This is a genomic window from Thiobaca trueperi (assembly GCF_004342175.1).
GTDB classification, from domain to species: Bacteria; Pseudomonadota; Gammaproteobacteria; order Chromatiales; family Chromatiaceae; genus Thiobaca; species Thiobaca trueperi.
Map to the genome: position 1 here is coordinate 279,107 of NZ_SMAO01000005.1, position 44,706 is coordinate 323,812.

36 protein-coding genes (1 of these 36 running past the window's edge) are annotated in these 44,706 nt (G+C 60.5%); 18 read left to right on the forward strand and 18 right to left on the reverse strand.

The features are described from left to right. From EDC35_RS11760 to EDC35_RS11800, 9 genes are all read left to right on the forward strand, one after another. Positions 1-85: the final stretch of a DUF2065 family protein gene (locus EDC35_RS11760; protein WP_132977440.1), read on the forward strand. The gene continues 98 nt to the left of window position 1, outside the view; 85 of the gene's 183 nt are visible here — the last part of the coding sequence; its start codon lies off the left edge, out of view; it ends in the stop codon at positions 83-85. A 24-nt stretch (positions 86-109) separates the two neighbouring features. Beyond that, positions 110-1,321, forward strand: coding sequence for an ATP phosphoribosyltransferase regulatory subunit (locus tag EDC35_RS11765; protein ID WP_132977441.1), 1,212 nt, complete (start codon positions 110-112; stop codon positions 1,319-1,321). 3 nt (positions 1,322-1,324) lie between these two features. Continuing rightward, on the forward strand, positions 1,325-2,620 hold the full coding sequence (locus tag EDC35_RS11770) for an adenylosuccinate synthase (protein WP_132977442.1): 1,296 nt from the start codon (positions 1,325-1,327) through the stop codon (positions 2,618-2,620). Positions 2,621-2,708: 88 nt separating this feature from the next. Continuing rightward, positions 2,709-3,281 (forward strand): cache domain-containing protein, encoded by a 573-nt coding sequence (locus EDC35_RS11775; RefSeq protein ID WP_132977443.1) that lies wholly within the window; start codon positions 2,709-2,711, stop codon positions 3,279-3,281. Between the two features lie 64 nt (positions 3,282-3,345). Then, on the forward strand, positions 3,346-5,010 hold the full coding sequence (locus EDC35_RS11780) for a methyl-accepting chemotaxis protein (protein ID WP_132977444.1): 1,665 nt from the start codon (positions 3,346-3,348) through the stop codon (positions 5,008-5,010). Positions 5,011-5,032: 22 nt separating this feature from the next. Next, a complete protein-coding gene (locus EDC35_RS11785) occupies positions 5,033-7,309 on the forward strand; it encodes a DUF2868 domain-containing protein (RefSeq protein WP_132977445.1) in 2,277 nt (758 codons plus the stop codon). Beyond that, positions 7,309-8,751 carry a GTPase/DUF3482 domain-containing protein gene (locus EDC35_RS11790; protein ID WP_132977446.1) on the forward strand — a complete coding sequence of 481 codons (1,443 nt, stop codon included), beginning with the start codon at positions 7,309-7,311 and terminating at the stop codon, positions 8,749-8,751. Before EDC35_RS11785 ends, EDC35_RS11790 begins: the two co-directional genes overlap by 1 nt. 115 nt (positions 8,752-8,866) lie before the next feature. Beyond that, positions 8,867-9,220 carry a UPF0175 family protein gene (locus EDC35_RS11795; RefSeq protein WP_132977447.1) on the forward strand — a complete coding sequence of 118 codons (354 nt, stop codon included), beginning with the start codon at positions 8,867-8,869 and terminating at the stop codon, positions 9,218-9,220. Continuing rightward, positions 9,196-9,714 (forward strand): PIN domain-containing protein, encoded by a 519-nt coding sequence (locus tag EDC35_RS11800; RefSeq protein WP_132977448.1) that lies wholly within the window; start codon positions 9,196-9,198, stop codon positions 9,712-9,714. The genes EDC35_RS11795 and EDC35_RS11800 overlap by 25 nt, the downstream gene beginning before the upstream one ends. Positions 9,715-9,990: 276 nt before the next feature. Here EDC35_RS11800 and EDC35_RS11805 read toward each other — a convergent pair whose 3' ends face one another. The 10 genes from EDC35_RS11805 to EDC35_RS11850 all read right to left on the reverse strand — a co-directional run bounded on the left by EDC35_RS11805 (position 9,991) and on the right by EDC35_RS11850 (position 18,200). Further along, the gene (locus EDC35_RS11805; RefSeq protein WP_132977449.1) at positions 9,991-10,257 is read right to left on the reverse strand and encodes a DUF2442 domain-containing protein; all 267 of its coding nucleotides are present in this window, start codon (positions 10,255-10,257) and stop codon (positions 9,991-9,993) included. Beyond that, the gene (locus EDC35_RS11810; RefSeq protein WP_243651629.1) at positions 10,208-10,390 is read right to left on the reverse strand and encodes a DUF4160 domain-containing protein; all 183 of its coding nucleotides are present in this window, start codon (positions 10,388-10,390) and stop codon (positions 10,208-10,210) included. The genes EDC35_RS11805 and EDC35_RS11810 overlap by 50 nt, the downstream gene beginning before the upstream one ends. A 218-nt stretch (positions 10,391-10,608) precedes the next feature. Then, positions 10,609-11,004, reverse strand: coding sequence for a hypothetical protein (locus tag EDC35_RS11815; protein ID WP_207896196.1), 396 nt, complete (start codon positions 11,002-11,004; stop codon positions 10,609-10,611). Continuing rightward, entirely contained in the window at positions 11,001-11,621 is a 621-nt protein-coding gene (locus EDC35_RS11820; protein WP_165903417.1) for a nucleotidyltransferase domain-containing protein, read from the reverse strand. The genes EDC35_RS11815 and EDC35_RS11820 overlap by 4 nt, the downstream gene beginning before the upstream one ends. A 2-nt stretch (positions 11,622-11,623) precedes the next feature. Then, positions 11,624-12,610, reverse strand: a complete 987-nt coding sequence (locus EDC35_RS11825; protein ID WP_132977451.1) for a pentapeptide repeat-containing protein — start codon at positions 12,608-12,610, stop codon at positions 11,624-11,626. A 522-nt stretch (positions 12,611-13,132) separates the two neighbouring features. Then, a complete protein-coding gene (gene arfB, locus EDC35_RS11830; protein ID WP_132977452.1) occupies positions 13,133-13,555 on the reverse strand; it encodes an alternative ribosome rescue aminoacyl-tRNA hydrolase ArfB in 423 nt (140 codons plus the stop codon). A 93-nt stretch (positions 13,556-13,648) separates the two neighbouring features. Next, positions 13,649-16,540 carry a DUF349 domain-containing protein gene (locus EDC35_RS11835; RefSeq protein WP_132977453.1) on the reverse strand — a complete coding sequence of 964 codons (2,892 nt, stop codon included), beginning with the start codon at positions 16,538-16,540 and terminating at the stop codon, positions 13,649-13,651. A 25-nt stretch (positions 16,541-16,565) separates the two neighbouring features. Beyond that, positions 16,566-17,207 carry an MBL fold metallo-hydrolase gene (locus EDC35_RS11840; protein ID WP_132977454.1) on the reverse strand — a complete coding sequence of 214 codons (642 nt, stop codon included), beginning with the start codon at positions 17,205-17,207 and terminating at the stop codon, positions 16,566-16,568. A 61-nt stretch (positions 17,208-17,268) separates the two neighbouring features. After that, positions 17,269-17,505 carry an HP1242/YdcH family protein gene (locus EDC35_RS11845; RefSeq protein WP_132977455.1) on the reverse strand — a complete coding sequence of 79 codons (237 nt, stop codon included), beginning with the start codon at positions 17,503-17,505 and terminating at the stop codon, positions 17,269-17,271. 179 nt (positions 17,506-17,684) lie between these two features. Next, positions 17,685-18,200 (reverse strand): OmpH/Skp family outer membrane protein, encoded by a 516-nt coding sequence (locus EDC35_RS11850; protein WP_132977456.1) that lies wholly within the window; start codon positions 18,198-18,200, stop codon positions 17,685-17,687. Between the two features lie 446 nt (positions 18,201-18,646). On the opposite strand from EDC35_RS11850, the gene EDC35_RS11855 reads away from it, so the two are divergent. Together EDC35_RS11855 and EDC35_RS11860 are read left to right on the forward strand one after the other, a co-directional pair. Further along, a complete protein-coding gene (locus EDC35_RS11855) occupies positions 18,647-20,266 on the forward strand; it encodes a methyl-accepting chemotaxis protein (protein WP_132977457.1) in 1,620 nt (539 codons plus the stop codon). 85 nt (positions 20,267-20,351) lie between these two features. Beyond that, a complete protein-coding gene (locus EDC35_RS11860; RefSeq protein ID WP_132977458.1) occupies positions 20,352-21,449 on the forward strand; it encodes an ABC transporter substrate-binding protein in 1,098 nt (365 codons plus the stop codon). Positions 21,450-21,571: 122 nt separating this feature from the next. On the opposite strand, the gene EDC35_RS11865 is transcribed toward EDC35_RS11860, so the two are convergent. The 3 genes from EDC35_RS11865 to EDC35_RS11875 all read right to left on the reverse strand — a co-directional run bounded on the left by EDC35_RS11865 (position 21,572) and on the right by EDC35_RS11875 (position 25,344). Continuing rightward, positions 21,572-23,026: an N-acetylmuramoyl-L-alanine amidase gene (locus tag EDC35_RS11865; protein WP_165903418.1), complete on the reverse strand. Its 1,455-nt coding sequence runs from the start codon at positions 23,024-23,026 to the stop codon at positions 21,572-21,574. 357 nt (positions 23,027-23,383) lie between these two features. Next, the gene (tsaE, locus tag EDC35_RS11870; RefSeq protein WP_207896198.1) at positions 23,384-23,845 is read right to left on the reverse strand and encodes a tRNA (adenosine(37)-N6)-threonylcarbamoyltransferase complex ATPase subunit type 1 TsaE; all 462 of its coding nucleotides are present in this window, start codon (positions 23,843-23,845) and stop codon (positions 23,384-23,386) included. Next, positions 23,845-25,344: an NAD(P)H-hydrate dehydratase gene (locus tag EDC35_RS11875; protein WP_132977461.1), complete on the reverse strand. Its 1,500-nt coding sequence runs from the start codon at positions 25,342-25,344 to the stop codon at positions 23,845-23,847. The genes tsaE and EDC35_RS11875 overlap by 1 nt, the downstream gene beginning before the upstream one ends. 195 nt (positions 25,345-25,539) lie before the next feature. Here EDC35_RS11875 and dnaE point away from each other — a divergent pair, with 195 nt between their 5' ends. Then, positions 25,540-30,432 carry a DNA polymerase III subunit alpha gene (gene dnaE, locus EDC35_RS11880; protein WP_132977462.1) on the forward strand — a complete coding sequence of 1,631 codons (4,893 nt, stop codon included), beginning with the start codon at positions 25,540-25,542 and terminating at the stop codon, positions 30,430-30,432. Positions 30,433-30,463: 31 nt separating this feature from the next. Here the strand turns inward: dnaE and EDC35_RS11885 are convergent, their stop codons facing one another. The 3 genes from EDC35_RS11885 to EDC35_RS11895 all read right to left on the reverse strand — a co-directional run bounded on the left by EDC35_RS11885 (position 30,464) and on the right by EDC35_RS11895 (position 35,957). After that, the gene (locus tag EDC35_RS11885) at positions 30,464-33,145 is read right to left on the reverse strand and encodes a calcium-translocating P-type ATPase, PMCA-type (protein WP_132977463.1); all 2,682 of its coding nucleotides are present in this window, start codon (positions 33,143-33,145) and stop codon (positions 30,464-30,466) included. A 215-nt stretch (positions 33,146-33,360) separates the two neighbouring features. Beyond that, on the reverse strand, positions 33,361-34,419 hold the full coding sequence (gene nadA / locus EDC35_RS11890; RefSeq protein ID WP_424565293.1) for a quinolinate synthase NadA: 1,059 nt from the start codon (positions 34,417-34,419) through the stop codon (positions 33,361-33,363). A 20-nt stretch (positions 34,420-34,439) separates the two neighbouring features. Beyond that, the gene (locus EDC35_RS11895) at positions 34,440-35,957 is read right to left on the reverse strand and encodes a dynamin family protein (protein WP_132977465.1); all 1,518 of its coding nucleotides are present in this window, start codon (positions 35,955-35,957) and stop codon (positions 34,440-34,442) included. A 284-nt stretch (positions 35,958-36,241) separates the two neighbouring features. Here EDC35_RS11895 and EDC35_RS11900 point away from each other — a divergent pair, with 284 nt between their 5' ends. The 5 genes from EDC35_RS11900 (at position 36,242) to EDC35_RS18570 (ending at position 42,460) form a co-directional block, all read left to right on the forward strand. Then, positions 36,242-37,405 (forward strand): efflux RND transporter periplasmic adaptor subunit, encoded by a 1,164-nt coding sequence (locus EDC35_RS11900; protein ID WP_132977466.1) that lies wholly within the window; start codon positions 36,242-36,244, stop codon positions 37,403-37,405. Between the two features lie 181 nt (positions 37,406-37,586). Further along, on the forward strand, positions 37,587-41,366 hold the full coding sequence (locus tag EDC35_RS11905) for an efflux RND transporter permease subunit (RefSeq protein ID WP_243651630.1): 3,780 nt from the start codon (positions 37,587-37,589) through the stop codon (positions 41,364-41,366). 237 nt (positions 41,367-41,603) lie between these two features. Beyond that, entirely contained in the window at positions 41,604-41,837 is a 234-nt protein-coding gene (locus EDC35_RS11910) for a hypothetical protein (protein ID WP_132977468.1), read from the forward strand. Beyond that, a complete protein-coding gene (locus tag EDC35_RS11915) occupies positions 41,837-42,283 on the forward strand; it encodes a type II toxin-antitoxin system VapC family toxin (RefSeq protein ID WP_132977469.1) in 447 nt (148 codons plus the stop codon). The genes EDC35_RS11910 and EDC35_RS11915 overlap by 1 nt, the downstream gene beginning before the upstream one ends. A gap of 15 nt (positions 42,284-42,298) precedes the next feature. After that, positions 42,299-42,460 carry a hypothetical protein gene (locus EDC35_RS18570; RefSeq protein WP_165903419.1) on the forward strand — a complete coding sequence of 54 codons (162 nt, stop codon included), beginning with the start codon at positions 42,299-42,301 and terminating at the stop codon, positions 42,458-42,460. An 88-nt stretch (positions 42,461-42,548) separates the two neighbouring features. On the opposite strand, the gene EDC35_RS11920 is transcribed toward EDC35_RS18570, so the two are convergent. Continuing rightward, a complete protein-coding gene (locus tag EDC35_RS11920; RefSeq protein WP_132977470.1) occupies positions 42,549-42,890 on the reverse strand; it encodes a winged helix-turn-helix transcriptional regulator in 342 nt (113 codons plus the stop codon). 96 nt (positions 42,891-42,986) lie between these two features. On the opposite strand from EDC35_RS11920, the gene EDC35_RS11925 reads away from it, so the two are divergent. Continuing rightward, on the forward strand, positions 42,987-43,313 hold the full coding sequence (locus tag EDC35_RS11925; RefSeq protein ID WP_132977471.1) for a nuclear transport factor 2 family protein: 327 nt from the start codon (positions 42,987-42,989) through the stop codon (positions 43,311-43,313). 304 nt (positions 43,314-43,617) lie between these two features. On the opposite strand, the gene EDC35_RS11935 is transcribed toward EDC35_RS11925, so the two are convergent. Next, entirely contained in the window at positions 43,618-44,487 is an 870-nt protein-coding gene (locus EDC35_RS11935; RefSeq protein ID WP_132977472.1) for an SGNH/GDSL hydrolase family protein, read from the reverse strand. Positions 44,488-44,706: the final 219 nt, after the last annotated feature.

The window sequence follows — 44,706 nt, forward strand, 5'->3', positions numbered from 1 at the left end:
CGCACAGGAAGGCGACCGTCCGCTGCGGATCGCGGGGCTGCTGACCATGTTGCTGGGTCTTGGCCTGCTGTATCTGGTGAATTGAGAACCTGGAAACCGAGAATGGCTGATGAATGAGGAACGGTGGCTGCTGCCAGCCGGTATCGAAGAAGTCCTGCCGCCCCAGGCGCGGATCGTGGAGTCGCTGCGGCGCGAGTTGCTGGATCTCTACGCGGGTTGGGGTTACGAACTCGTCATCCCGCCCTTCATCGACTATCTGGAATCGCTTCTGACCGGCACCGGTCAGGATCTCGATCTCCAGACCTTCAAGCTGACCGACCAGTTGACCGGTCGGCTGCTTGGCGTCCGCGCCGACATGACGCCGCAGGTGGCGCGCATCGACGCCCATCATCTGCGCCGCGACACCCCGACCCGTCTCTGTTATCTGGGCACGGTTCTGCATACCCGCACCGACGGTTTCGCCGGCACCCGCAGCCCGCTTCAGATTGGCGCCGAGATCTACGGTCACGCCGGGATCGAAAGCGACGCCGAAATCCTGCGTCTGATCCTTTTAACCCTGCGTACCGCCGGCATTGGCGAAAGCTATCTGGATCTCGGCCATGTCGGCATCTTTCGCGGTTTAGCGCGTCAGGCCGGTCTGGACGATGCGCAGGAACACGCCCTGTTCGATGCGCTCCAGCGCAAGGCGGTCCCGGAGATCGAGACCCTGATCGCGGATTTCGGCGTCAGCGGCGCGCCAGCGGAGATGCTCATCGCCCTGGCCGAACTCAACGGCAGCGACGCCCTGACGCGCGCTCAAGTCGTGCTGCGCGCCGCCGACCGTCCGGTGCGCGAGGCGCTGGACTATCTGCACCGGCTCGCCGACGAACTCAGCCGCTGGCTGCCCGAGGTCTCCATTCACTATGATCTGGCCGAGCTGCGCGGCTACCGCTACAAGACCGGTGTGGTCTTTGCCGCCTTCGTCCCCGGCTGGGGGCTGGAGATTGCGCGCGGCGGACGTTATGACGACATCGGTCGGGTCTTCGGGCGCGCGCGTCCGGCAGTCGGCTTCAGTACCGATCTCAAAAGTCTGCTGAGTCACGGTCAAGGGCTCGAACAACGCTATCAGGCGACCGCTCCGGTCTATGCGCCCTGGTCCGCCGAGCCGGCCCTGCGCGAGGCCGTTGACCGGTTGCGCGAATCCGGACGTTGCGTGATCAATGCGCTGCCGGGACTGACACAGGATCCACGCCAGCTCGGCTGCCAGCAGAGGCTGGTGGAGCGCGACGGGCGCTGGGAATTAGAAACAATCGGCAACATCGATAATGAGTGGGAAGCGTAAGTGATGGGCAACAACGTCGTTGTAATTGGTGCGCAGTGGGGCGATGAGGGCAAGGGCAAGGTCGTCGATCTGCTGACTGACCGGGCGGCGGCTGTGGTGCGCTTTCAGGGCGGTCACAATGCCGGGCATACCTTGGTCATCGACGGCGTCAAGACCGTCCTGCATCTGGTGCCGTCCGGCGTGCTGCGCGATGGCGTGCGCTGCCTGATCGGTAACGGGGTCGTGCTGTCGCCGACGGCGCTGTTCGATGAGATCGGCACCCTGGAGCAGGCTGGCGTGCCAGCGCGCGAACGGCTGGGCATCAGCGCCGCCTGTCCGCTGATCCTGCCTTATCACATCGCGCTCGATCAGGCGCGCGAGCGGGCGCGCGGCGAGAAGGCGATCGGCACCACCGGGCGCGGTATCGGCCCGGCTTATGAGGACAAGACCTCGCGGCGCGGGATCCGGCTCGGCGAACTGTTCGACATCGCGCATTTCCAGGAACGTTTGCGCGAAGTGCTCGACTATCACAACTTCACGCTCGAACACTATTTCAAGGTCGCCCCGGTCGATTATGCCGCCGTGCTTGACGAGTCACTGGCGTATGCCGAACGTCTGCGTCCGCTGGTCGTCGATGTGCCCGGACTCCTGCACGAGCTGCGGGCGCAAGGCAAGGACATCCTCTTCGAGGGCGCGCAGGGCTCGCTGCTCGACATTGATCACGGCACCTATCCCTATGTCACCTCGTCCACCACCACCGCCGGCGGGGCGGCGAGCGGCAGCGGGGTCGGGCCGCGCGATCTGGATTATGTCCTGGGCATCGTCAAGGCCTACACCACGCGCGTTGGCGCCGGTCCCTTCCCGACCGAACTGCACGACGACATCGGCGAGCGGCTCGGCGCGCGCGGTAACGAATTCGGCGCTACCACCGGACGCAAGCGCCGCTGCGGCTGGCTCGACATGGTATCGCTCAAGCGCTCGTTCGCTATCAACAGCGTCACCGGCATCTGCATCACCAAGCTTGACGTGCTCGACGGGCTGGAGACGGTGCGCATCTGCACCGGTTATGTCATGGACGGTCAGGAACTGAGCGCCCCGCCGATCGGTGCAGAGGCCTTTGCCCGCTGTCAGCCGCAGTATCTCGACTGCCCCGGCTGGTCCGAATCCACCTTTGGCGTCACCGACTTCGATGATCTGCCGGCCAACGCGCAGGCCTATCTGGAGACCATCGAACGTCTCAGCGGGCTGCCGATCGACCTGATCTCGACCGGCCCCGACCGGGTCGAAACCCTGATCCGGCGTCATCCGTTCGATGTGTGACTTATCGGCGCGGGCGTCAATGTTTACGTGATCGCCACTGGGCAAGCACTCGGTTCCTCATCCATTTTCACCACTGTGGAGTTATCCGATGCCTCTCAAAAAATGGTTTGTCTGGTCGGTGCTTGTAACAGGGTTCTGGGCTGCGGTTCCGGTGGTTGCCGAAGAAGTCCCGGCTGCCGTCCAGCAGATCGTTCCAATGCTACAGGAATGGGGAACTCATCCGACTCTGGTCGAGGCCGTGCGCCAGCAGAATGCACTCGCCCGACCGCTGGATGAGATCAAGCGGATGGATGCTGAGTGGATGGCCGAAAGTGGAGTCACACCCTTCATGGAAGGTCTTTTGAGTAATGAGGCCGCCCAGGAACTCAAGCGGCTGGAGCAAAGCAAGCCCTATTTCACCGAACTCTTCCTGGTGGACAACCAGGGCGCCAACGTCGCCATGACCAATAAGACCTCTGACTATTGGCAGGGCGATGAAGATAAGTTCACCCAGTCGTTCAAGGAAGGGCAGGGGGCTGTGCATCTCGGAGAGGTTAAATTCGACAGCAGTGCGCAGGTTTATCTGGTGCAGGTCTCGGTGCCGGTCATGGATGCAGGGGTTGCGATCGGCGCCATGACCATCGGCATCGATCTCGACCGCCTCGGGCAGGGAGGGCAGTAATAACTGCCATCCTGGCGCAGATGGAAAGGTTCGTGCGGAAGATCCTGGCAATGGGGTTAGGTATATGAAATGGTTTCAGAATCTTGCCTTTCGTTACAAGTTGATCCTGCCGTTGGGGCTGATTACCTGTCTCTTCATCCTGTTTGCCTGGAGCACTTTGTACCGTGTCGATGCGCTCGGTATGGAGGTTGCTGATCTGGTTCGAACCGATGTGCCAGTGGTTGAAAACCTATTGCAGGCTGACCGCGACCTGTATCAGGCGCTGGTGGCCGAACGCACCCTGATCTTCATGGATGTCAGTTCGCCAGCCTATGGTGGGATGACCGCGCAGCATGCCGAAAATGTCAAACAGGCACACGACAGAATTGATCGGGCGGCCGCCATGCTTGCCGCCAGCCATCTGGGGATGGCGCCGGATATCGCGGATAAATTGGATTTATTCAGTGAATTGCATCATCGATGGGAAGCGTTGAGCAATCAGGTCGTGCAGGAGCGAAGCTCCGATACCAGGGCCGGGCGCTCGACTGCAATCAATCTTACCCTGCGCGAGGCGAGCGATGCCTTCGAGCAGATGCGGGCGGTCTTGGATGAGCTTGAAGAGATCGTCATCGACATGTCTCAGCGAGCCGCCGAGCGTGCCGAGGCGGGCGTTGCTGCCAGCCGACTGCAAACCCTGACCCTGCTTGCGGTTGGTCTTGGCATCCTGGCATTGGTGATATTCGGATTGCCGCCGCTGATCCTCGGTCCCCTGCGCAGCATCCTGAATCGTCTGCAGGATATTGCCGAAGGCGAGGGGGATCTCACCGCGCGGTTGAAGGAAGATGCCAATGACGAGGTCGGTCAGATGGCGAGGGTGGTCAATCGTCTCCTCGCCAAGTTGCAGAAACTCGTCTCACAGGCCGCCGTTTCGGCGGAACAGGTCAATGCCGCCTCTGAGCGCCTGGCGATGGTGGCGACCGAGAGCGATGAGACCATGCTGGAGCAGTTGACCCAGATTCAGATGGTGGCGACGGCGATGCATGAGATGGCGGCAACGGTAAACGAGGTCGCACGCAATACCGCGCAGGCGGCAGAGAGCGCCCGTAACGCCGATACCGGCGTTCGCTCGGGTGCCAGGGTCGTGGCTGAGGCGTCGGTCGCAATCGAACAGCTTGCCGAGGTGGTATCCAGGGCGGCGGATGCCATGGCCGTGCTGGAGTCCGAAACGAAGCGGATTGGCGCCGTGCTGGAGGTCATCAAGGGGGTCGCCGAGCAGACCAGTCTGCTTGCCTTGAACGCGGCCATTGAGGCGGCGCGGGCGGGCGAACGGGGTCGTGGTTTCGCCGTGGTCGCCGCCGAGGTACGCAATCTGGCCTCGCGCACCCAGCAGTCAACGGGTGAGATCGAATCGATGATCGCGTCCCTGCAATCCAGCACCCGGAATGTGGTCGAGGTCATGCAAACGGGGCGCAGCATGGTTGACTCAACCCTGCAAAAAGCGACCCAGGCTGGCGGCTCACTGGAAGAGATCACCCGTGCAGTAGCGATCATCAATGACATGAATATGCAGATCGCCAACGCAGCCGAAGAACAGACGGCTGTCACCGAGGAAATCAACAGCAACACCATCCGTATTCAGGGTCTGGCCGAGCAGACGGTCGAAGCGAATCGTCAGACGGCAATGACGCGGACTGATCTGGTGTCGCTCGCTCAGTCGTTGCGTGCCGGTTTGGCGCAGTTCAAGGTCTGACCGACTACAAGGAAAACTGGTTATGGCCCCCCGAAACGAATCGCCCCCATCGAGTCTTGCCTCACCAGGTCAGACGACAGACGACCAATGGACGGTCGCCGACATCATCGACTTCGAGTATTACCTTGACGCCGACGAGCAGTCGCTGCGCGAGCATCCAGCCGCGCGCAAGACGCTCGCTGATCGTGACCGATCCATCTATCTGGACCAGATCGCGGGCCAGATCGGGCCGCATGAACCCCATACGTTGCCGCATCGCCGCGCGAGTCTGTTTCACTGGCTGACGGCGCGGCGCGCCAGCGAAGAACCGGACATCCGGGCGCTGCTGCCGGGGAATGCCTTCGCGACGGTTCAGTCCTGGGGCGCGCTGCTGCTGGCGGTCCTGGGCTTCCTGGCGGGCGTCGGTCTGGCGTCCGCCCTGCTGAGTTACGATGGGCAGCGTCCGGTCAGCGTTCCCTGGTATGTCTTTCTGCTGGTCGTGGTTCAATTCCTGCTGGTGCTGGCGGCGGTCTCGGCCTGGCTGATGCACCGGATGCGGCGGGACGGACTGGCCGGACAGGATGGCTGGCTGTTGAGCCGCGTCCTGCGTCCAGCCTTTACCCGCACCGCCCGCTGGTTGCAGCAGCAGCGTCTGCACCATGTCACGGACGAGGTGCGCGAGCGGGCGCTGGCGACCCAGGGACTGCTGAAATCGCAATATGCCGTTTATGGCGCGGTCTCCTATCTGCCCCTGCTGATCCCGGCCCAGGTATTCGGGGTCGCGTTCAATGTCGGGGTCATTCTGACCACGGTCATGCTGGAATTCTTTACCGATCTGGCCTTCGGCTGGGGCTCTTCGCTGGTCGCCCATGCGCAGACCGTCCATGACATCGTGCGGGTCATCGCCTCGCCCTGGAGTTGGCTGTTCGGCGAGGGTATCGGCTATCCGACGCTCGAACAGATCGAAGGATCCCGCGTCAATCTGGCGCAATGGGCCTCCGCCACCTCGGGTGCGGGGCTGGACCCGGAACACCTGCACTCCTGGCGCTGGTTTCTGGTGCTGGCCGTCTTCACCTATGGCCTCCTGCCACGGCTGATTCTGCTGGGGATCTCGGTGCTGATGCAGCGTCTGACGCTGCTCCGGCTGCCCTTTACCCATGCCCGGATCCAGGCGCTCTATGCCCGTATGCTGACGCCGCGTCTGGAAACCGGGGTGGCGGCGCATCAGACGGGCTCAGAGATGCCGATTCCGGCGCCGCTTGCGCCACGTCAGCCCGGTGCCGAAGCGCCACGCGAGGAACGATCAGCCACAGTCACCACGGCGCGTCCCTGGCGCGAGCCACCCCATCCACTGCCGCTGGTCAGGCCTGCGGATGAGCCATTCCCGTCGGCACCGCCCGACGTCAAGCCCGACTCCCTCTCCGCTCAACCGGATCCTGCACCCGATGCCCCGCCACTGGCATTGGTTTCACCGTCCGCGCTTGCAGAAATCGATTCGGAACCCGAGCCCCAGCCGGAACCAGGGCCGAAGATCGAATCCGCGCCTGAGTCGCAGCCGGAGCCCGAACCGCAGTTTGAACCTGAACCTGAGTCACAGGCTGAGCCTGAGCCTGAGACCGAATCCGCGCCTGAGTCACAGCCGGAACCCGAACCGCAGTTTGAACCTGAACCTGAGTCACAGGCTGAACCCGAGCCGCAGCCGGAACCTGGGGCGCAGATCGAACCCGAATCTGAGTTGCAGTCGGAACCTGAGCCGCAGCCGGAGTCTGAACCCCTGCTCGAATCCGAGCCTGAGCCACAGGAGCCCGAGCCGCAGCCCCAGCCTGCTGCATCCTTAACGGATCGCGAAGACGCGATTCGTTTTGCCCCGGATGCCTGTCTGCTGCTGGTGCATGTGGATGTGGACGATGTGCTGGAAGAAGCGGACCGCCCGCGTCTCGAACGACTCCTGATGCAGCTCACCGGCTGGCGCGTCTCAGCCTATGCAACCTTTGGCGCCGGCAGCGCCATGGCCGAACAGGCGCTCGCCCTGCTCGACGCGGGAGACTGGCAGGCGCCGCCGCCACGCATCGCCGTGATCCAGGATGGCTCCCAGCCGCCGATCACCGAGAATCTGGTCTTTCTGCGCCAGTTGCGCGCCACGACCGGCGCTCAGGCCCAGATTCTGCTCGCACTGGTGGGCGATCCCGAGGATGACGACCGTCTGCCGCCGCTGCGTGCCTTCGATTACACCGACTGGCAGCGCAAGATCGATCAGATGGCCGATCCCTATCTGCGCCTGGAGATGCTGGCGTCGCCCGAGGAACAGGGAGAAGACTGATGGCGGAAATCAAGATTCCACGTCTGGCCATCATGGGACACCCCAACGCGGGCAAGTCTTCGGTGGTCGCGACCCTGACCGAAAACGACTGCATCGCCATCGACAAGCGCGCTGGCACCACGACGGAATCGGATGCCTACCCGGTCGTCATCGATGGCTGCACGGTCATCGAGTTCATCGACACCCCCGGTTTTCAGAACCCGAACGCCATCCTGGAATGGTTTCAGGCGAATGAGAACGAGCGGGATCTGGCCCGCGCCTTCGTTGACAGTCATCGCGACAATCCGCTGTTTGCGCATGATTGCGCGCTGCTGGAGCCGGTCGCGGACGGGGCGGGCATCATCCTGGTGGTCGATGGTTCCAAACGGATCAAGGAAAAGGATCGGGTCGAGATCGAGCTGCTGCGTCTCACTGCCCGCCCGCGCATGGCGATCCTCAACAATCTGACCAATCAGACCCGCCACATGGAGCAGTGGCAGGATGCACTGAGCAAGGCGTTCAACTCAGTGCGCGCGTTCAACGCGCACCGCGCTACCTACGCCGAGCGCATCAAGCTGCTGCATGCCCTGAAGAGCATCGACCAGCGTTGGGAGCAGCGGATCGAGGACGCCATCGACGCCTTTGCGCGCGACTGGGAACGGCGCACCGATCAGGCCGTCGCCACGATTCTGGATCTGCTCAAGGACGCCCTGTCCTATCAGGTTTCCAGGGTGGTCAAAGACAAACACATCATCTTTCAGAGCGGGCGGGATCGGGTCAAGGCCGAGGTCGTGGCCGAATTCGAGGATGGTCTGCGACGGCTGGAGCGCACCGCTCAGGAGCAGATTCGGGCGCATTTCCGGCATCACGTCTGGAATGTGGCGTCCGACTCCATCCTGGGTCAGGATCTGCTGTCGGACGATGTCGGTCAGGCGCTGGGTCTGTCCAGACGTCAGCTCGCACTGGTCGGCATGGCCGCCGGGGCGGCCTCCGGCGTCTCGATCGATCTGGTCACCGTTGGTCATTCGCTGGGGGCTGGCGCCTTGATCGGCGCGGCCACCGGCGGGGTGCTTGGCGTGGTCGGCGGCAAGGCGCTGGCGAAGCTGAACATCGAGCGTGCGCCCGGCACCCATCGTTTCATCCTGGGACCGGTGACGAATCCCCGTTTTCCCTTCGTGCTGCTCGACCGCATCCTGCTTTACAGCGCACGCGCCATGAACTGGTCACATGGTCGGCAGGCCGCCGAGGAAGACGCCCCCGACAAGGTGCCGGAGAAGGCCGTTGTCCGCAAACAGGGCTTCAGCGAGGAACTGTCCGCCCAGCAGAAGCGCGAGCTGGCGCATTTCTTCAATGCCGCCCGACGCGGCAGGGAGTCGGATCGCGAACCGCAATGCGCCGAGATCGTCAAGGGACTCCTGCGCGGGCTTTCACTGAGCGAGATCGACAGCCGCAGCAATCTTTAGATACCGTGTTTCTTTCCGACTTCCGCCAGTCAGGCTTGCATGCCCTGATGATGTTCGCCAGAATGCCTACTGAATGTAGGAACATCAGGTGGGCGCCTTGAGCCCGAGGCAGCATATGAAAGCGTTAAGTATCAGGGAGTTGAAGAACAATCCGTCGGCGGCTCTGCGGGATGCGCAGACGGACGATCTGGTGGTCGTGATGAATCGGCAACAGCCGCAGGCGCTGCTGGTCGATCTTGCGCGTTTGGGGGCCGCAGATCTTTCCGGCGTGAAATTCGCGCTCGCAGTTGCCCTGTTCCGGCAGGGCAATGTGTCGCTTGGTTATGCTGCCCGCATTGCGGGCCTATCGGTTTCGGCCATGATCGAGCGGCTTGGGCGCATGGGGATTCCGATCGTGAATGTCGATGATCGTGAGTTGGATCACGACCTTTCCGCGATCGAGACATGGCAGTGCCGCCAGTCCGCCTGATCATCGCCGATGCCGGGCCGCTGATCGTCCTGTCCCGGGTGGGACAATTGGGCATCCTGCAACAGGTGTTCGGCAAGGTTTGCATCACAGACGCTGTTCAGGATGAGCTCTTGGCGGGTGGCACCTTCCCTGGGCAAACAGAGATCAAGGTGGCACTGGCGGATTGGATTGAGGCCGTGACGGTGGACATCGGACTGTGGGAACCCGCCAATCCGGACTTGGGCGCGGGCGAGACGTCAAGCATCTATCTGGCGTTGCAGTGCCCGGGCAGCCTGCTGATTCTCGATGACGCCGCCGCCCGGCGTGAGGCTGATTGGCGTGGTTTGAACTATGTCGGCCTGGTCGGTGTGGTGCTGGAGGCCAAGCGGCGGGGGCACATCAAACAGGCCAGGCCATTGCTTCAGTCGATCCAGAAGGCGGGCTATTTTCTGAGCGCGCAACTGCTGGACAGGGCGCTGACCACAGTGGGCGAAGGTAGCTGTTCTTCTGACTAAACCGCGTCCAGTGCGATATGCGTAATTTTCAATTTGTGTTTAGCTCTGGGGAAGTCAACGACATCAGTGGAGGCGAGGTTTAAAATTTATATTTTTTAATGCCTTAAGCCGCGCCAGCGCCGATAATCCTTGAGTCTGCCAAGGCCGATCTGATCCACAAAGATCGCATGCCGTGCTGGGCGCGGTTTAAATGAGTTGTTTGGCATGTGACTGCGAGATCTCGGCAGTCATGTCGATATCTCAAAGCCACTGGTTCACGAAAAGCGCATCAAGCATCTACATGCTGCTTGACTTAAGCGGAAATCGCTCTGGATGTTCAATGATTTCCCTGGTTAAATCGACATCCAGGTCGGGCCAATAGAAATGGTCGGGCGCTTGCTCTTCTACGTTTATGATTGACTTGATGGTCTTTTCTTTAAACCACGGAAAATCATCATACGACATGAATAATTCTTTTTCATGGGCCAGCAGCCATACCCCATGCGTAGAAATGTTAGTGACTTCCACCGCTGAAATGCTGTTGCCATGCGCTGACAGGCTCATTGTAATGAACCTCGACGAGTGACTCTATTTGCTTTAATTGTGTTCTGGAATACTTGTGATTTCTGGCAAGTTCAATTTCAGGCTCAAGCCAGGATTTCGCTTCTCCCTCACCAGATGCCACATGGACATGCATCCTTTCCTCTTCCCTTGAGAAGAAGAAAAATCGATACCCACTTTCCTTGAATACTGTTGGGCTTATTTCACCTGCTGCACATAACGAATCGGTTAAGCGGGTCCGCTGACATTGTCTTGCAGAATGAGCGCTGCGCCGTCGTCGGGATCGCTCTTGAACCGCTTTTTTATAGGCAGTTTCTGCTGTAAATGTTGGGGTTCACTCTCGTTCACCTCAACCTACGGCTCTATCCCCCTGCCTCCACGATCACGGGCTTGTCCAACAACCGGTTCAGATCGTCGCTCGCTTCGCTCGGACGATCTAACCTTATTCGTTGGGCGTCTTGAATTCATGATCTCATGCCTAATTCTTTCAGTTAAGCCCTGCACTTCTTTAGACAACTCCCTATATTCGTCAGTAATTTGCTCTTGGCTTTTATTTGACAAGAAAAAGAGCTTACTAGCTGCATCTTGAATCAGCTGAATTAATGCACTCCTTTTGTTGATTCGATTTATATTTACCCAGCGATTTATAGCGCCGCTCGATAGGCCGTAAAGCTCTTCGTTCCAGTTTTCGGAATTTATAAGCAACAAAATATCTCTTTGTGCCGCAATACGATTATTGAACTCACTCATGGTGCACCTTCTTTAGACAAGCAATCACTCATCCACTCTATAATTACTGGAGCAACTGACTTGGCCGTCTTTACTTCTGGCTCTGATATAGGATCACCATAACCTCTAGTAGACAAAATACGGGCACGCACCAAAATATCAAAGGCCCCCCTCTCTATAGGAAGCTTTTTTGCAATAAGTAATGGCGATAGCCGAGAGAATATTGGGTCTCCTGTGCCAAGAGAAAAACAAGTGGCAAAGTTTCTAGTCGCAAGAAACATGCAAGAAAGATTAAATACCATGCTGTTACTAGATTCCATCAAGGAGCTGTACGATTCTGTAAATAGCTTTTGAAATTTTTTGCAATCGTTCGCAGCATTTGAGTATTTCGATGGCGCTTGTAAGTCCCTCAGGAAGTTTGCTCCATCAGATGAATAAATCAGACTGGATTCCAAGTGCAAATGCCATGAAAATGGGTTTCCTTCTTCCCAAAGTTTCTTTATACGCTCATACGTATAGATAGAGAATTTGTTTGGGTCAATTGACTGATTTGGTTCAGATAGACATGCGAGCAAATCAATATCTGAGCTAGCATCAATTTCTCCTCTGCATATTGAGCCAAATGCATATAGGTGCATGTTCATCTGCGACTAAACCTTTTAACAAGGAGTGTCGTTAAGAGAGCAAATGAAACAAACCTTATTCCTGTGATAAGTGAGATGATTCCAGTAGTGAAGTTATCAGGAGACAATATGCCCAAGAATATCGCTGGTGACTGCGCAAAACTTGACCAGTAAAAACCGATATTCAAAGGGTTTCCGTTGGTATTGGTGTCATATACCGAAATGGAAACAAGGACAATAAAAATGGTCCTTACGAATTTCAGGATGCTTTCGCCATTTCCCCATACAAAGTTAAGCACCCAAAATTCAATCCATTTTAAGAACTGTACTATTCCGTTGAAAAATCCTGGATACTTTTCTTTGTAATAAGTTTCGCCTGATCTCCATGATTTGTATAGATATACGGATGTCGCATCAAGCTCCACCATTATTGCTTTATTAACGGCCTTTGCGTCTCCCACTTGCTGATAATTCATTCGCAAGGATCGGGAGAAGCGCATCCTAAGATTTTCTTCCCTAGGGGCTTCGCTTATCAATATATCGTCATCTAGCTGACTGCGCTCGAAGACTGAGAACTTAAAATCACAGCCTCTGAAGGCTGTTTGGTGAAAATTTGAGCCAATGAATTTACACCCGGTAAAATCACAGGTATCAAACACGCAGTTATTAAAATAGCATCCGTCAAATACACAATGCTCAAATGAAACGTTCTTAAATTTTATTTTTATAGCGTTTAATCTTTCGAGCACCATGTATTTAAAAAAATCTTGCTCGTCAGAAACATCCTTTGGAACGTAGAAGTCTGTAACAACCTTTCGGTTACCTTTTTTGATTACTTCGCTAGATTCATTTTGGCGGCCTTGATCCTCGTTCCGACCACTTTCACCCACCGAGTGCGTAGTCAGGCCATCCTGGCCTGACACCGTCCGGGCTGGAAGCCCTGACGACGCACAGTCTGAGAGTCGCTGGCCGGGATTATGATCAAGACCCTTTTGGCTATCCATTCAATTCAAACCTTGAGATATTGGTTCTGGTTTTCATCTTTGGCCCAACTACAATTCGACCTCAAAACTGACGCCGAATCCAGCTTGATTACACATCAAATGCGAGGTATAAAATTTTTTACTATTCAAGGCAAGTACTGTCAATTTTTATTTTAGCCTTATTTTATCAATGACATCCGCTCGGCTATCTAATTTGACCCCCATTTCAGATGGCGTTTCGGTTTCCGAGTAAAAGCCTCGTTTACTGGACCGGGTGCGTGACCGGCTGAGGCTGAAGCACGATGCCTTGCGAACTAAACAGGCGCCTGTCGATTGAATCAAGCGATTTATTTTGTTTCATAGCAAGTGACATCCGATAAAAAGTAAGCGCGCCAGAGGGTGAAGCTTTCTGGCGCATCCGGCGGTTGGTTGCAAGGCATGAATCATGGCAAGCATGAGCCCCCTAAAGCGGTCATTCGGCATGTGACTGCGTGAGCCCGTCCCCGCTCTTCTCCTCTGAGGGGGATGGTTTCCCGAAAATCCCTAATCCTCACCAGGCCGGCGAGCGCGCAGTCGTTTGTTGGTGGCCGTGCGGCGTTTGGCATCCAGGCGTCGTTCCTGAGAGGCTTTGGTGGGGCGGGTGGCGATGCGCGGTTTGGGGCGGTGCGCGGCCTGTCGGATCAGCTCTGCCAGTCGCTCGCGCGCATCCGCGCGGTTGCGCTCGCGGGTGCGAAAACGATGGGCCTCGATCATCAGCACCCCTGCCGTATCGACCCGCCGACCGCCGAGACGCAGCAGTCGCTGGCGCACATCCTCCGGCAGCGACGGCGAGCCGGCGACATCGAACCATAACTGCACCGCTGTCTCGACCTTGTTGACGTTCTGTCCGCCAGGACCGGGTGAGCGGATGAACTGCTCCCGCAGTTCGGATTCGTCGATCTGGATGCGGGAGGTGATCTGAAGCATGGCCGGATAGAAAATGGACAGAATGAACAGGATTGTTGAAGATTCACAGGATTGACAGGATATTAAACATCCTGTCAATCCTGCGAAATCCTGTTAATCCTGTCTCATCTGAGCAGCCTGCTCGCCCGTGCGTGCGGTCAGCGCCTGCCGCACCCGCTCGAAGCGTGCAAGCAGGCTCGCGTCCTGCGGTGCCGGGCCGCACAGATACCAGTCATGCAGCAGTTGGGTCGTCCCCTGGAGCGGGTCATCCTCGCCTTCGACCATGCGTTCGGCGAGCCGCGCGACCTGGAATTCCAGACGCTGTTGCGCCAGGTTGGCGGGCGATGAGAGTCCGGTGATGATCTCAAGCTGGAGACAGATCTGGCTGCGCCGTTCGCCATTGGCGGCGTAACGGTATCGCAGTTCGGCCAGTTGTTCGGGATCCTGCGCCGCTTTCAGCGCCAGCTCGAAGCGTGCTGCAAGCGCCTGCTGCAGATCGCTCTCCCCTTGTGTCTGAGCGGCCCGCCAGAGCTGGCTGGCGGTTTCGGCATCGATCAGGTCGGTCGTTTTGCCAAGCAGGCTCAGTTCAAAGCGTTCGCAAAGCTCCGCCTGACGCTGGAGCCGCTCCAGCGCGGTCTGTCGCTGCCGATCCTCGCTCTGCCGCTGGCGTTGCTCCAGGTCATCGCGGCACGCCTGCCACTGGCGCGTGAGCTGGCCCGCGACCTGACGCGGTACGGGCAGTGACTGCGCGGCGCGCCAGCGTTCTTCGAATTCATGCAGCGCGGCGGCGAGCCGTTTGGGATCGGTCTCGCTTGCGGCAAAGGCCCGCGCCTCGGCGCAGATGGTCTCGCGGGTGGCGAGGTTTGACTTGAGTTCGTTGGCATGCGCCTGATGCAGCACGGCGCGGCGTTCGAAGACCGCATCGCAGGCGGCGCGAAAACTCTGCCAGAGCCGGTTTTCGTCTTTCTGACGCGCCGGGACCGTGGTTCGCCACTCCCGTTGCAGCGTCTTGGTCTGCTCGATGGCGGCGTCCAGATCGGGCGCCTCGGCCAGCGCCTGCACCTGTTCGATCAAGCGGTGTTTATGGGCCTGATTGCGTTTGCGCTCGGCGTCCAGGCGCTGGTCGAGCTGTCTGAGCGACTGATGGAAACGACGCTCCAGTGCTTTACGGTGGCGTCCCTCGGTCGGTCCAATGCCGGACCAGAGCTGACGGGTCTCGCGTTCGGCGCGCAGGATCTTTTTCCAGTCCACCCGCTCCCAGTCGATCTTGCTTAAAAAATCCTCGATCTGCTGACAGATCTGCTCGCGCGCGAGCCGGTTCGACTCGCGTTCCACCGCCTGTGCCTGCATGAACGGACGGCAGCGTGCATAGACCGCATCCGAGGCGGCATGAAAACGCTCCCAGAGCGCCTGATTCGCGGGCGAGCCGGTTTTATCGAGTCCTTTCCAGTCCATCTGGAGCGCGTGGAGTCGTTCAGCCAGCGCCTCCAGCGGCAGTTCCCTGGTGATCAGTTCTTCCATGTCGTCGCAGAGTCCCTCGCGATGCTGATCCGCACCCCAGCGACGCCAGTGCTGGAGTTCGCGCAGTTGGGGGGCGAGTGCACGCAGTCGGCGGGCGATGTCGGACTCGGCGCCCTGCTGGAGTCCGCTGGCCTTGATCATGTCCAGCCCGGCCTGGAGGCTTTGGTAAAGCGGATCGGCCTTTTTGAGTTCGCCCGCCGCCAGATGCGTCTCCAGTTCGGCGAGCCGTTCGGGAAGCAGAGCCAGCCGCTGCTCGGCATGTCGGCGCTGGGTCGCGAGCCGGGATTCAAGCCGTTCGGCCAGCGTGAGAAAGGGTTGTGCGGCGTCAGGATCGCTCAGGCCGTTGGCGAGCGCGCGACCCCGTTCGAGCAGTGACTGAGCATCCTGATGATCCAGCGGTCTGGACTCATCGAGCAGTCGTGCGGCCCGGGCGGTGAGCTTCTCCAGCCGCGCCGCGTTCTGGCCGCGCTCGGCAAAGGACTGCCGAACGGCATCCGCCGCCCGCATGAGCGCGTCATAGCGTGCATCGAGCGGGCGTTGCCGCGCCTCCGGCAGTGCGGGGAGACTCTTCCAGCGAGCGGCCAGACGCTCGCACAGGGCGGCGATCCCGGACTCGTCGGTGAGATCGGTGGCGGTCGCCAGTTCGTCGAGCAGCGCCTGACGTTCGGCAAGCGATGTGGCCTGCGTTGCCTGGGCGGCAATCTGCGCCGCCTGCTCGCGGCAGAAATCGTCATGGGCCGTCAGGAAACGCTCGCGTCCGGCCTGATAACGCGCCTGCCAGTCGGCTTCGGCATGCTCCTGGATGGCGGCCCACTGGCGATCCAGATGTTCCAGCAGCGCCCGATCCTGGCCCCAGTTGCCGAGGCGTCCCAGATGCTCGACCCTGGCGCAGAGTTCCTCGCACTGAGCGCCGATCCGGCGCGGCAGTTCGTCCTGCTCGGCGATCAGGCGCAGTTTCTCGCGCGCGGCGCGATAGACGTTTTTGTCCTTTTTGCCGATCTGGCGTAACACCTGCTCCAGCGCCGCCCGGTCCTGCAACCGTTCGACCGCGAGCCCGCGATTGGAGGCCAGCGAATCCCGCACCGCGCACTGAGCCAGCACGGCGGGCGAGGCGATGCGTTCGATCAGCGCACGCCGGATCTCGGCGGCATGTGCCTGAATGGCGAGCGTTTCCAGGAGCGGGAGGTCATCAATGCGGGAGAGTTCGTCGAGCTGCACCGCCAGCGGGATGTCGCAGGCGCTGTCGCACAGTAGATCACGATAACGTGTCGTCGCCGTCTCGCGGACGCCGGAATCAGGGTCGTCGGTGCGAATCTGGCGGAGCAGGGGCAGATTCTGGAGTTGCCGGGTCGCCTCGTCTCGTTTCGCCGCATCCGCATGATGACGCGCCTGTTCCGCCAGGGCTTCCTGGGTTTGGGAGGCGATGGCCTGTTTGGCCTCGACTGCGGCCTGTTGTCGTTTTTTGAGGAAGCGCCCGAATAACATCCCAGCTCCGCCGATGATTGCTGAATCAGTAAGCCATTGTACCGACGAATGGATTGCTGCGCCGTTCCTGACCAAAGGTGGACATGGGGCCATGTCCGGGGATGAAACGCACATCGTCACCCAGCGGGAAGAGTTTCTGCTGGATCGAGTCGATCAGATGCCGATGATTGCCGCGCGGAAAGTCGGTGCGTCCGATGGAGCCCTGAAAGAGCACGTCGCCCACCTGGGCCAGACGCTCGCCGGCATGGAAGAACACCACATGCCCCGGCGTGTGACCAGGGCAATGGATCACCTCAAGCTGTTGCTCGCCAATGGTGACGACATCGCCCTGATCGAGCCAGCGTGTCGGCTCGAAGGGGCGGATCGGCGGAAAGCCGAACATCTCGCATTGTTCGGGCAGCCCCTTAAGCAGAAAGTCATCGTTGCGGTGCGGGCCGATGATGGGCACTCCCAGCCGTTCCACCAGATCCGTGCTTGCGCCCACATGATCCAGATGGCCGTGGGTCAGGAGGATGCTCTCAGGAACCAGTTCCAGTCTGGCGACGAGCGCAAGGATGCGCTCCGGTTCGCCGCCTGGATCGATGATGGCGGCACGCCGGGTGCGCTGGCACCAGAAGAGCGTGCAGTTCTGCTGGAACGAGGTGACTGGAAGGATGCTGAAATCCACGGCGATGGTTGATCCCTGGAGCAGTTGCCGGATGGCGGGTGGGCGGTGAGCGGGCGTGCCGTCAGGCGCGCAGCATCACATAGAGTCTGTCTTTGAGCAGCAGACGCTCTTTTTTGAGTTCTTCGATGGTCTCATCGGCGACCGGCGTTCCGAGTTCCTCGAAGTTGCGCACGCGGGCGTCGAGCGCGTCATAGTCGTCCATGAGGCGCGCGAATTCGGGCTTGTCGGCCCGCAGTGCCGCGATCTTGTTTTCCAGATCCGGGAATTCGTGAAGCAGGTCGTGAGATTCGCCAAGCATGGGGCCGGTCCTCTTGAGTTTGGGACCGCCGCGCGGATCACGCGGTCGGTCAGGGTCGTCAGCATGAGTCGAGCGCGAAAGTATACGCCAGCGTAAGGCGCCCGAAACAGTCCGGTCAGATTTCCGTCAACCACCGTGGCGACCTGGACGCGGTTTAACAGGGGCGATTTAAATCGCCCCTACTTGGTCGAGGCGTCCAGTTGCTTGATGACCTCTGCGGTGAGATCAAGCGACTCATCCATATAGAGCAGACCGGCCTGACCATGCTCGACAATCATGCCGAGCTTCTTCTTTTTGGCGATATCGTTCACCGCCTGACGTGCGGGACCGATGATCTTCCGCCCCTTTTCCTGTTGAGTCTTCATGAGTTCCTGCTGAATCGGCATCACTTTTTTCTGATAAGCCGCGACGCTGGCCTGAAGCTCTTTTTCCTTCTTTTCCACCTGCGCCTTGCTCATCAGCGGCTTGTCGCGTTCCAGCTCCTGTTGCAGTTTCTGGATCTCCTGTTCTTCCTGCTTGAACTCCCTGGCGCGGGGCTCGAATTCCTTGCGCAACTCGTCCTGCAGCGCCTTGCCGAGTTTGCTTTCCTCCAGCACTTTTTGCATATCGACATAGCCAATGCCGGTGTTGTCTGCCGCCTGAGCGGGCAGGATCACAGACAGCGACAGCGCGGCGAACAGAAACAGACGGGTCATGAAGGGGCTCCGGGGATTGACTGTTGGTTGGTATGAAATGAAAAGCCGCAGGGCGAGCGGGTCACGGCGGACGCTGGCTGCATGTTGCGGAGGATGGATTGTAACCATGCCGGGCGTCTGGTGACAGCAGTTGCACTGCCTGGCAGGCCGGCAGCCCCGGCATCCTGCGCTCATGTCGCGCGGGGTCGGTGTGCAGGCCGCCATGATCTCTCCGGACGAGCCGGAGACAGGCGTAATACGACCGCCGCATCCGCGCCGCCGGACGGCTTGGGTGATTGGCCCGTGAGAATGCATGCCTCGTGTTTCGTCCAATCGTCTTTTAAGGCTCGCGATTGGAGATTTCTGCTGTCATGCAAAATTAACCAAAGGTTAAAATCTCTCTTCGATTATCAGGTGATAAGTCACTTTACACTTCGGTAATCGAGCCTCTACTCAGTTTCAGAACGATGTCAATTTCTCGCATTTCTGACGCTCTTGATTCGCCGCAATTCGTCAGACCCTCGACAGATCGCTCCGTATCTCAGGCATCCCAAGCCATCAAACTGAGCAACCGTCTGAAAACGAAGATCAATTTTGCTCTCATGCTGGTCGTGACGGCCGTGCTGATTGCCTACAGCGTGTGGGATGTCCTCAGGGTTCGTGCTGACGAAGGCGCACGTCTCGACCGCGACGTCGCGGCTGCGCTGGATCGCCTCGGCGCGGGATTGCCGAAGCCGCTCTGGGATCTCACCATGACGACCGTTCAGGACATGATGCGGGGAGAGATGGGCCAATCGGCCGTGTTGGGGATCACGGTGCTGGGTACGGATGGCAGACCGGTGACCACACTGGTGCGTGACGGGGAGATCAAGGAGGCCGGCCAGCTTCCGGAATTGACGGGGACATACCTCGAAAGCCGCGAACTGACCTTTCGGGACGGCGACGTCACCCAGTCGCTGGGCAGAGTCGCCGTGCTCATCTCCGACCAGCCCCTGCGTCAAGCCGTCGTGCAGGCGGTTATGCGGAATGTCCAAATTGCGATCCTCTTGAATGTGATCCTGGTCTTGTCGATGGGATTCATCCTGAACCGGATGGTCCTGGATCCGCTTGCCGCGATCCTCGCCCGCGTACAGGACATCGCGGACGGTGAGGGAGACCTCAGTAAGCTGGTCGAGAGTGGGCGCCGCGACGAGCTGGGGCAATTGGGAGATGCGCTGAATCGCTTTATCGGCTCTATACGCCAGATCGTCACCGAGGTCGATGAAGTGGTGAAGGGACTGGCGAATTCAGCCGACGATGCGCGTGAGACTGCCGACGGACTCAATCGGCAATTGGGCCGGCAACAGGAGGATCTGTATTCGTTGACGACTGCACTGACTCAGTTCCGTGCGACAACCGAAGAGGTCGCACGCAATGCTGCCCTGGCTTCCGAGTCCGGCGACCAGGCGGGTAATCGCGCCAACCTGGGGCTGGAGCAGGTTCGGGAAGCCAACCGCTCCAATAGCGAACTGGCTGATACCGTGGATCGGGCATCGACCGTAATCGCCGAATTGCGGCAGAACACTGATGCGATCAGTGGGATCCTGGACGTGATCCGCAGCATCGCTGACCAGACCAATCTGCTCGCCCTCAACGCCGCGATCGAAGCAGCTCGCGCAGGCGAGCATGGGCGCGGATTTGCTGTGGTTGCCGACGAAGTACGGGTGCTCTCGCAGCGCACCCAGCATTCGACCAGCCAGATCCAGGAGACCATCGCCGGGCTGGAGGAGCGTACTGCGCAAGCCGTGCGGGCAATGGCGGAAGGCAAGCACAAGGCGGAGCGGAGCGTCGAGCAGGCTTCTGGGGCTGGCGGCGCCTTCGACGAGATCCACGCAGCCATCCAGAACATCGTGCAGATGATGGCTGGCGTCGCTACGGCGGCGGAACAGCAGAGCGCCACGGTTGCAGAGATTGAGCGTAACGTCACCAATATTCAGCAGGTGCATCAGCAGACTCTGCTGGTTTCGGCGGCGACCGCCGGGTCCGGGGAGCAGCTCTCGGATAGCGTCGGCCGGTTGCGCACCTTGTTCGGAAAGTTCCGCCTGTGAGCAGGCGGCGCTCCCCCTGCGATTGACGGACCGATCCGCTTTCTCGATCCATTTCAAATTCACCGTTGTCCTTACGGAGACTCACATGATGAAAGGTACTGGCGTGGCGCTGGTTCTGGCGCTTTTCTCGGCAATTTGCTTCGGGCAGGGACTGGAGCAGAAACTCAGGGTCTTCACTTGGTACGGTTATGTCACATCGCAGGATATCGAGGCGGTGGACAAACTCTTGGAAGCTGCCGGTAATCCGGTTCGCGTTGAGGTGATTTCGACGGTCGCCGAGGGACCGGAGCAGATGTTTCAGGTGATCCGTCGCGGCGATGCGGATCTCACCTTCCTCACCCTCAACTACATCAAGATGCAGAATGAGAAGATAGGGAAATTGCTTCAGCCGATCAACACGGACTCGTCTCGTCTCGGTAACTATGCCAGTGTTATTCCAGCGCTCAAGACGATTCCAATGGGCGTCATTGACGGCAGGTCCTACTATGTCCCCTTTGGTGGTGGCGCCTATGGTCTCTGGGCAAACATGAAATTGGTGAGCGCGGCGGATCTTCCTCACCGCATCGGTGACTTGCTGAATCCGCGATGGACCGGAAAGATCTCGCTGACCGACGGGCAGATCCAGCCCAACATCGCACTTGCGCTCCTGGCGAACCGTCACGCCCCCTTTGCGATCAATGATCTGATAACCACGAACCGTGCCGAGGCGCTGGCGTTGGCCGCGCCGGGCGGCGAGGTCCAGTCCTTCCTTGGCAAGCTCTACGGCCAGGTCGGTGCGTTCTGGAGTACCGCGCCCACCTTTGCCGCCCCCCTGGAGATCGTTGCCAGCTACGGGCCGGAAATCGGTGGCTTGCGCGCCAAGGGTGAGGATTGGCAGCTCATTGAGTTCGAGGAAGGCAATACTGTGTGGCTGGACACCATGAACATCGTGGCTGGTGTCAGTGGAGCCAAGCTCGAAGCGGCAGAAATCTTCATCAACTATTTCCTGAGCAAGGCGGTTCAGGATCGAGTGGTGAATGGGCTCAGCATGGTGGCGGTGACCACGGACGTGACGAACCCGGAGATCGAAGCCAATCCCGATTTTTTCGACCCCAAGATGTTCTGGCCGCCTTACGAAGCCGCAGCCGACAACATGATGAAAAAAATGTCTGATCACGCCAAAGCGTCTAAGGCGGCGGAGTGACCAAAGCGGACGGAGCTTTCGGCGGGGCTTGGTGACGGCCTCGACATCCGTTGGCAGGCGGGCGGGTGACGTCCGCTTTCAGGAAGGGAACGACCAGACCCCGGATGGGTGTTTGACGCGACTCAGGAATCGGACGGAATGGTCAGAACCTGACCGGCGCGGATCATGTCGTTTTCATGCAGGCCATTCTGCGCGCGCAAGGCAGTCAGGCTCACTCGATAGCGACTGGCAATCCCGGACAGGGTGTCGCCGGAGTTGATGACGTGCTCGCGGGAGACCGTGGACCGATTGACGGGGCGCAACGCAGTGGATCGGGATGGCGGCGCGGCGGGGGCCGGTTCGGTTCCGAGCGGCGTGGAGGTTGCCGGTGCGGGCGGGGCGAAGCGCGCATCCGTGTCGGCGCGCGACGATGCGGAGCGGAAACCCTGCGGTGGATATTTTTTGAAGTAGGTCCGGACCCCGGCCAGGATGGCCTGCGCGAGCCGCTGTTGATGGGCGTTGCTGGTCAGTCGCCGCTCCTCGTCCTGATTCGAAATGAAGGCGGTTTCAACCAGCACGGAGGGAATGTCGGGCGATTTCAGCACCATGAAACTGGCGCGCTGTACCTCGTTCTTGTGCATGTTGCCGAGATGGCCCAGATAAGCGAGAACGGCGTTGGCCGCTTCGGTACTGTGCTCGATGGTCGCATTCTGGGTCATGTCCATCAGGACCGTCGCCAGCAGATCGTCATTCGTGGGGAGATCGATGCCGCCGACCCGATCCGCGTTGTTTTCGCGATTCGCCAGCCACATGGCGGCCTCGCTGCTCGCGCCGCCATAGGACAGCGTATAGACCGAGGAGCCATGGGCGTCGGCATTGTTGTAGGCATCGGCATGGATCGAAATGAAGAGATCCGCGTTCTGCTCGCGCGCCATCAGCATGCGTTGACGCAGGCCGATGAAATAATCGCCGTCGCGGATCATCAGCGCCTGCATCCCCGGTTCGCGGTTCACCAGTGCTGCCAGTTTGCGGGCGATCGCCAGGGTCACATCCTTTTCGCGGGTGCCGCCGGGGCCAATGGCGCCCGGATCCTCGCCGCCGTGTCCTGCGTCAATGGCGACGAGGATTGGGCGCGCCTTGCCCCTTGGAGCATCCGGTCTGGGCAGGGTCTGTGTCATCGTGCGGGGCGAATCGCCGCTGGCGACAGACGTGGTTCTGGGGATCAGGTCAATGATCAGCCGATGCCCCTCGCCGTTGCCCGGGCCTGTCGTGAAGCTCTTGACCCGGACCGCCTGCTTGAGATCCAGGACGATACGCAGATCATCCTGGTTATGCAGACCGCTGCGCAGACCGACGAGCGTCGGGTCTTTGGCGGTGGCGTCGGGAAGCTTGCCGATCAGTGTCGCGGTCGGCAGATCGATCACCACGCGGTCAGGATGGTCCAGGGCGAAGATCCGATGCGACACCGGCGCCGTGGTGGCAAACACCAGGCGGGTCTTGCTGGCGTCTGTCACGACCTGGGCACATTCAACCACCACGCGAGACCCGGCTGCGGGCAATGAAATCAGTAGCAGTAAGAGTGGGAGCAGCCTGTTCACGGATCGCCTCGACGCCATCTCTTGTCAGCGGACGTTGTATTTAAGATAGCAGTTCCGCGACGATCTTTCCAAACTAAATCCGATGATTAAGGCGCTTTTCTCGATAAGTCATGATGATTATGTTGCGCATAAACGACGGTTTTGACTGGCTTTTAAACCGCGTCCAGCGCGATATGCGTAATTTTCAGTTTGTGTTTAGCTTTGGAGATGTCATCGACCTCAGTGGAGACGCGGTTTAAAATTTTATATTTTTTAATATCTTAAACCGCGCCCGCTCGAAGGGTCGTCGATTCTGCCAAGGCCGACTCAATCCCCAAACATCACATACCGCATCGGGCGCGGTTTAGCCGGTGCGGATCACGCTGAGGTGCCGCTCAGACTGGCGATGACCGCCTGTCCGCGAGGACTGCCGGGCTCCAGTCTGAGTCGCCGGCCAGGTTCCGCATACGCGATGCCGATCCGCAGATCAGCCGCCGGCAGGATGCCGGCGCCCCGTTCCGGCCATTCGATCACCCAGAGCACATCTTCCCCCAGCAGGTCGCGCAGACCGAGATACTCCAGCTCTTCGGGATCCGCCAGACGGTAGAGATCCAGATGCTGGACGCGCGCGGTCGGCAGTTCATAAGGCTCGATCAGGGTATAGGTCGGACTGCGCACGGCCCCGCGATGCCCCAGTCCATGCAGCATGCCGCGTGTCAGGGTCGTCTTGCCGGCGCCAAGATCACCCTCCAGATAGAGCACGCAGGGGAGGTGCAGACAGGCGGCAAGACGTGCGCCGAACGCAAGCTGGGCCTCCGGGTCGGGCAAAAGGATCTCCATCAGTGTTCTCCGATACGATTTGCAAGCGGCCGCAGGGCTGCGATGAGGTCGCTGGCGATCAGCCCGCGCTCACCGCCCCGCGCCGCCTGATCACCCGCCGCCGCATGCAGACAGACCCCGGTACAGGCCGCCGCTTCCGCATCCAGCCCCTGTCCGCGCAGGGCCGCGATGAGGCCGGTCAGCACATCGCCCGCACCGGCGGTCGCCATCCCCGGATTGCCCTCGCTACAGACTGACGACGGTCGCTGCGAGTCGCCCCTGATCAGGGTGCCGGCGCCCTTGAGCACGACCACGCCGCCAAAGCGCCGCTGGATCTCGGCGACCGCATGCGGACGATCTTGCTCAACTTCCGCGATGCTCACGCCGAGCAGTCGCGCGGCCTCGCCGGGATGTGGTGTCAGCACCCAATCCGGTCGGGACAATGGTGATTCGGCAAGCAGATTGAGTGCATCGGCGTCCACCACCAGTGGCGTGTGCTGTTCCTTTACATGATTCCAGAGCCCGCGTCCCCAGTTCGTGCGCCCCAGGCCAGGACCGATGGCGAGGACATCGGCCCTCTCGATCAGGGGCGTCAGTTCGCCCGGTTCAGCCACCCCGCTCACCATGAGTTCCGGGCGGCTCAGGTTGAGCCAGGCGGCGTGGTCGGGATGGGTGGCGATGGTCACCAGTCCGGCACCAGCGCGCAGCGCCGCTTCGCCCGCCAGACGCGCGGCGCCCGACATCCCTGGCGCGCCGCCAATGATCAGCACATGACCGCAGTCACCCTTGTGCGCCGTGCGCGGTCGCGGACGCAGTGAATCGGCCTGCTGTCGCCAGTCGATGCGGCGCAGCGATGGCGTTGTCTGCGCATAGACCGCCGCCGGGGCAGCCAGCGAACTGAAAAGCACCTCACCCCGATAATCCGGCCCCTTGCCGACGAAGAGCCCCTGTTTGAGCCCGATGAAGGTGATCGTGGCTGAGGCGTGCACGGCCTCGCCCATCACACAGCCGGTGTCGGCGTGCAGGCCCGAGGGAAGATCGATGGCGAGCACTGGCGCCTGTTGGGCGTTGATCGCGGTGATGGCGTCCGCCCAGATCCCGGTGACGGGACGTTCCAGGCCGGTGCCGAACAGTGCATCAACGATGAGATCGGTGTCAGGCGGCAGCGTCTGGAAAGGTTCCAGGGTTCCGCCAGCATCGCCATAGGCCGCACAACTGGCCGCTGCCTCGCCGCGCAGGCGCGCGGCATCCCCCAGTTGCAGCATCCGCACCGACAGACCATCCGCCCGCGCCAGACGCGCCACCACATAGCCGTCGCCACCATTGTTGCCGATCCCGGCCAGAACCGTGAGACGCCTTGCCGTCGGCCAGTGCGCACGCAGCAAGCGATAGGCCGCCAGCCCGGCCCGGTTCATCAGTTCGATTCCAGGGATGCCATGTTGCCGGATCGCGATGTCATCCAGGTTGCGCACCTGATCGGCGCGGTAGAGCCTGTGGGGAAGCGGGTCGAGGTCGGGCATGGATTTCCGCCTGGATGGTGTTGAAGGGCAATCCGGTTTTTCCGGTCGCCTGAATCTGGGCGCAGAGAATACCGGACTGCCGATCTTTCGTCCGGGTCCAATGGATTTTTCCGACTCTGCGATTGACTGGCGGGTGAGTAGACTAGCCTGCCCCGAGCCTCGCTCCCCTCCGCTCAAACCGCACTCAGAGTCGCCGTGGACCCCAGTTTCATCCATCTCCATCTTCATTCCGAATACTCGCTGGTCGATGGACTGGTGCGGATCAAGCCGCTGGTCAAGGCCGTGGCGGCGGCCGGCATGCCGGCGGTGGCTGTCACCGATCAGTGCAATCTCTTCGGGCTGGTGCGGTTCTACAAGGCCGCACTGGGCGCCGGGCTCAAGCCCATCGCCGGGGCCGATCTCTGGGTGCGTAACCCGGACGATGCGAACAAGCCGCATCGGCTGGTGCTCCTGGTTCAGGATCGTCAGGGTTACGGCAATCTCACCCGGCTCATCTCACGCGGCTATGTCGAAGGGCAGCATCTGGGGGTGCCGCTGGTCGAGCCGGGCTGGATCGAGTCATCCGCCGCCGGGCTGATCGCGCTCTCGGGTGGGCCGCAGGGCGATGTCGCGCAGGCGCTGCTCAATGGCCGGCCAGAGGTGGCCGAGCGTCTGCTTGACCGCTGGCTGGCGGCTTTTGGTGACCGCTATTACCTGGAACTGATCCGCACCGGGCGCGAGCAGGAGGCCGAGCTGGTCGAGGCGAGCGTCGCTCTGGCCATCCGTCGCGGCGTGCCGGTGGTGGCGACCAATGATGTGCGTTTTCTCGCCGCCTCCGACTTCGACGCGCACGAGGCGCGGGTCTGTATCCACGACGGGCGCACGCTCGACGATCCGCGCCGCCCGCGTCTCTACAGCGAGGAACAGTATCTGCGCACCCCGGCGGAGATGCTGGAGCTCTTCGCCGATCTGCCCGAGGCGCTCGCCAACTCGGTCGAGATCGCCAAACGCTGCAATCTGGAACTGACATTAGGCAAGAATTATCTGCCCGACTTCCCGGTTCCAACCGGGATGACCATCGACGCCTTTTTCGCCGAGCAGTCGCGCCAGGGTCTTGACCAGCGTCTGGAGCGCATCCTTGATCCCCGCTCGCCCGATTTCGCCGCGCAGCGCCGTCCCTATGACGAACGGCTGGAACTGGAACTCGCGGTCATCGTCCAGATGGGGTTCCCCGGCTATTTCCTGATCGTCGCCGACTTCATCCAGTGGGCCAAGGACAACGGCATCCCGGTCGGTCCCGGTCGCGGCTCGGGTGCCGGTTCGCTGGTCGCCTACGCGCTCAAGATCACCGATCTGGATCCCATCGAGCATGACCTGCTGTTTGAGCGCTTCCTGAATCCCGAGCGCGTGTCCATGCCCGACTTCGATATCGATTTCTGCATGGAGCGCCGCGACGAGGTCATCGACTATGTCGCGGGCAAATACGGGCGCGAGGCGGTGTCGCAGATCATCACCTTCGGCACCATGGCTGCCAAGGCCGTGGTGCGCGATGTCGGGCGGGTCATGGGACATCCGTATGGCTTCGTCGACAAGGTCGCCAAGATGGTGCCCTTCGAGCTGGGCATGACCCTCACCAAGGCGCTCGCCGAAAGCGAGGATCTCAAGCGCGCCTATGAGGACGACGAAGAGGTGCGCGCGCTCATCGACATGGCGCGCAAGCTCGAAGGGTTGGCCCGCAACGCCGGCAAGCATGCTGGCGGCGTGGTCATCGCCCCGACCCTGCTGACCGATTTTTCGCCGCTCTACTGCGAGCCGGGCGGGGTGAATCTGGTGACGCAGTTCGACAAGGACGATGTCGAGCAGGTGGGTCTGGTCAAGTTCGACTTTCTGGGTCTGCGCACACTCACCATCATCGACTGGGCGCTCAAGACCATCAACGCCGGACGAGCGGCCAAGGGCGAACCGCCGCTCGACATCGACCGCATCGACCCGCACGATGCATTGGCCTTCGCGTTGCTCAAACAGTGTCAGACCACCGCCGTCTTCCAGCTCGAATCGCGCGGTATGAAGGAGCTGATCAAAAAGCTCCAGCCCGACAGCTTCGACGACATCACCGCACTGGTGGCCCTGTTCCGTCCCGGCCCGCTGCAATCGGGCATGGTCGATGATTTCATTGAGCGCAAACACGGACGCGCCGAACTCGCCTATCCGCACCCGGATCTCGAACCGATCCTCAAGCCCACCTACGGCATCATCCTCTATCAGGAACAAGTGATGCAGATCGCGCAGGTGCTGGCGGGATATTCGCTCGGCGGGGCAGATTTACTGAGGAGGGCGATGGGAAAAAAGAAAAAGGAGGAAATGGATAAACAACGCGCCACGTTTGAGCAGGGCGCGGTCGCGCGTGGGGTCGATGGCGGCGTTGCAACGCATATTTTCGATTTGATGGAGTATTTTTCCGGTTACGGATTCAACAAGTGTGTCGTTGGCGACACGCTCGTGGCCGACCCTGTGACCGGCGAGCGTCGCCAGATCAAGGAGATCTATCGCCACGGTATCGGCTCGGTTGCGAGTCTGATGACAAATCACCGCATGGGCCAGAGTCCGGTGGTTCAGGTGATGGAGAACGGGATCAAACCGGTCTTTCGGCTCCGAACCTCATTGGGCAAGACGCTGCGCGCGACCGGCAATCATCCGCTGCTCACAGCGACGGGTTGGAAGCGTCTGGATGAATTGAAGGTGGGTGATCGCATTGCCTCACCGGCACGACTGCCTATCGAGGGTCAGGAACGCTGGCCTGAGCACGAACTTATCACGCTGGGCTGGGTCTTGTCGGAGGGCAATACCTGTCACCCAAGCGGTTTTTATTTCTACAACAAGGATGAGGTGGCTCGGGATGATTTCCTGGCCGCCGCATGTGTCTTTCCCGATACGCAACCCACCGTGCGCCTCAGGCCCGAGCGGGCGGATACCTGGTGCGTCTATGTCGGAACCGGGCGCGATACGCGGATTCGTGTCGGTGCTGGTCATAGCTTCACGCCGCGTTCGGGGGCGCGTCTGTGGCTCGAAGAACTGGGGATGATCGGTCACAAGGCGCCGGACAAGCATTTCCCGGCTGGTGTGTTTCGACTCGACAATGCCTGTCTGGCCGTCTTGCTTGGACGGCTCTGGTCTGGGGATGGCTATATCGCCAGTACCACAGGGAAAGACATGATCCCCTATCTGGCGAGCGCCTCTCAGCGTCTTGCCGGCGAGACTCAGCATCTGCTGTTGCGCCTTGGGATCGTCAGTCGACTGACCGAAAAATACTTTGCTTATAAGGATGGACGCATCGGTTATACGCTCCATCTCGTCGGGCGACGCAGTATCGAAACCTTCGTCCAGGTCATCGGTTCGCATCTGGTCGGACGAGATGTTCAGCTCAATGCCTTGCGTGAGTATCTAGCCAAGACACCGGCCGATCGAGAGTCGATTGACACGCTTCCGCCGGAGATCAAGGACAGCGTTCGACATCACAAGGAAGCCAGCGGTCTGACTTGGGATCAGCTCGCCGAACGCAGTGGCGTATGCATCAAAGAGTTTTATGGCACACCCAAGACGCACAAAAAAGGCTTTCGTCGCGCCACCATCTGCAAGCTGGCCGATTTCTTCGGAGCCGAGGATCTAAGACAGGCCACCGAGGCTGAGATCTTCTGGGAGCGCATCGTCGCCATTGAGTCCGATGGCGCGGCCATGACCTACGATATGGAGGTCGATCACACCCATAACTTCGTCGCCGACGACATCATTGTCCACAACTCGCACTCCGCCGCCTACGCCCTCGTCAGCTATCAAACCCTCTGGCTCAAGGCGCATTATTCGGCGGCCTTCATGGCAGCTGTGCTCTCGGCGGATATGGACAACACCGATAAGGTCGTCACCCTGATCGACGAGTGCCGGGTGATGAAACTCGCCGTCGAGCCGCCGACCATCAATCGCTCGGACTATCACTTCACCATCGCTGACGACAAAACCGTCATCTATGGCATGGGGGCGATCAAAGGGGTTGGCGAGTCGGCCATCGAATCCATGCTGGCGGCGCGCAGCGAGGGTGGGGCTTTCCGCGATCTCTGGGATTTCTGCTGCCGGATCGACCTGCAGAAGGTCAATCGCCGCGTGCTGGAGGCGCTGATCCGCGCCGGTGCGCTCGACGGGCTCGGTCCCAATCGCGCCACACTCATGGCCCATCTGCCGCTGGCGCTCAAGGCCGCCGAGCAGCATCGCTCGACCCAGGCCACCGGTCAGGTCGATCTCTTCGGCGCCCTGGAGCCGACCGCCGCGCCCGCGCCCGATCCCCAACTGATCAGCGAGATCCGCGCCGATTGGGACGACGAGCAGCGTTTGCAGGGCGAAAAGGAAACGCTCGGGCTCTATCTGACCGGGCATCCCATCGACCGCTACGAGGACGAACTGAAGGCGATGGGCGGGCCACGCATCGCTCGACTGCTGGAGACCGACCGCGAGCAGGGCCGGCGCGACCGACGCGACCGCGAAAAGCGCACCATCGCCGGGCTGGTGGTCAGCGTGCGGCATGGCAAGACCCCGCGCGGACGCATGGGTTCGGTCCTGCTTGATGACCGCACCGGACGGGTCGAGGTGACTGTTTTTTCCGAACTCTACGATCAGGTACGCAATCTGCTGGTGCCCGATCAGATTCTGAGCGTGACCGGGAGTCTCAATTTCGACGAATTCCGCGATGCCTGGTCCGTGCGCGCGGACAGCATCCGCACCTTCGAGCAGGCACGTGAGGCGGCGGCTGATCATCTGGCCCTGATCCTGGATCTGTCCGATCCCCTGGCTTACGCCGAGGGCGTGGCGCGGGTGACTTCGCTTCAGGAGACGCTCGCCGCCTTCCGCGATGGCGATCTGCCGGTGCGTCTGCGTTATCGCCGCCCCGGCGCGGTCGGTGAGCTGGTGCTCGGCAACGCCTGGCGCGTGCAGCCTGCGGATGCGTTACTGAAACGCCTGCGCCAACTGCTCGGCGCGCAGGCGGTGAAGGTATCTTATGAGCGGGCCGTGCAGCCGGCGCCGATGATGACAGCGCCGCCGCGTTTGGTTGCCGTGTCCTGATTTGGATTCAACTGAGCAGGCGGTTTGTCCTTTAAACCGCCTGCACCGGGTTGCCGAACATCGAGTTGCGCACGATCTTGCGCAACAGATCGACTGGGATGATGAGCACCGCGAGCAGCAGTACCAGACCCCATTCGTGCAGCGAGAGCCCGACGGTACGCAGGATCTCACCGCCAAAGGTGGTGAAAAACACCTGGAGCACCATGATCCCCGGAATGACGATCATGAACAGTCGGTTATCGAGCAGATGCTCGAACAGGTTCAGCCCCTGGGTGCGGGCGTTGAAGGTATTGAAAATCTGCGCGAACACGAAGAAGGCAAAGAAGGCGGTCAGGAATTTGGCTTCGGCCTCCGGGGTGCCGGGCGTGTGCTCGCCCGAGAACCAGGTATGGGTGATCTCGCTGGTCAGAAAGAGGATGCTCAACGCCGCGATGAAGCCGCCGTTGACCAGCACCGCAGACCACATGTCCGGACTGATCAGCGGTGCATCGCGACGCAGCGGCGGTTCGCGCATATAGCGTGCAAGTGCGGCCTCGCCGGCCAGCGCCAGACCGGCCAGGGTGTCCATGATGATGTTCAGCCACAGGAGCTGGGTCATGGTCAGCGGCAGATCGAAACCGAAGAACTGTCCGAAAAAGACCACTAAAATCGCCGACAGACTCACCGTCAACTGGAAGATCAGGAACTTGCGGATCGACTTGAACAGAGTCCGTCCATAAAGCACGGCCTTGGTCAGCGAGGAAAAGTTGTCGTCGAGGATGACGATGTCGCCCGACTCCTTGGTCATCTCGGTGCCGCTGCCCATGGCGAAGCCGACATCGGCGTTCTTCACCGCCGGGGCGTCGTTGACCCCATCGCCGGTCATGCCGACCACCAGACCCAATTCCTTGGCGAGTTTGACCAGACGGCTCTTGTCGGTGGGGAAGGCGCGCGCCACGACGTAGAGATGCGGCAGGATCTTTTTGACCTCGTCGTCGGACAGCGCCGCCAGTTCGGTCGAGGTCATGACGATAGCCTGCGCGTCGTCCTCCAGCAGCCCCACATCCTTGCCGATCGCCTGCGCGGTTTCCTTGGCGTCACCGGTGATCATGACGACATGGATGCCGGCGTCCTTGGCGGTCTTGACCGAGTGATAAGAAGTGGTGCGCAGCTCATCGCGCATGCCGAAGACGCCGACCAGGGTCAGCGACTCGGGCAGAGCCTTGGTTTCGGGGTCGATAGGCGTCTCGCTCACCGCCACGGCCAGCAGACGCATGGCGCGGGTGGACAGCTCGCTCATCGCTGCCTGGAGCGCGGACGAATTGCTCAGGTCATGGGCCTTGCCGTCGCCGTCGAACCAGTGGGTGCAATGCCCCAGAATCACCTCGGGTGCGCCCTTGACCAGGGTCAGCGCCCGCTCGCCCGTCACCTGGGTGGCCGAGAATTTGCGGGTGCTGTTGAAGGGGATGTGGTCGATCATCTCCGCCCCACTCTGGCTCAGATAGGGCGTGACGAAGCGCAGCAGCGCCTGTTCGGTGCGGTCGGCGCCAACCAGTTTGATGTCATTGGGATTGCTGGCGTCGATCACCGCGCTGGTGTTGTTGCGTAACGCGAAGCCGGCGAGGTCGCGCAGCCTTTGCGGGATGGCGTCGAGTCGCTCGCAGCGTTCGCCGGTGCCGGTCAGGAAGGCGCTGACCGACAGCTTGCCCTGCGTCAGGGTGCCGGTCTTGTCGGTGAAGAGCAGATTGAGACTGCCGGCGGTCTCGATGCCGAGCAGCTTGCGCACCAGCACCTTTTCGCTCAACAGTTTCTTCATGTTGATGGCCAGGACCATGGCGATCATCATCGGCAGACCCTCGGGGACCGCCATGACCACCACAATGATCGCCAGGATCCCCGCTGTCACGAAGTCCTTGAGGATGAGGCCGCTGTCCTGCGCCCAATAGGCATCCAGGCCGCCAGCCTGCAGAAACATGTTATTGAACATGAAGGCGGCAAAGATGAAGGCTGCACCGATATAGCCGAAGGTCGCGATATGACCGCCCAGCACGGTGAGTTTGTGTTGAAGCGGCGAGAGCCGGTCTTCGGCTGACAGCAGTTCCTTCATGGTCTGGCCGTAGCGGGTCTGGTCGCCCACAGCGGTGGCGCGCATCACGCACTCACCATCGACCAGCAGTCCGGCACGCGAGAGACGATGCGCGTCCGGCGTGTCGGTATCCGTCAGATCGGCCGGCTGCGCGGTCTTTTTGACCGGTTCGGACTCGCCGGTCAGCGCCGCCTCATCGACCTCGGCATGACCGGCGATCAGCAGGCCGTCGGTCGGCACGGTATCGCCCGGTTGCAGCAGCACATAATCGCCGACCACCAGTTCGGTGATGGAGATTTCGGTCAGATGGCCGTTGCGGAACACCTTGACCTGAATCATGGATGCCTCTTCCAGCAGCTTCTGGAAGGATTGTTCGTTGCTGTGTTCGGACCAGGTGGCGACGAAGGCGGCGATCACGACCGCAAAGGCGATCCCCGCGCCTTCGTACCATTCGGCATAGCCGAAGACGGTCAAGGCTACTGTGATCAGCAGTGCAACGATCAGGATCACGATAATGGGATCCTTGAGATTGCCGAGCAGCTTATCCCAGAAGGTTTCGGTCTCCTGGCTGGCGACCGCGTTGGACCCGTGTTGGGCACGGGACAGTTCGGCGTCCCGGTCGGTCAATCCTGGATAGGCGAATTTCATGGCGTGTGACTCATGGCAACAGGGTTGAAAGAAGGGGTTAACCGGATTTTCCGCAAATCTCTTAAATTGCGTCCGCGACCGTCTCCGATCATTGTCGTTGTCGTAATCGTCTTCGGCTTGCGAATCTTCGATTACGACAACGACAACGAATGGCCTCGGAACTTTGTAAGGTGCTGCACTGGGACGAGCACCAGCGTGGCGGGCAGTGCAGAGGTTCAGGCGCCGCGAACTTTGCTGACGCCCTGTTCGCGGGCAAAGTCGAGCATGCGTCGAATCGGTATCAGTGCGCGCTCGCGGATCGCCGGATCAATTTGGATTTCCTGGTCGCCGGTTTTCAGCACTGTCTCCAGGTTTTGCAGGGCATTCATCGCCATCCAGGGGCAATGGGCGCAGCTTTCGCAGGTGGCACCCTCGCCAGCCGTGGGCGCGGGGATCAGGATCTTGTGCGGGGCGAGCTGGCGCATTTTCCAGAAGATGCCGGCATCGGTGGCGACGATGAATTCGGGATTCGGCAGTTCGGTGACGGCACGGATCAACTGACTGGTGGAGCCGACCACGTCGGCCTGATCGACCACTTCATCGGGTGACTCGGGGTGGACCAGCACGGCGGCATTCGGATGCAGCCGGCGCACCCGTTCCAGGGCAAACGACTTGAATTCCTCATGCACCACGCAGGCGCCGTTCCACAGGAGCATCTCGGCGCCGGTCATGCGTTCGATGTAATGACCCAGATGTTTGTCCGGCGCCCAGAGGATTTTCCGGCCCTGAGCTGCCAGATGCTCGACGACCGGCAGCGCGATGCTGGAGGTGACGACCCAGTCGGCGCGCGCCTTGACCTCGGCGCTGGTGTTGGCGTAGACGACGACGCTGTGATCCGGATGGGCATCGCAGAAGGCGCTGAACGCGTCCGCCGGACAGCCCTCGTCCAGTGAACAGGTGGCGGCGAGATCCGGCATCAGGACGCGCTTCTCGGGGTTGAGGATCTTGGCCGTCTCGCCCATGAAGCGCACGCCGCAGACCACCAGGGTCTCGGCGTCGGTCTCGGTGCCGAAGCGCGCCATCTCCAGCGAGTCGGCGACCTTGCCGCCGGTCTCCTCGGCCAGCGACTGGAGGTCTTCATCGGTGTAGTAGTGCGCGACCAGCACCGCCTTCTGCGCTGTGAGCAGATCGCGGATGCGCGCCTTGAGCGCGGCTTTCCCGGCGTCGCTCAAGGCCGGCCACTGCGGATGCGGCGGCACCTTGACTGGACGCGACGGCAGGCTGTCCGGGGTCATGAATGTCATCCGACTGACCTTTACGCGGAGGCCGGTGCCGGTTCGGTCGTCGCCTGCGGTGCGGCGAAGTTCGAGACGGCGGGCTGCTGCCAGTTGTCGCGCAGACCCCTGGGGTTGGTGAAGCGTTCGTTCAGGGTCTGAATGTAGCTTTCGCCGCCCTGCAGGACCTCATCGATCTGGCTGCGGGCCCGGGCGTTCCAGCCCGCCGGACGACCAGGCAGCACGCTGCGCCAGAAGCGGGTGCTGCGCTGGAAGGCGGCGATCAGGTTGCCCGGCGGCTTCTGCTGTGCAATCTGCTCGCGCAGCCAGGGCATGACGCTCAGGGCCGCCAGTCGGCGGATGCCGAAGTGGGCCGCGATCAGCATGACCGCCAGGAGACCCTCGAAGCCCTCCAGACCCCAGGGGATGGTCTTGATCAACTCAAACCACTGAGCCTGATAGGACAGGCCCTGCCAGTGGCCGGCGTTGAGACTCCAGGTCATGAAACCCGCAATCAGGGCGACCAGCAGACCGGTTTCGGTCAGCAGGGTGCGGCGACGCCAGCGGCGCACGGCGGCCTGCAGAATGGGCACCGCGACCTGACTGAAATCGGTTGCGCTCTTGCGCAGTGCGGCGATGATGCGATAGGCGCGTTCGATTTCGACCTGTTCCATGCGCCGGTAGATCTCGCCGAGATCCTCGTCGCGCTTCTTCTCGAAACGCTGGCGGCGATGTTCGTCCGGAATATGGGTGGGCGCGTCGGGGCTGTAGATGGTGTAAAAGCGCCCGGCGGTCAGTCCCGCCTCGCCGATGGCGCGCAGCCAGGCCGCCACCACGTCTTCGGGGTTGTCCTCGCCGGCGGTCGAATCGATCTGATTGAGGATATAGAGGAACTTGCCCGAATCGGCGCGGGTGATGGTTTCGCTGACCAGATGCTTGAGTGTGTCGCGCATCGCGCCCGGCTCGGGATGGCGGGCATCGAAGAACACCAGCACCAGGTCTGACAGATCGATCATCTGCGTGGTGACGCGCAGCACCGCCGTGCGCTGGGCGTCGGCATCGAAGCCGGGGGAGTCGATGAGGATCTTGCCGCGCAGACGGTCACTGTGACAGGTCTTGAGCTGGAGATAGGCATCAATGCGTTTGCCCTCGCCTGACGCCACCTGCTCAATGTCATGCGACATGCGGTAAAAAGGAAAGCGTGGGTCCGAATCGAGGGAGACGCCGGGCAGGGTGTGGCTGACCGGTTCTGGGCTGTAGACGATGACGCTGAAACGGTCATCGACGGCCTGATTGCCGGTGCGCTGCAATTTTTGCCCGACATAGTGATTGATGAAGGTCGATTTGCCGGCGGAAAAGGTGCCCAGAATGGAGATCAGCGGCCACCAGGGAATCTGGGTGGCGAAGGACTGATTGGTTTCCATAACGCCCATGCGATAGGCGACGCGATCAAGCGTGCGGAAACTCTGCACCGCCTTGAGCAGAACCGGATTTTCCTGTTCCAGGTGGGATTCCAGTTCCTGCAGGCGTTGCTGGACGGCGTCGGACGATGACGTCATGGAGGGGTTCCTCGGTCGCTTCTTGAAGAGTCCGCGCGGGCATGGTGACGAAATGCCAGTGGCGGATGTCAAAGACCGCGCTGGGGGTGGGTGCAGATGTTACACCCAACCTCGCGGGGAACGGTAGTCGCCGGCTTCGTGCGCGATTCTTCATCGGCGCCACCAGCGCAGGCGGGCATGAGCCGGCTTGAATGTCGAGCACTGCTGAATGCATACTCAGGCCCGGTTTTGATCACGCTCGTTTTTACAGCGTTTTTGGTTTGCGATCCGATTGGGACTCAAAGATGAAAAAGGCTTTTGCTGCGTACCTGATCGCCCTGACCGTCAGTTCGGTGACGGGCGTGCGCGCCGTGACGGCCCAGGGTCTGGCGCACACCGGGGCGGTCGAATCCATTGTCGTTCAGCAGGCGGAGGGCGCGCCAATGCTGTCGCTGGGTGGGACAGTCGTCCCTTATAAAGAAGTGACCCTGGCCGCCCAGCTTCCCGGTCGCGTGACCTTCATCGCCGGTCGCGAGGGGGATCGTTTCGCGGAAGGCAGCCTGCTGCTCGCCATCGGCGACGAGGAGCTGCTGGCCAACCGGCGCGCCCTGCTGGCGCAGATGGCGAGCGCCGATGCGCAGTTGCGCAATGCCGGGGTCCAGTACACCCGCGAGATCTATTCGCCGCAGTCGCGCGCGGCGCCGGGCGGGATGGGGATGCCGAACCTCTTCGACCAGATGTTTACCCGGCCCGTGGAGAGCTTCGTCGGTGAGCGCGACCGCACCGCCGAGCGTTCAGCCGATCTCTTTGCCTCCGGGGCGCAGATCCGCGAGGCCGAGAGCGCCATGATGCGTTTGCAGGCCGAGTTGCAGGCGCTGGACACCCGGATCCGCGATGCGCGCAGCATTGCGCCCTTCGCCGGGGTCATGATCAAAAAATTCGTCGAGGTCGGCGATACGGTTCAGCCCGGTCAGTCGTTGCTGAATTATGCGGACGTGGAATATCTCCAGGTCGAGGTGGATGTGCCGGCCAGACTGCGCGCCGGCCTGCGCGAGGGTCAGATGGTGCAGGCCGAACTCGATCCGGCCAGACGTCAGGTGCCGGTCCGGGTGGCGCAGATCTTCCCCATAGCCGATCCGCAGCGCCACACCGTCAAGATCAAATTCGACCTGCCTCAGGGCGTCTCCGAGCCGGGCATGTACGCCAGGGTACTGGTTCCCGATCTCAGCGCACCGGCACGCGCCAACCCCGTCATTCCGGCCAGCGCCGTGCGTTACAACGGCAGTCTGCCCGGCGTCTATGTCCTCAGTGACAGCGGCGAGCCGCAGTTGCGGCTGATCCGGGTCGGCGAGGAACGCAGCGGCGGCCTGCTCACCGTCCTGAGTGGTCTCAAGGCCGGCGAGCGCGTGCTGGCCAATCCCTCTTCCGGCGTAGCAGCCGGTTGGGCGACAGGCGCACGCCTCAAATAGACAGGATTAACAGGATTTTCCAGGATGGACAGGATTTTCAAATCATTGTTTTTAATCCTGTTAATCCTGTCTGAATAAAAATTCTAATCTAAGCGTCGTATTTCCCGGAAATCACCTCAGCGGCATGACTCAAGATCACCATTCCAGTCCTCCGGGCAGCGCCTCCGCGCCAGCGGATTCGATGTCTTCGCCGGGTAGAGAAGATGTGCATCTCGGCATCGCCGGGCGCACCGCCCGCTTTTTCATCCGCTCGCCGCTGTCGCCACTCATCTATGCCGCCATGCTGATGATGGGGCTGCTCGGTCTGATCCTGACCCCGCGTCAGGAGGATCCGCAGATCTCGGTGCCCATGATCGACATCATGGTGCAGTATCCGGGCGCCTCGGCGCAGCAGGTCGCCAATCTGGCGATTCAGCCGCTCGAACGCATCATGAGCGAGATCCCCGGTGTCAAGCATGTCTATTCCGCATCGCAGCGCGGTCAGGGGCTGGTCACCGTCGAGTTCGATGTCGGCGAAAAAATGGGCGCCTCACTGGTCAAGGTGAACGACCGGATCGCCTCCAACATGGACAAAATTCCGCCCGGCGTGCTGCCGCCGCTGGTCAGGAGCAAGGGCATCGACGATGTGCCCATCGTCACGCTGACCCTCTGGTCGAAGGATCTGGATGAGGATGGCGCACCCGATGTCGATGACGGTCAGTTGCGTCTGCTGGCGCAGGACGTGCTCCAGTCAATCAAGCAGGTCAAAAATACGGGCAACGCCTTTATCGTCGGCGGTCGTCGGGAGCAGATCTCGATTGATGTCTCGCCCGAGCGTCTGTCCGGTTATCGCATCAGTCTCGATCAGGTGGCGCAGACCATTCAAAGCGCCAACGCCGAAACGGTTGCGGGCGGGATCGAGTCGAGCGGCACCCATTTTTCGGTCATGACCGGCGCCTTTCTGACCGGCGTCGAGGACATCAGCCGGCTGGTGGTCGGCGCCTACAACGGGGTTCCGGTCTATCTGCATGAGGTGGCCGATGTCCGTCTCGGCCCCGAAGAGGCGTCCCAACTGGTCGCCTATTACACGGGACCGGCGTCTGAGATCCAGTCGCGGGCCGATGGGCGTCCGGCCGTCACCATCGCCATTGCCAAGAAAGAACTGAGCAATGGCGTGACCGTCGCCGACGCCATCATTGCGCAACTGGAGTCGCTCAAGGGGTCGCGCATCCCCAGCAATGTCGAGGTCAGCATCACCCGCAATTACGGCCAGTCAGCCGATCAGAAGGTCTCGGAGCTGATCGGCAAGCTGATCAAGGCGACCTTCTTTGTCGTCCTGCTGGTGCTGATCGCCTTCCGCGCCCTGCGGCCCTCCATCGTGGTGCTGCTGGTCATCCCGGTCGTGCTCTTCATGACGGTCTTCGTGGCCTGGATCGGCCAGTTCACCATCGACCGCGTCAGTCTCTTCGCCCTCATCTTCTCCATCGGCATCCTGGTCGATGACGCCATCGTCGTCATCGAGAACATCTACCGGCGCTGGCTCGAAGAGGGGAGCACCGACGAGGACACCGCCGTCGATGCGGTGCGCGAGGTCGGCAATCCGACCATCCTCGCCACCTTCACCGTCATCGCGGCGCTGCTGCCGATGGGCTTCGTCAGCGGCATGATGGGGCCGTACATGGCCCCCATTCCGGTGCTCGGCTCGGTCGCCATGTTCATCTCGCTGTTCGCCGCCTTCGTCTTCACGCCTTATCTGGCGATGTCCAGATGGCTGCGTCCATCCATGCGTTATCTGGAATCGGCGGGCAGGCGCGAGCACAAAAGCGCGGAACGCATGGAGGGCTTCTTCCGCCGCATCCTGACGCCCCTGATCGAAAGCCGGGGCAAGCGTCGGCTGTTCAAGCTGGCGCTGTGGGGGAGCTTTCTCTTCGCCTGCTCCTTCTTCTATTTCCACTGGGTGGCGGTCAAGATGATGCCGCTCGACAACAAGCCCGAATTCTCGGTCGTGATCGATCTGCCCGAGGGCACGGCGCTGCCGGTCACGGCCAATCTGGCCCAGCGCATGGCCGAGCAGTTGCGTTCGCTGCCCGAGGTGACGGCGATTCAGGTCTATGCCGGCACCGCCCGTCCCTTCGATTTCAATGGCATGGTCCGTCATTACTATCTGCGTGCCGATCCCTGGCAGGGCGAATTGCAGGTGCAGCTCACCGACAAGCACGAACGTGACCGCTCCAGCCATCAGATCGCCATCGCCGCGCGCGAGCGGCTGACCCCGATGGCGCAGGAGGCAGGTGGGCGGATCGCGGTGGTCGAGATGCCGCCGGGGCCGCCGGTGCTGCAATCGGTGGTGGCCGAGATCTATGGCCCCACACCCGAGCTGCGGCGGGAGTTCGCGCGCGATGTCACCGGCTTCTTCGAGCAGGCCGAGAGCGCGCGCGATGTGGATAACTATCTGCGCGAGCCATTCGATTATTGGCGCTTCAATGTCGATACCGAGAAGGCTGTGCGGCGCGGGATCTCGGTCGATACCATCAACCGCAATCTGGCGATGGCGCTCGGCGGGGCGCCGATGGGCGACATCAAGCGTCAGAGCGGTCACGAGCCGGTTCAGATCGTGCTCCAGGTGCCGCTCGCCGAGCGTTCGCAAATCCAGCGTCTGGGCGATCTGCCGATTCAGTCCGGGGAAGGCTTCACCGTGCCCCTGAGCGAGCTGGGCGAATTCCAGCGCACCCCGGAAGAGGACGTCATCTATCACAAGGATCTGCGCGCGGTCGAGTTCGTCATGGCCGACGTGGGCGGTCGTCTGGCCGCGCCGGTCTACGCCATGTTCCAGGTCCAGGATTTGATGGCTGAACAGAACTACACCGCGCCGGATGGTACTCAGCCCGCAGCGGGCGGCGGCTTCGGTGACGCCTTCCACTGGCTTGGCCCGCCGCCGGATAGCAGCCGTCTGGCCTGGGAGTGGGGCGGCGAATGGACCGTCACCTACGAAACTTTCCGCGACATGGGCGCGGCCTTCGGCGTGGCGCTGGTGCTCATCTATATTCTGGTGGTCTGGGAGTTCGGGAATTTCCGTATCCCGCTCGTCATCATGGCGCCGATCCCGCTGACCCTGCTCGGCATCATCCCGGCCCACTCGATCCTGTTCGCACTGGGGATGGGTGGCGAATTCACCGCGACCTCCATGATCGGCTGGATTGCGCTCGCCGGCATCATCGTGCGCAACTCCATCCTGCTGGTCGATTTCGCCATCCACGAGATCCGCAAGGGCGTGCCGGTGGACGAGGCCATGATCCGCGCCTGCAAGATCCGCACGCGCCCCATCCTCATCACCGCCTTGGCCCTGGTGGCGGGTTCCAGCGTCATCATCACCGATCCCATCTTTCAGGGCATGGCGATCTCGCTGCTCTCGGGCGTGCTGGTCTCGACCGTGCTCACCCTGGTCGTGATCCCGCTCGGCTGTGTCGCCGCCAGCCGGGACATGTGCGCGGTCGCGCTGGCCGGCATGCCGCCTGGGATTGATCAGCCCTGTCAGTTGGATGATGTCGCGCCGGCAAAGACCGCCAAACCCGCACGCCAGGGTTGGCTCGGTCGTGTGCCCGGCATGTTGAGTGAATTCTTCATCCTCTTTCTCTACGCCATTCGCGGCATTTTTCTGCTGCTGTTCGAGGTGGTGAAGAGCCGCGTGACGCCGAAAAAACCACCCACACCGAAACCGGTCAGGTCCGCACTCCGGTCGTCGAGTCCTCCGCCAGCGGGCGGGCAGACTGACGCACCCACGCCAGTCGATACCTCAACCGCACCCGAGCCGCCTGTGGCTGCGCCGGAACCATCGTCCGGTGTGAAAAAAACGGCGAGGAAAAAGGCGAAGACCGATCCGGCATCCGTCGCCGATCCCGAGTCAGCGCCCCGGAAAAAACCCGCACGGCGCGGCATTCGCCTGAAGGTTGAGGGAGAGACCGATCCGGATGCGCAGGGTTAAGGCGTTGCCCTGATCGCCTGAACCGGGTTGTCCGCCTTCACATGGTCCTCAATGCGCGGCGGCAACAACGCCACTTGCGACCGCGCCGTGCCTTGTTTGCAACCTCTGCCCATCGCTCGGCTCCGAATCGAAACGACACTTGCGCAATGGAATGCGGATCTCTTCAACTTTACAGAGGTTTCGGCTCCGCTTAGACTTTTGTTGAAATCATCAACACTGCCGCGCGTCATAACGTCCATGGCCACCGTCAATTTCAGCGTTCCGGAAGCGGTCAAGCAGTCTTTCAACGAGACCTTCAAGGACCAGAACAAAAGCGCCATCATCGCCGAACTGATGCGCGAAGCGGTCGAGCGCGCCCAGCATCGCCAACGGCATGTCGCAGCGATTGATCGGATTCTGGAGCGCCGTCAGCACGCACCCAGCTTGAGCGAGCATGAATTCCGCTCCATCCGCGAGGACGACCGCCCCTGATGCGCTGCGTGGTGGATGCCAGCGTCGCCATCAAATGGTTCTTCCAGTCGGCGCCGGACGAAGCGGATGTCGATGCCGCTGTCGCCCTGCTGCGCGCCAATCGGGATGGGTTGGCTGACTTCCATCAGCCGCCACATTTCATTGCCGAGGTTGCGGCGGTACTGGCTCGAAAGAAACCGGACGAGGCCCAAGCGGACTTGGGCGATCTGCTCGAAATCGATTTTCGTATCATTGAGGATGCGGCGATTCATCAGACAGCCCTCGATCTGGCCATCCGCCTGAATCACCACCTGTTCGATACCCTCTACCACGCAGTGGCCCTGCATATGACCGGCACCGTGCTCGTCACCGCTGATCGGCGCTATTTCGCCAAGGCGCAACCCATCGGCCACATCATCCTGCTGAACGATCTCGCACAGACCGCCCACGCGCACCGGGACGCCTGACACAGAACGCACATCATGACCAAAACCAAGAAGCCCAAGGACCGGCCCGTCATGGCCGGCACCCTGCACCGGCAAGGCGATTGGCTGTGGATTCCGCTGCGCGACGAATGGCGCGACGTGGCGAACAAGGCAGGAGCGAATCCCAACATCACGCCAGGGAATTGTTGGGGTTCGTAAACTCACCCCAACTTACACTGGCTCAGATCGCCATCCTGCGAATGAGGGCACGACCCGAGAACGCTGATGCACTTTAGGTAAGGTCGCGTCAGTCGGTATGGACACTGTTTTCGCGCAGAACCGCCCAATTCAACAGCGCGTCGAGAGCCGGACAAAGTGCCTGGCCCCAATCGGTCAATCCATATTCCACCTTCGGTGGAACCTGATGATGGACGATACGTCGAACGACGCCATCTTTCTCCATCTGACGCAATTGCTGGATCAGCATCTTTTGCGAAATGGCCGGAATTGCGCGTTCGAGATCGGAGAACCGCAGCAGCTTGCCTCCGAACAGATGGAACAGAATCACAAGCTTCCATCGTCCTTCGAGAATCTTTAGCGCCTGCTCGACGCCATCTGCCGCCGAGGCAGGTGTCCATATCTTTTCCATACTTTTTGGTAAGTACCTTACTTTTCAGTGCGTTCTTGTCAATTTTTGAGATTGACTGCATCCTGTGAATTCATCAATTGGAATGGAGCAAACAGCATGCCTCTCAATCTACCCGATCCCATCGTTGCATATTTCGCCGCAGACCGTGGTGACAGTGAGGCCGTTGCCCGGTGCTTCACTGACAACGCCGTCGTAAAGGATGAAGGCCACACCTACAACGGCTTGTCCGCCATCAAGCAATGGAAGGCGGATTCCTCGAAGAAGTACAGCTACACGAGCGAGCCTTTTTCCGCCGAGGAAAAAGATGGCAAGATTATCGTCACCAGCCGGTTGACCGGGAATTTCCCCGGCAGTCCAATTGACCTGCGATATGTCTTCGGCCTCAAGCTCAACAAGATCGCCTCGCTTGAGATCATTCCATGAGCTTCAACCTGTAACTCACCGAATGCCGAGCTACAGCAAGAGCCTATCGAAAGAAGTCACTCCGAAGGGTATTTGCGTGGTGCGGGTCTCGCCGGGCCGGGTGGAGACCGACGTTTCAGCCGCCTTGGCGGAACGCTTCGCGCAGCAAAGATCGTTGGGATGAGCAAGAGCGAATCCCAACATCACACCTGAGAATTGTTGGGGTTCGTAAATTCATCCCAATCTACCTCTACCGCGCTCTATGCCTAACGCCGCAAATAACCGGCACTGAGTCATAGCGAAGCGTTCGAGTTGAGTTGCATTGTTAGCAAACTTCAAGAATCTTATCGCTGATTCTATCGGCGGCTTTTGCGTAAGCACTGTTTTTCAGGTGCAGTTCATTAGCCCAATCATTATTTGCATCAATCATCGGTCTTAGGTCAACATGATGGAAAAGCGGATGTTTCTCGTCGAGTGATTTCAGCATTTCGTTATACGAGTCGATCATTTTCTCGACAATCTCCGTTTGAACATCTGTTTCGAGAATCCTTTTTGCGGTGAGTGCGGGGCGAAGCCAAGGGCCTGCGAATTTGAAACCGATCAGTGATACTGCTTTACCGGTTGGTGCCGTATGGCCATAGCCATGCATAATTATGTGAGTGTCCGGCGAAGCTTTGGCTACCTTCGAAATCAAATCCTCGCAACACTTTTTGAAAACGCTGTTGATCATGTAATCAACGTATTCATTCCGCAGTGGTGTCAGACCTGTTTCGGCGTGATTCAAGAAAGAACCAAACTCATCCCCGGCTATATCATTTCCTCCAGCCGAGAACAAAAACACCTTTGGCTTAAGCTGCTCGATTTTTCGTAATACCGTATGAATTTTTGGCTCTGTCGGTCGAAATGAATCTTTTTTGAACTTCGTGCCGTATACCATGTTTTCCAATGTGTCGCCGGCGTCACCATAGTTCTTAATGGAGTATCCATGATTTCTTCGTAGACAATCAATTAAGTCGGTGCCTGGCAAATAATCGAACCAAGAATCACCCTCTGCTACGATCTGCGCCATTTCGAAATCAGCGCTTGACTTTGTTAATGATCGATCACCAAACGCCTCCTGCTGTTCGATGCCCTCTTCTTTGAATTCTGCGACTTCTTCGTCACTCAATTCATCCATGTATGCATAATTGCTCATTGCTCAAGTCTCCTTATGATATTGTGAGAGTTAATCGTGTATTTGGGTCGCATTGGAACCGCAGGTCGGGATGGGCGAGAGCCAATCCCAACATCAAACCTGAGAGTTGTTGGGGTTCGTAAACTCACCCCAACCTTGTATGTTCTGTTCCCAAGGATTGACACGGAGTTTTGATCAACGGAGTTTATAGAAGCGTGAGCCGGGGAAGCCGTCCCAACC

Coding starts and splice junctions, on each gene's coding strand:
- EDC35_RS11765 (WP_132977441.1), top strand. CDS start 110: ATGAATGAGGAACGGTGGCTGCTGCCAGCCGGTATCGAAGAAGTCCTG.
- EDC35_RS11785 (WP_132977445.1), top strand. CDS start 5,033: ATGGCCCCCCGAAACGAATCGCCCCCATCGAGTCTTGCCTCACCAGGT.
- EDC35_RS11925 (WP_132977471.1), top strand. CDS start 42,987: ATGCCTCTCAATCTACCCGATCCCATCGTTGCATATTTCGCCGCAGAC.
- EDC35_RS11895 (WP_132977465.1), bottom strand. CDS start 35,957: ATGACGTCATCGTCCGACGCCGTCCAGCAACGCCTGCAGGAACTGGAA.
- EDC35_RS11915 (WP_132977469.1), top strand. CDS start 41,837: ATGCGCTGCGTGGTGGATGCCAGCGTCGCCATCAAATGGTTCTTCCAG.
- EDC35_RS11810 (WP_243651629.1), bottom strand. CDS start 10,390: ATGCATGTCCATGTGGCATCTGGTGAGGGAGAAGCGAAATCCTGGCTT.
- EDC35_RS11820 (WP_165903417.1), bottom strand. CDS start 11,621: ATGCACCTATATGCATTTGGCTCAATATGCAGAGGAGAAATTGATGCT.
- EDC35_RS11805 (WP_132977449.1), bottom strand. CDS start 10,257: ATGAGCCTGTCAGCGCATGGCAACAGCATTTCAGCGGTGGAAGTCACT.
- EDC35_RS11795 (WP_132977447.1), top strand. CDS start 8,867: ATGAAAGCGTTAAGTATCAGGGAGTTGAAGAACAATCCGTCGGCGGCT.
- nadA (WP_424565293.1), bottom strand. CDS start 34,419: ATGACCCCGGACAGCCTGCCGTCGCGTCCAGTCAAGGTGCCGCCGCAT.
- EDC35_RS11770 (WP_132977442.1), top strand. CDS start 1,325: ATGGGCAACAACGTCGTTGTAATTGGTGCGCAGTGGGGCGATGAGGGC.
- EDC35_RS11910 (WP_132977468.1), top strand. CDS start 41,604: ATGGCCACCGTCAATTTCAGCGTTCCGGAAGCGGTCAAGCAGTCTTTC.
- EDC35_RS18570 (WP_165903419.1), top strand. CDS start 42,299: ATGACCAAAACCAAGAAGCCCAAGGACCGGCCCGTCATGGCCGGCACC.
- EDC35_RS11845 (WP_132977455.1), bottom strand. CDS start 17,505: ATGCTTGGCGAATCTCACGACCTGCTTCACGAATTCCCGGATCTGGAA.
- EDC35_RS11860 (WP_132977458.1), top strand. CDS start 20,352: ATGATGAAAGGTACTGGCGTGGCGCTGGTTCTGGCGCTTTTCTCGGCA.
- EDC35_RS11780 (WP_132977444.1), top strand. CDS start 3,346: ATGAAATGGTTTCAGAATCTTGCCTTTCGTTACAAGTTGATCCTGCCG.
- EDC35_RS11905 (WP_243651630.1), top strand. CDS start 37,587: ATGTCTTCGCCGGGTAGAGAAGATGTGCATCTCGGCATCGCCGGGCGC.
- arfB (WP_132977452.1), bottom strand. CDS start 13,555: ATGCTTCAGATCACCTCCCGCATCCAGATCGACGAATCCGAACTGCGG.
- EDC35_RS11815 (WP_207896196.1), bottom strand. CDS start 11,004: ATGAGTGAGTTCAATAATCGTATTGCGGCACAAAGAGATATTTTGTTG.
- EDC35_RS11875 (WP_132977461.1), bottom strand. CDS start 25,344: ATGCCCGACCTCGACCCGCTTCCCCACAGGCTCTACCGCGCCGATCAG.
- EDC35_RS11900 (WP_132977466.1), top strand. CDS start 36,242: ATGAAAAAGGCTTTTGCTGCGTACCTGATCGCCCTGACCGTCAGTTCG.
- EDC35_RS11775 (WP_132977443.1), top strand. CDS start 2,709: ATGCCTCTCAAAAAATGGTTTGTCTGGTCGGTGCTTGTAACAGGGTTC.
- EDC35_RS11835 (WP_132977453.1), bottom strand. CDS start 16,540: ATGTTATTCGGGCGCTTCCTCAAAAAACGACAACAGGCCGCAGTCGAG.
- EDC35_RS11790 (WP_132977446.1), top strand. CDS start 7,309: ATGGCGGAAATCAAGATTCCACGTCTGGCCATCATGGGACACCCCAAC.
- EDC35_RS11855 (WP_132977457.1), top strand. CDS start 18,647: ATGTCAATTTCTCGCATTTCTGACGCTCTTGATTCGCCGCAATTCGTC.
- EDC35_RS11885 (WP_132977463.1), bottom strand. CDS start 33,145: ATGAAATTCGCCTATCCAGGATTGACCGACCGGGACGCCGAACTGTCC.
- EDC35_RS11800 (WP_132977448.1), top strand. CDS start 9,196: ATGGCAGTGCCGCCAGTCCGCCTGATCATCGCCGATGCCGGGCCGCTG.
- EDC35_RS11935 (WP_132977472.1), bottom strand. CDS start 44,487: ATGAGCAATTATGCATACATGGATGAATTGAGTGACGAAGAAGTCGCA.
- EDC35_RS11920 (WP_132977470.1), bottom strand. CDS start 42,890: ATGGAAAAGATATGGACACCTGCCTCGGCGGCAGATGGCGTCGAGCAG.
- EDC35_RS11850 (WP_132977456.1), bottom strand. CDS start 18,200: ATGACCCGTCTGTTTCTGTTCGCCGCGCTGTCGCTGTCTGTGATCCTG.
- tsaE (WP_207896198.1), bottom strand. CDS start 23,845: ATGGAGATCCTTTTGCCCGACCCGGAGGCCCAGCTTGCGTTCGGCGCA.
- EDC35_RS11825 (WP_132977451.1), bottom strand. CDS start 12,610: ATGGATAGCCAAAAGGGTCTTGATCATAATCCCGGCCAGCGACTCTCA.